Source organism: Plantactinospora endophytica (assembly GCF_016862915.1).
Lineage (GTDB): Bacteria > Actinomycetota > Actinomycetes > Mycobacteriales > Micromonosporaceae > Plantactinospora > Plantactinospora endophytica.
Map to the genome: position 1 here is coordinate 57,672 of NZ_BONW01000004.1, position 57,671 is coordinate 115,342.

49 protein-coding genes (2 of these 49 cut by a window edge) are annotated in these 57,671 nt (G+C 72.6%); 23 read left to right on the top strand and 26 right to left on the bottom strand.

Annotated features, from left to right (window positions below; translation table 11 throughout):
- The 3 genes from Pen02_RS05995 to Pen02_RS06005 all read right to left on the bottom strand — a co-directional run.
- Nucleotides 1-112, bottom strand: partial view of an MFS transporter gene (locus Pen02_RS05995; protein ID WP_275413559.1) — the 5' end (the start) only. It extends 1,172 nt beyond the left edge of the window; 112 of the gene's 1,284 nt are visible here — the first part of the coding sequence; the start codon lies at nucleotides 110-112; its stop codon lies beyond the left edge, outside the window.
- A 67-nt stretch (nucleotides 113-179) separates the two neighbouring features.
- Nucleotides 180-1,085: a hypothetical protein gene (locus Pen02_RS06000; protein WP_203864925.1), complete on the bottom strand. Its 906-nt coding sequence runs from the start codon at nucleotides 1,083-1,085 to the stop codon at nucleotides 180-182.
- Entirely contained in the window at nucleotides 1,082-2,014 is a 933-nt protein-coding gene (locus Pen02_RS06005) for a nucleoside hydrolase (protein ID WP_203864926.1), read from the bottom strand. The genes Pen02_RS06000 and Pen02_RS06005 overlap by 4 nt, the downstream gene beginning before the upstream one ends.
- Nucleotides 2,015-2,499: 485 nt before the next feature.
- On the opposite strand from Pen02_RS06005, the gene Pen02_RS06010 reads away from it, so the two are divergent.
- The 6 genes from Pen02_RS06010 to Pen02_RS06035 are packed head-to-tail and all read left to right on the top strand — an operon-like array spanning nucleotide 2,500 to nucleotide 9,331.
- The gene (locus tag Pen02_RS06010) at nucleotides 2,500-2,670 is read left to right on the top strand and encodes a hypothetical protein (RefSeq protein WP_203864927.1); all 171 of its coding nucleotides are present in this window, start codon (nucleotides 2,500-2,502) and stop codon (nucleotides 2,668-2,670) included.
- Nucleotides 2,667-2,990: a phosphopantetheine-binding protein gene (locus Pen02_RS06015; protein WP_203864928.1), complete on the top strand. Its 324-nt coding sequence runs from the start codon at nucleotides 2,667-2,669 to the stop codon at nucleotides 2,988-2,990. Before Pen02_RS06010 ends, Pen02_RS06015 begins: the two co-directional genes overlap by 4 nt.
- Nucleotides 2,987-4,285: a condensation domain-containing protein gene (locus Pen02_RS06020; protein WP_203864929.1), complete on the top strand. Its 1,299-nt coding sequence runs from the start codon at nucleotides 2,987-2,989 to the stop codon at nucleotides 4,283-4,285. Before Pen02_RS06015 ends, Pen02_RS06020 begins: the two co-directional genes overlap by 4 nt.
- The gene (locus Pen02_RS06025) at nucleotides 4,275-6,785 is read left to right on the top strand and encodes a lantibiotic dehydratase (protein WP_203864930.1); all 2,511 of its coding nucleotides are present in this window, start codon (nucleotides 4,275-4,277) and stop codon (nucleotides 6,783-6,785) included. Before Pen02_RS06020 ends, Pen02_RS06025 begins: the two co-directional genes overlap by 11 nt.
- Before the next feature lie 21 nt (nucleotides 6,786-6,806).
- Entirely contained in the window at nucleotides 6,807-8,471 is a 1,665-nt protein-coding gene (locus Pen02_RS06030; RefSeq protein ID WP_203864931.1) for an AMP-binding protein, read from the top strand.
- Nucleotides 8,468-9,331: a hypothetical protein gene (locus tag Pen02_RS06035; protein ID WP_203864932.1), complete on the top strand. Its 864-nt coding sequence runs from the start codon at nucleotides 8,468-8,470 to the stop codon at nucleotides 9,329-9,331. The genes Pen02_RS06030 and Pen02_RS06035 overlap by 4 nt, the downstream gene beginning before the upstream one ends.
- Before the next feature lie 287 nt (nucleotides 9,332-9,618).
- Here Pen02_RS06035 and Pen02_RS06040 read toward each other — a convergent pair whose 3' ends face one another.
- From Pen02_RS06040 to Pen02_RS06050, 3 genes are all read right to left on the bottom strand, one after another.
- Entirely contained in the window at nucleotides 9,619-10,482 is an 864-nt protein-coding gene (locus Pen02_RS06040; RefSeq protein ID WP_203864933.1) for an ABC transporter substrate-binding protein, read from the bottom strand.
- A gap of 35 nt (nucleotides 10,483-10,517) precedes the next feature.
- On the bottom strand, nucleotides 10,518-11,678 hold the full coding sequence (locus Pen02_RS06045; RefSeq protein WP_203864934.1) for a pentapeptide repeat-containing protein: 1,161 nt from the start codon (nucleotides 11,676-11,678) through the stop codon (nucleotides 10,518-10,520).
- 79 nt (nucleotides 11,679-11,757) lie between these two features.
- Nucleotides 11,758-12,990, bottom strand: a complete 1,233-nt coding sequence (locus Pen02_RS06050) for a WD40 repeat domain-containing protein (RefSeq protein WP_203864935.1) — start codon at nucleotides 12,988-12,990, stop codon at nucleotides 11,758-11,760.
- Between the two features lie 782 nt (nucleotides 12,991-13,772).
- On the opposite strand from Pen02_RS06050, the gene Pen02_RS06055 reads away from it, so the two are divergent.
- From Pen02_RS06055 to Pen02_RS06065, 3 genes are all read left to right on the top strand, one after another.
- Entirely contained in the window at nucleotides 13,773-14,387 is a 615-nt protein-coding gene (locus tag Pen02_RS06055; RefSeq protein WP_239140128.1) for a lytic polysaccharide monooxygenase auxiliary activity family 9 protein, read from the top strand.
- A gap of 465 nt (nucleotides 14,388-14,852) precedes the next feature.
- Nucleotides 14,853-16,019: a nucleotide disphospho-sugar-binding domain-containing protein gene (locus Pen02_RS06060; protein WP_203864937.1), complete on the top strand. Its 1,167-nt coding sequence runs from the start codon at nucleotides 14,853-14,855 to the stop codon at nucleotides 16,017-16,019.
- 199 nt (nucleotides 16,020-16,218) lie between these two features.
- Nucleotides 16,219-17,070 (top strand): trypsin-like serine peptidase, encoded by an 852-nt coding sequence (locus Pen02_RS06065; protein WP_203864938.1) that lies wholly within the window; start codon nucleotides 16,219-16,221, stop codon nucleotides 17,068-17,070.
- A 108-nt stretch (nucleotides 17,071-17,178) separates the two neighbouring features.
- Here the strand turns inward: Pen02_RS06065 and Pen02_RS06070 are convergent, their stop codons facing one another.
- Complete coding sequence (locus tag Pen02_RS06070) at nucleotides 17,179-19,725, bottom strand: tetratricopeptide repeat protein (RefSeq protein ID WP_239140129.1); 2,547 nt, start codon at nucleotides 19,723-19,725, stop codon at nucleotides 17,179-17,181.
- A 368-nt stretch (nucleotides 19,726-20,093) separates the two neighbouring features.
- Between Pen02_RS06070 and Pen02_RS06075 the strand changes: the two genes are divergently transcribed.
- The 4 genes from Pen02_RS06075 to Pen02_RS06090 are packed head-to-tail and all read left to right on the top strand — an operon-like array spanning nucleotide 20,094 to nucleotide 24,262.
- Nucleotides 20,094-21,692 carry a phenylacetate--CoA ligase family protein gene (locus Pen02_RS06075; protein ID WP_203864939.1) on the top strand — a complete coding sequence of 533 codons (1,599 nt, stop codon included), beginning with the start codon at nucleotides 20,094-20,096 and terminating at the stop codon, nucleotides 21,690-21,692.
- 3 nt (nucleotides 21,693-21,695) lie between these two features.
- Nucleotides 21,696-22,136 (top strand): DUF4188 domain-containing protein, encoded by a 441-nt coding sequence (locus Pen02_RS06080; RefSeq protein ID WP_203864940.1) that lies wholly within the window; start codon nucleotides 21,696-21,698, stop codon nucleotides 22,134-22,136.
- Nucleotides 22,133-23,290: a hypothetical protein gene (locus tag Pen02_RS06085; RefSeq protein ID WP_239140131.1), complete on the top strand. Its 1,158-nt coding sequence runs from the start codon at nucleotides 22,133-22,135 to the stop codon at nucleotides 23,288-23,290. The genes Pen02_RS06080 and Pen02_RS06085 overlap by 4 nt, the downstream gene beginning before the upstream one ends.
- Nucleotides 23,291-24,262: a nitroreductase family protein gene (locus Pen02_RS06090; RefSeq protein WP_203864941.1), complete on the top strand. Its 972-nt coding sequence runs from the start codon at nucleotides 23,291-23,293 to the stop codon at nucleotides 24,260-24,262.
- Nucleotides 24,263-24,409: 147 nt separating this feature from the next.
- On the opposite strand, the gene Pen02_RS06095 is transcribed toward Pen02_RS06090, so the two are convergent.
- The 5 genes from Pen02_RS06095 to Pen02_RS06115 all read right to left on the bottom strand — a co-directional run bounded on the left by Pen02_RS06095 (nucleotide 24,410) and on the right by Pen02_RS06115 (nucleotide 30,945).
- A complete protein-coding gene (locus Pen02_RS06095) occupies nucleotides 24,410-25,666 on the bottom strand; it encodes a vWA domain-containing protein (protein WP_203865160.1) in 1,257 nt (418 codons plus the stop codon).
- 245 nt (nucleotides 25,667-25,911) lie between these two features.
- Entirely contained in the window at nucleotides 25,912-27,132 is a 1,221-nt protein-coding gene (locus Pen02_RS06100) for an AAA family ATPase (RefSeq protein ID WP_239140133.1), read from the bottom strand.
- A 258-nt stretch (nucleotides 27,133-27,390) separates the two neighbouring features.
- Nucleotides 27,391-28,830, bottom strand: coding sequence for a hypothetical protein (locus tag Pen02_RS06105; protein ID WP_203864943.1), 1,440 nt, complete (start codon nucleotides 28,828-28,830; stop codon nucleotides 27,391-27,393).
- Nucleotides 28,831-28,946: 116 nt separating this feature from the next.
- Nucleotides 28,947-29,585, bottom strand: coding sequence for a response regulator transcription factor (locus Pen02_RS06110; RefSeq protein ID WP_203864944.1), 639 nt, complete (start codon nucleotides 29,583-29,585; stop codon nucleotides 28,947-28,949).
- Nucleotides 29,586-29,634: 49 nt separating this feature from the next.
- Nucleotides 29,635-30,945, bottom strand: coding sequence for a sensor histidine kinase (locus tag Pen02_RS06115; RefSeq protein WP_239140134.1), 1,311 nt, complete (start codon nucleotides 30,943-30,945; stop codon nucleotides 29,635-29,637).
- Nucleotides 30,946-31,070: 125 nt separating this feature from the next.
- On the opposite strand from Pen02_RS06115, the gene Pen02_RS06120 reads away from it, so the two are divergent.
- Nucleotides 31,071-31,829 carry an ABC transporter ATP-binding protein gene (locus Pen02_RS06120; protein ID WP_203864945.1) on the top strand — a complete coding sequence of 253 codons (759 nt, stop codon included), beginning with the start codon at nucleotides 31,071-31,073 and terminating at the stop codon, nucleotides 31,827-31,829.
- The gene (locus Pen02_RS06125) at nucleotides 31,826-34,342 is read left to right on the top strand and encodes an FtsX-like permease family protein (protein ID WP_203864946.1); all 2,517 of its coding nucleotides are present in this window, start codon (nucleotides 31,826-31,828) and stop codon (nucleotides 34,340-34,342) included. Before Pen02_RS06120 ends, Pen02_RS06125 begins: the two co-directional genes overlap by 4 nt.
- A 9-nt stretch (nucleotides 34,343-34,351) precedes the next feature.
- Here Pen02_RS06125 and Pen02_RS06130 read toward each other — a convergent pair whose 3' ends face one another.
- Nucleotides 34,352-34,894, bottom strand: coding sequence for an NUDIX domain-containing protein (locus Pen02_RS06130; protein WP_203864947.1), 543 nt, complete (start codon nucleotides 34,892-34,894; stop codon nucleotides 34,352-34,354).
- 170 nt (nucleotides 34,895-35,064) lie between these two features.
- Here Pen02_RS06130 and Pen02_RS06135 point away from each other — a divergent pair, with 170 nt between their 5' ends.
- Nucleotides 35,065-36,174 carry an FUSC family protein gene (locus Pen02_RS06135; protein ID WP_239140136.1) on the top strand — a complete coding sequence of 370 codons (1,110 nt, stop codon included), beginning with the start codon at nucleotides 35,065-35,067 and terminating at the stop codon, nucleotides 36,172-36,174.
- Between the two features lie 81 nt (nucleotides 36,175-36,255).
- Here Pen02_RS06135 and Pen02_RS06140 read toward each other — a convergent pair whose 3' ends face one another.
- A complete protein-coding gene (locus Pen02_RS06140; protein ID WP_239140138.1) occupies nucleotides 36,256-37,482 on the bottom strand; it encodes a PP2C family protein-serine/threonine phosphatase in 1,227 nt (408 codons plus the stop codon).
- A 204-nt stretch (nucleotides 37,483-37,686) separates the two neighbouring features.
- On the opposite strand from Pen02_RS06140, the gene Pen02_RS06145 reads away from it, so the two are divergent.
- Nucleotides 37,687-38,019: a putative quinol monooxygenase gene (locus Pen02_RS06145; RefSeq protein ID WP_203864948.1), complete on the top strand. Its 333-nt coding sequence runs from the start codon at nucleotides 37,687-37,689 to the stop codon at nucleotides 38,017-38,019.
- Between the two features lie 248 nt (nucleotides 38,020-38,267).
- Nucleotides 38,268-39,140 carry an LLM class F420-dependent oxidoreductase gene (locus tag Pen02_RS06150; protein ID WP_203864949.1) on the top strand — a complete coding sequence of 291 codons (873 nt, stop codon included), beginning with the start codon at nucleotides 38,268-38,270 and terminating at the stop codon, nucleotides 39,138-39,140.
- A 199-nt stretch (nucleotides 39,141-39,339) separates the two neighbouring features.
- Here Pen02_RS06150 and Pen02_RS06155 read toward each other — a convergent pair whose 3' ends face one another.
- Complete coding sequence (locus Pen02_RS06155; protein ID WP_203864950.1) at nucleotides 39,340-39,990, bottom strand: TetR/AcrR family transcriptional regulator; 651 nt, start codon at nucleotides 39,988-39,990, stop codon at nucleotides 39,340-39,342.
- Nucleotides 39,991-40,148: 158 nt separating this feature from the next.
- Between Pen02_RS06155 and Pen02_RS06160 the strand changes: the two genes are divergently transcribed.
- Nucleotides 40,149-41,486, top strand: a complete 1,338-nt coding sequence (locus Pen02_RS06160; protein ID WP_203864951.1) for a DUF418 domain-containing protein — start codon at nucleotides 40,149-40,151, stop codon at nucleotides 41,484-41,486.
- A gap of 140 nt (nucleotides 41,487-41,626) precedes the next feature.
- Nucleotides 41,627-42,121, top strand: coding sequence for a nucleoside-diphosphate kinase (locus Pen02_RS06165; protein ID WP_203864952.1), 495 nt, complete (start codon nucleotides 41,627-41,629; stop codon nucleotides 42,119-42,121).
- Nucleotides 42,122-42,267: 146 nt separating this feature from the next.
- Here Pen02_RS06165 and Pen02_RS06170 read toward each other — a convergent pair whose 3' ends face one another.
- The 4 genes from Pen02_RS06170 to Pen02_RS06185 are packed head-to-tail and all read right to left on the bottom strand — an operon-like array spanning nucleotide 42,268 to nucleotide 46,379.
- A complete protein-coding gene (locus Pen02_RS06170; RefSeq protein WP_203864953.1) occupies nucleotides 42,268-42,888 on the bottom strand; it encodes a GTP-binding protein in 621 nt (206 codons plus the stop codon).
- Nucleotides 42,869-43,255, bottom strand: coding sequence for a DUF742 domain-containing protein (locus Pen02_RS06175; RefSeq protein WP_203864954.1), 387 nt, complete (start codon nucleotides 43,253-43,255; stop codon nucleotides 42,869-42,871). Before Pen02_RS06175 ends, Pen02_RS06170 begins: the two co-directional genes overlap by 20 nt.
- 10 nt (nucleotides 43,256-43,265) lie before the next feature.
- Nucleotides 43,266-43,685, bottom strand: a complete 420-nt coding sequence (locus tag Pen02_RS06180) for a roadblock/LC7 domain-containing protein (RefSeq protein ID WP_203864955.1) — start codon at nucleotides 43,683-43,685, stop codon at nucleotides 43,266-43,268.
- Between the two features lie 51 nt (nucleotides 43,686-43,736).
- Nucleotides 43,737-46,379, bottom strand: coding sequence for a sensor histidine kinase (locus tag Pen02_RS06185; RefSeq protein ID WP_203864956.1), 2,643 nt, complete (start codon nucleotides 46,377-46,379; stop codon nucleotides 43,737-43,739).
- 357 nt (nucleotides 46,380-46,736) lie between these two features.
- Between Pen02_RS06185 and Pen02_RS06190 the strand changes: the two genes are divergently transcribed.
- Nucleotides 46,737-47,417 carry a GNAT family N-acetyltransferase gene (locus Pen02_RS06190; protein WP_203864957.1) on the top strand — a complete coding sequence of 227 codons (681 nt, stop codon included), beginning with the start codon at nucleotides 46,737-46,739 and terminating at the stop codon, nucleotides 47,415-47,417.
- A 31-nt stretch (nucleotides 47,418-47,448) separates the two neighbouring features.
- On the opposite strand, the gene Pen02_RS06195 is transcribed toward Pen02_RS06190, so the two are convergent.
- The 5 genes from Pen02_RS06195 to Pen02_RS06215 form a co-directional block, all read right to left on the bottom strand.
- Nucleotides 47,449-48,576: a pectate lyase family protein gene (locus Pen02_RS06195; protein WP_203864958.1), complete on the bottom strand. Its 1,128-nt coding sequence runs from the start codon at nucleotides 48,574-48,576 to the stop codon at nucleotides 47,449-47,451.
- Nucleotides 48,577-49,123: 547 nt separating this feature from the next.
- Complete coding sequence (locus Pen02_RS06200) at nucleotides 49,124-49,936, bottom strand: TetR/AcrR family transcriptional regulator (protein ID WP_203864959.1); 813 nt, start codon at nucleotides 49,934-49,936, stop codon at nucleotides 49,124-49,126.
- Nucleotides 49,899-50,351 (bottom strand): thiol-disulfide oxidoreductase DCC family protein, encoded by a 453-nt coding sequence (locus Pen02_RS06205; protein WP_203864960.1) that lies wholly within the window; start codon nucleotides 50,349-50,351, stop codon nucleotides 49,899-49,901. The genes Pen02_RS06200 and Pen02_RS06205 overlap by 38 nt, the downstream gene beginning before the upstream one ends.
- On the bottom strand, nucleotides 50,348-50,851 hold the full coding sequence (locus Pen02_RS06210) for a hypothetical protein (protein ID WP_239140139.1): 504 nt from the start codon (nucleotides 50,849-50,851) through the stop codon (nucleotides 50,348-50,350). The genes Pen02_RS06205 and Pen02_RS06210 overlap by 4 nt, the downstream gene beginning before the upstream one ends.
- A 244-nt stretch (nucleotides 50,852-51,095) precedes the next feature.
- Entirely contained in the window at nucleotides 51,096-52,547 is a 1,452-nt protein-coding gene (locus Pen02_RS06215) for a glycoside hydrolase family 3 protein (protein ID WP_203864961.1), read from the bottom strand.
- A 178-nt stretch (nucleotides 52,548-52,725) separates the two neighbouring features.
- Between Pen02_RS06215 and Pen02_RS06220 the strand changes: the two genes are divergently transcribed.
- Both Pen02_RS06220 and Pen02_RS43190 read left to right on the top strand, forming a co-directional pair.
- Nucleotides 52,726-53,901, top strand: a complete 1,176-nt coding sequence (locus Pen02_RS06220) for an ROK family transcriptional regulator (RefSeq protein WP_203864962.1) — start codon at nucleotides 52,726-52,728, stop codon at nucleotides 53,899-53,901.
- Between the two features lie 919 nt (nucleotides 53,902-54,820).
- A complete protein-coding gene (locus Pen02_RS43190; protein WP_203865164.1) occupies nucleotides 54,821-55,732 on the top strand; it encodes a golvesin C-terminal-like domain-containing protein in 912 nt (303 codons plus the stop codon).
- A gap of 77 nt (nucleotides 55,733-55,809) precedes the next feature.
- Here Pen02_RS43190 and Pen02_RS06230 read toward each other — a convergent pair whose 3' ends face one another.
- Together Pen02_RS06230 and Pen02_RS06235 are read right to left on the bottom strand one after the other, a co-directional pair.
- A complete protein-coding gene (locus tag Pen02_RS06230; protein WP_203864963.1) occupies nucleotides 55,810-56,811 on the bottom strand; it encodes an ABC transporter permease subunit in 1,002 nt (333 codons plus the stop codon).
- Nucleotides 56,808-57,671, bottom strand: the 3' portion of a protein-coding gene (locus Pen02_RS06235; protein WP_203864964.1) for an ATP-binding cassette domain-containing protein. It continues 183 nt past the right edge of the window; only the last 864 of its 1,047 coding nucleotides appear in the window; its start codon lies off the right edge, out of view; the stop codon is at nucleotides 56,808-56,810. Before Pen02_RS06235 ends, Pen02_RS06230 begins: the two co-directional genes overlap by 4 nt.

Consider the following 57,671-nt stretch of genomic DNA (forward strand, 5'->3'; position numbering starts at 1 on the left):
CCTGCAACATCAGCACGGCGACCAGCGGAATCCCGAGCGTCGCCACCTGCCCGCCGGCGTGCGACGCGATCGAGGCCACGTACAGCGAACGGAAGTCGGCATCGGCCAGCAGGCCGAACCGTCGTCGGAACGGCCCGGCCCGTGCGGGGACGACCGCTGGCGGGGGCCCGGGCGACCGGTCAGGCGGCGGCGAGGACATCCGGTACCAGGACCTTCGCGCGTGCGACGAGCTCCTCGTGGCTGGAGAAGTAGGAGACGGCGGCGAGCCGGTTGAGCCGGAAGGCACCGAAGGTGGCGAGGCCGGTCAACGGGTCGCTGGCCCGGGCGAGTACCACCGTCTTGCGGGCTATCTCGGGTTGGGCGCAGATCATGCCCAGCTCCATCGCCGTGCCGAGCGCTCCGGATTCGAGGATGAGGACAATGACGTCCGCGTCGGTCATCAGGGACTGCGTACGGTGGTACACGTTGACGATGTGCCGGCGGTCCGCCTTGCAGGTCAGGGCGTACAGGCCCTCCCGCTCGAACGTGTCGCACAGCAGCAGCGTCGCCTCGATGGGCCGGAGTCGTTCACCCGCCCGGAGCCGTTCCATCGGGGTACCGAGACCCGCCCAGAGGGCCTCGATGTAGTGCGGCGGGTACGGGACGTAGGAGCCGAGCACCAGTACGGACGTCGTCCGGGCGGGCCGGTGGACGCGGATCGGCACGTCGATGTCGACCGGGCCGAGTCGGCAGAACGCCTCGACGTCGCGTGGCCGGCTCAACGACCGCTGGCGGGAACCGATGTCGACGCGTACGGCATCCCAGCCGGTGCCCGGGCAAGGGGGCGGGTCGGCGAGTCGGCTGCGCAGCAGTTCCGTCAGGAGCGTACGGCCGAACCGGTCGAGCAGGCTCAGCGCGATGCGTACGTCGTCGTCCTCGGACCGCAGCGTGTGCAGGCTCGCCTCGTATCCGAACAGGGGCCAGAGCGCGTCGTGCCGGCCGGCCGGGCGGTGCAGCACGTAGACCGGGGAGAACAGCGCGTGCAGGACGGAGTCCTTGAGCGCGTCCCCGAGGCGCGGTGGTGCTGGTTCGGACGTCGTGCTCATGGCAGCCGACGCACCCGCTCGACGAACCGCTCGACGAACCGGTCCCGGTCGACGTTCGCGCTGTACGCGACGTTCCGCTCCAGCGTGGTCACCCCCCACCGATCGACGACCGTACGCCCGAAGGTGAGCGCCGACCCGGTCTCCACCGCGACGTTGCACTTCACCTTCTCCACCAGATCAGGCCAGAGCACCTCCGCGACCGCCACCGCGTCGTGCAGCGGCGTGCCCGGCCGGTTCGAGTAGTGGCTGTGCCGGGCCGCCACAGTGGCCAGGATGTCGGCGACGAACTCGCCGCACCGGCCGGCGGTACGCAGCGACTCGGCCTCGTCCGGCAGGATCTGGGCCCGGAAGGTCACGTCGAGCCCGGCCATCGTGATGTCCAGGCCGGAACCGAGGACGATCTTCGCCGCCTCGGGATCCGACCAGATGTTGAACTCGGCCGACGGCGTGACGTTGCCCAACGTGGCCGAGCCGCCCATCAGGACGAGCCGATGCACCCGGTCGGCCAGTCGTGGGTGCATCCTCAGGAACAGCGCGATGTTCGTCAACGGGGCGGTGCAGACCACCGTCAGCCGGTCCCGGTGCTCGCGGACCGACCTGGCCAACAGCTCGACGGCGTGCGGTTCCACGGCACCGTGGCGCGGCTCGGGCAGTCCGAGGTCGGTGAGCATCCCCGCCGTGGCAAGCTCGCCGACCGGGACCGGGTCGCGCACGAGGGGACGCCCACATCCGGACGCCACCGGAATGTCGGGCCTGCCGGCGAGTTCCACCACCTGGAGCGCGTGCCGGGTGGTGGCCTCGACCCCGGCGGTGCCGGCGACCGTCGATATGCCCGCAATTTCGACTTCGGGGCTTGCTATCGCCAGCAACATGGCGAGTGCGTCGTCGTGCCCCGGGTCGCAGTCGAGAAAGACGGGCACACCAACCATCGAAAGCTCGTCCTCTCTCCGCCCTCGGAAGGGCCGGTGGCAGAGTCCTCAATGCTCGGACGTCCCCGATGTTCCGACACCGCAATGCCGATGCGGGCTCGTGCCGAGGAGGCCGAAGCCGGTCAATGCTACAAGACACCAGAAAAACCGAAGTACGTCAACGCCTGGTCGATCATGCCCGGAAGGTCCCGAGTAAGGACTTTGGACAGTCCCTTGTGAAGACGAAATCGATAGTATAAGAATCCCGGAAGGCTTCGGTCGTACCGATCGACATGCGGTTGTCGACGACCGCCGTCGAGGAAGGAGTGTGCGGAAAATGCACGTGATCCGCTCTTCGTAGACGTAATCCTCTACTCGGACATTCCCTCACATGCCGTTGTCAGGCCCGCCGTTCCGTCCGGGCCGGATCTCCGCGACGGCGGCGAGGAACTCCGCGACGGCGGCGAGGAACACGGTCGAATTGTCGGCCGGCTGTCGACCGACCGGTGCCCGACTATCCGGCACCCGACGACACGTACGACCTGTACCGGGACCACCTGTACCTGGAAACCGACGACGGGAAGGCGCCCTTCTTCGTGGTGCACGAGACGACAGCGCGACCCTTCAGACACACCCTGCTCCGGTCCTGGCCGCTCGGCACCGACGGGAGGGCGTGACCGTGGATCGACCCGGGCCGGTGACCGGCGAGGATCTCGTGGCACTGGTGGTCAGTGCCTTCCGCACCCACCTGCCGGCGGAGGAGCCGGTGGACGCGGACACCGACTTCTTCGACGCGGGCGGCAACTCCGTCACCGCGGCGCGGGTCGTGGCCCGGCTCCGGCACGAACTGGACGTGCGGCTGTCGATCCGTGACATGTTCGGTAACCCGACCGCTCGCTCCCTGGCCGAGCGACTCGGCCGCCTCTCCGAGTCGGCCACACCCGATCCGGGCCGCCGGGCGCGGCGTCCGGCCGACGGCCGGAGCATCACACGTTGACCGCCCGCAACAGTGCCGTACCCACCAGCCGCATCGGCGCCGCACGCTTCCCGACCACCGGGGCGCAGGCCGGGCTCTGGTTCGCCGCACAGCGGCTGGGCGACACCTCCGCGTACCACGTCGTCATCGCGTTCACGATCGAGGGCGACGTGGACGGGACACGGTTGGCGGACGCCTGGCGCGGGCTCGTCGAGCGCACCGCGATCCTCGGCCTGCGGACCGCGCTCGACGACGACGGGCAGGTGGTGCAGTGGTTCGCCGGAGCGCCGGACACGGTGTCCTGGTTCGCCTCCCCGGTGTCGCCGCCGGACGGGCTGGACGTCGATCCCGCGTTCCTGCCGTACGTGCTGGCGCCGTTCGACCTCGACGGCGGCGAGTTGTGCCGGATCGTCGCCGCGCCGACCGCCGACGGGCGCACGGTCGCCGTACTGGTGCTCCACCACCTGCTCGTCGACGGCACCAGCCAACCCGTGATCGCCGAGAGGTTCGCCCGTTGCCTGCTCGGTGAGCCGGTCGAGCCCGCCGGCCCGGAGCGGTATCTCGAACTCGTCGAGCTGGTACGCCTGGCCGAGGTTGCCTGCCTGGCACGGGACCGGGAACGGTGGATCAGTCGGACCGTCGACCGGCTCGGCGCCGGGTGGTGCTGGCCGCCCACGGTCCCGGGCATCGCCGGGCACCTACGACACCGCCTGGACCGGACCGGCGTCGACCGGCTGCGGTCCGTCGCGGAGCGGGCCGGCGGAAGCCTCTTCCTCGGGCTCGTCGGGGCGGTACACCGGAGCCTGTCGGCACTCGGCTGGGACCGTACCGTCGTCAGCGTGGCGGCCTCGGCCCGGCCGCGTGGGGGTGGCCACGACCGCGTCGTCGGCGCCTTCGTCAACCAGGTACCGCTGGTGGCCGTCCACCGGCCGCACGACTCCCTGGCCGACCTGCTCGCCCGGGAGGTGCCCGGCTGGCGGACCGATCTGGCCGCGCGGGCACTGCCGCAGGCCGGAGTCGCCGACGACGCACGGCTCGCCCGGGTGGGCCCGAATCTCAACCGGGTCATCGTCTCCGAGCGCCGGTCGGCCGGCCCGACGGCATACCGGTGGACCGGCTCCGGGGCGGTCCGCTCGGTGTCGGCGGAACTGTTCGTCCGTGGCTACGAACCGAAGGCCGACATCGGGGTGCGGTTCGTCCGGCACTCCGGCCACGTGGCGTACGACGTCGAGTGGTCCGCGCGGTTACCACCGGAGCTGGCGGAGCGGCTGCCCACGGTCCTCGCGGCGGCGTTGGCGGGCGGCGATGACCGCTAGCCCGGTGCCCAGGACGAACCTGGCGTCGAACGAACCGCACTGGATCCCGCTGGGTACCGGCGGATGGCGCATGTGGCGGTTGGCCATGCTCCGCAGCGCCGGTTTCCCGGCGGATCTCGTCCCGCCCGGCGATCCGGCGCTGGTGGCCAATCTTCCCACCGACGGGTCCGGAGCGACCGACGGATCCGGAGCGACCGGCCGGTCCGGAGCGGTCGACGACGCCTTCCGGGCGGCGTACCGGGACGCCTTCCGGCGGGCCGCCGCGCACCTCGCCGCGACCGCGCGGGATCCGCTGTTCCGGGAGGCCGTGGCGTGGCAGTCACCGCACCTGATCCCGCTGTGCCTGGACAAGGTGACCGCCGACGCCGAGTTCACCGGTGACACGCCACCGAGCAAGCCTCGCCAGCGGCTGCTCACCGTCGCGAGCTACGCGCAGCGGTACGCGCTGAAGAACGAGACCATCGGATTTTTCGGGCCGGTCGCGTGGGCACGGTTCGAGCCGGACGCGGCCCCGCTGACGGTGTACGGCGGTGAGCACCTGATCAGCCGTCGCACGGTCCACTTCGAGGTGTGGGCCGTCGACGCGTTGGCCCGACGCCTCTCCAGGGATCCGCTGGTGGTGCCGTGGCTGCGGCCGAGGCGCGCACCGCAGAACGTGTTCTGGCCGACCACCGCAACGGTGACCGACCCGCTGGGTCGTACCAACGCATTGTCGTCGGACGAGGCGCGGCTGCTGGCGCTCGCGTGCGGAACGAGGACGATCCGGGACATCGCGGCCGAGCTTGCCGCGACCGACGACCTGGCGGCGATCCGAGACAGCCCGGCAGAGCGCGGCGGCCCGGCAGACCGAGACGGCGCGGCAGGGCGCGGCTGCGGTACGGACCGGGACGACGCGGCAGGACGCTGCGGCGAGACGCGGCGGTCGGTGTCGGAGGTGCATCGGCTGCTGCTCGCCCTACAGGAGCGCGAACTGGTGCAGGTGGACCTGACCGTGGAGGTGTCCGCCTGGCCGGAGTCCTCGCTGCGCGAGGCGCTGGCCGCGATCCCGGACCGGCGGGCCGGCGAGCACGCGCTGGCGCAGCTCGACGAACTGGAGCGGACCCGGGCGGCGGTGGCCAAGGCTGCCGGCGACCCGGACCGGTTGATCGCGTCGTTGAGCGAACTCGACCGTACGTTCCGGCGGACGGCCGGGGCGGACACGGCCCGCCGGCCAGGCGAGATGTACGCCGGCCGCACCGTCGTCTACGAGGACACGTCGCGCGACGTCGGGGCGGTCGTCGGCGCTGCGGTGACCGACGAACTCGCCCGACCGCTCGAACTCGTGCTCCAGAGCACGCGCTGGTTCGTCACCCAGGCGGCCGACCGGTACGCCGACCGGTTCCGCGAACTCTACGAGCGGATTCGCGCCCGGACGGGCCGGGAACGGGTACCGCTGGGCCGGCTGTACAGCGCCGCCGCGCCGGATCTCGCCTTCTCCTTCCACGGCCCACCGCCGATCCTGGTGCCGCTGGTCGAGGGAATGCAGCAGCGCTGGCAGGAGGTGCTGGCCGTGCCGGAGGGCGGCGGCGCGCACCACGTCGAGTCCCGGCGCATCCGTGCCGCCGTGGCGCGACAGTTTCCCGCCGAGCCTCCGCGTTGGTCGGCGGCGGCCCGGCAGTCACCCGACGTGATGATCGCCGCGAGCGATCCAGCGGCCGTGGCCCGTGGCGAGTACCAGTTGGTGCTCGGTGAGATCCACATCGCCACGAACGGACTGCAGACCCGGCCGATGGTGCTGCACGCTCCGGACAGTGAGTGGCTGCTGGCTGCGGAGGCGACCGACCATCCGGGCCGGATCGTGGGTACGCCGTCGAAGAGTTCTCCCGGTGTCAACTCCCGCACCAACCCGTCGGCGCTGCTGTCGCGTCGGTTCCGCTACTGGACGATGCATGCCGATCCGGCGGTGTTCGCGGACGAGGCGATTCCGGCAGCCGCGCTCCAGGTCGTACCCTCCGGCGACCGGCTGACCGTCGTGTCCGAACTCGACGGTCGGGAGTTCGACCTGATGGAGGTGCTCGGCGAGCCGCTGGCCGGTGCGCTCGTCAACGGCTTCCGGCTCCTTCCGCCCCGCCGGCGGCGACCGCGCGTAGTGGTCGACAAGCTCGTCGTGGCCCGTGAGACGTGGCGTTTCGACGCCTCGGAATTCTCGTGGTACGCCAGGAACGAGCCGGCGGACCGGTTCCGTGCGGCCTGGGCGTGGCGCCTCGACCAGGAGCTGCCGATCCGCTGCTTCTACCGGGTGACGGTGGAGGACAAGCCCGTCTTCGTCGACTTCTCCAACGTGGTACTCGTGGAGCTGCTCGCCCGGTCGATCCGGAGAACCGTGCGCGAGGCCGACGACCAGGTGGTCAGCTTCACGGAGGTGTTGCCGGACGTCGGTGACTCCTGGCTCCGCGACGCCGAGGGGCGACGGTACACATCGGAGCTTCGGCTGGTACTGCACGACGCCGCAGCCGCGTGAACGGACGGGGGTCGGCAGCCGGTGTTGCATGAATGGTTCACCGATACGGCGAGCGCGGTGCCGGAGTTGCCTGCCCTGGTCGTGCACGACCGGTCGTTGAGCTACCGCCAGCTCGACGTACTCTCCCACGAACTCGCGAACCGGTTGCGGGGGATCGGCACCGGGCACCCGCCGCGCCGGGTGGGTCTGCTGGCCGCGCGCAGCGTGCCGGCGTACGCCGGTTACCTGGCGATCCTGCGTACCGGTGCTGCGGTGGTGCCGCTCAGTCCGGATTCCCCGATTGCCCGCAACCTGACCATCGCGCGGTCGGCGGCCGTGGACGCCCTGCTGCTCGACGGCTCCGGGTCCGGCGACCTCGTCCGCGAGCTGGACGTTCCGGCCCTGCGGGTCACCGATCCCGACGTGGCGGCCATCCTGTCGACCGTCGCACCTCGCCCCACCGCGTCGGCACCGGCTGCCGCGCCGGCTCTGGGCGCCGTGTCGGCTCTGGGCGCCGCGTCGGCTCGGGGTGCCGGGGTCGTGAGCGATGGGGCGGTCGGCGGGCCGGACGACATCGCGTACATCCTGTTCACGTCCGGGTCCACCGGGCGGCCCAAGGGCGTACCGGTCCGGCACCGGAACGTCGACCCGTTCGTCCGGTACAACCTGGCGCGGTACCGGCCCGGCCCCGGATGCCGGTTCTCCCAGACGTTCGACCTGGCGTTCGACCCGTCGGTGTTCGACATGTTCGTGTGCTGGGGTTCCGGTGCCACCCTCGTCGTGCCGAGCAGGGACGAGCTGTTCGAACCCGCCGACTTCGTCAACCGGCACGGCATCACACACTGGTACTCGGTTCCGTCGCTGATCTCGATGGCCCAGACCCTGGCCGCCCTTCCACCGGACTGCATGCCGGGCCTGCGGTGGAGCCTTTTCGCCGGTGAGCGCCTCACCCTGAGGCAGGCTGCGGCGTGGGCCGACGCGGCGCCGAACAGCGTGCTGGAGAACGTGTACGGCCCGACCGAACTGACCGTCACGGTGGCCGCCTGCCGGCTGCCCCGGGACCGCGACGCGTGGCCACGGACATCCAACGGCACCGTGCCGATCGGCACGATCTACCCACACCTGGAGGCGGAGGTGCGCGACGCCGAAGGGCGGCCCGGCGGCGAGGGCATGCTGTGCGTCCGGGGCTCGCAGCGCTTCGACGGCTATCTCGATCCCACCGAGAATGCCGGGCGGTTCGTCCGGTTCACCGACGGACGGGCCGGGCGGGTGTCCGACCCGGTGGCCGACGACGACTGGTACGACACGGGGGACCGGGTCCGGGTGGAGGGTGACCTGATGGTCCATCTCGGACGGGACGACGACCAGGTGAAGGTGCAGGGTCGCCGGGTCGAGCTGTCGGAGATCGAGGCGACTCTGCGGGAGCAGCCCGCCGTCCACGAGGCGGTCGTGCTGGCGACCGAGACCGCCGATGCGCAGGTCTTCCTGGCGGCGGTACACACCGGCGATCCGGTGTCGCCCGGAGTTCTCCGTCGCTACCTGCGGGACCGGCTCGCCCCGCACATGGTGCCCGCGCGGTTCGTCCACGTGGACTCGCTTCCCGTCAACGCCAACGGCAAGATCGACCGTGCCACGATCCGGTCCCGGTACCTGGCGGCGGAGCCGTACGGCGACGGACGGGGTGGCCGGATGGTGAGTCCGTGGTGACCGGGCTGCGGTGGCGGGTTCTCCGGGACGACGGACCGGACGTCGTCGTCGCGTTCGACTTCGCCAACGGCCGGAAGGAGGCCGGCTTCGCCGACCTGGCCGAGCTGCTGCCCGGAGGCCGGACGTTGCTGGAGTTCGAGTTCGGCGGCGGGGACGTACGCGACCGTCCCCTCGACCCGACCGCGCTGTGCCGAATGGTCCTGGACGACCTGCTTACCGACGGACGGCGCCTGACGGCCACGCTCGGCTACTGTGCCGGTGCCGGGCTGGCGTGCCTGCTGGCGACGCTCGCGAAGGACACCGCCGCCCACGACTGCCGGGTCGTTCTCTTCGATCCGCTGGTACTCGGTTCCGGGGCGGTGGTCCGGAACTACGAGACCGGCGTAGAGGGACTCCGTCCGGCGGTCGACGAGTCCGACTACCGAGCGGCGCTCGCCGTCGGGCGGCGCGTCGTGTCGTCGGCAGAGCGGGCGTACCGGTTGCCCGAAATGATCGACGAACTGACCTCCGGCTACGCGAGGTTGGTCAGGCGCAGCGGCGAGCGGGCCGGCCTGCCCGAGGAGTTCCGCGACCAGATGGTGGAGGTCGAAGCCGAGCTGGTGTCGCACTTCGCGTCCTTCCTGGCCTACCTGGCCACCGCCACCGCCGTGGATTTCGGCCGGTCGTGGCACACCGACCTGCCGAGCCCACCGGTGGTGTTCGCCTCCGAGGAGCACGACATGCCGGCCGAGTTCGCCCCGTTGCTCCGGCGGAGTTTCGACGTGCCACGGGCCTCGCTGCTGTCGGACAGCCGGGTCGCGGCCATGGTCGACGAACTGTTGGGGCAGCGACCCGGCCCCGAGGGCACCCCGCCGGAGTGAGGAAGCCCAGCACGTCGGCTCGGACCGCGAGGTGGTCCGTCCCGTCGTGTCCCGGGTCGGCGTGGCCACGGCGAACGTCGGTAGGTCGTGTCCCGGGTCGGCGTGGCTGCGGCGCACGTCGGCAGGTCGTGTCCCGAGTCGGCGTGGCCACGGCGAACGGCGGCAGGTTGCGTCCCGGGTCGGCGTGTTTGCGACGAACGTCGGCAGGTCCGATGGCCGGTGCGGCTTCGGTTCTCCGCGCCGCCCGTCGAACGACCCATCGGCCGTGGCCCGCCACGCTGCGGTACTCACCGCAGGGCAGCGGCTATCGCGCGGGCCAGGTCGACCACCCGTGGCCCCCAGCGGGAGGCCAGGTCGTCGTCGAGCGGGATGACCGAACCGGTCCGGACCGCAGTGATCTTCAGCCAGCCAGGTCGGGACCGGACGGTGGCGATGCTCTGCCCGCAGCACTCCGTGTCGGCCAGGAAGATCAGATCCGGATTCGCCTCGATGACGTCGTCGTCGGTCAACTGCGGGAAGCCGGTACCGGCACGGTCCAGCGGGTCGGCGATGTTGCGGAGCCCGAACAGGGCGTACACCGAACCGACGAAGGTCTTCGACGTCGACGTGTAGTAGTTGGTGTCGACCTCGTGGTAATAGTGCAGGCCCTTGCTGCCCGCCGGTGCCTCGGCACTGATGCTCCTGATCTCCGAATCGATCCGCCGGACCAGGGCTTTTGCCGACTCCTGCACGGACAGCTCCTCGCCCAGTCTGGTGACCTGGTCGTACAGCTCGTCGAGCGAGCCGGGGGCGGACTGGAGGAGGACCTTGATCCCGAGCTTTTCGAGGTTGGCGATGATCCGCCCGCCCCGGGCGTCCTGTACGTCGTTGGCCAACACGACCACGTCCGGATCGTGTTCCGCGATCAGGCTCGAATCAGGTTGGAAGCCGGACAGGTCCTCCTCGTCCGGCGCCTCCGGCGGATGGTCGGACTGGTTGTCGGCCGCCACCACCTGCTCGCCGAGGTCGATCGCGAACAGCGTCTCGGTCGCACTCGGGGACAGCGAGACGATCCGGATCGGGTCCGGCGCGCAGGCCACCACTCCGGCCAACGGGACCACGACGAGGCCGGCGAGCAGGGTTGGAAGATACCGACGGCGCGCTACCCGCATTGTGCGCTCCTTCTGGACGACGGCGGGGTCGTAGTTCAAGGAGTTACCTGGACGCCATCCGAGTGCGTCCAGGTGAAGCCCGACGGCAGAACCGTCCGACTGTCGATGATCGCTTCGCGGAGTTGGGCCAGGTTGACGTTCGTGACGCCGGTGAGCGTCGCGCCGCTGAGGTTGGCGCCCTTCAGCTTCGCGCTGGCCAGTTCCGCACCGGTCAGGTCGGCCCCGTTCAGGTACGCCTCCTGCAACTCGGCCCCGCCGAGTTGGGCATCCCGGAGTTCGACCTCGTTGAGGCGCGCACCCCTGAACTTGGTGCCGGTGAGGCTGGCCCCGTTCAGGATCGCGTGGTCCATGCTGGTGTTGTCCAGCCAGGCGCCCGCCAGCACGGCGCCGGTCAGGTCGGCGTCGACCAGGCTCGCCCGGGACAGTACGCCGACCATCCGGACCTCGCGGGCCGAGACGCCTTCCAGGTTGGCGCCGGTCAGGTTGGCCCGCGCGAGGTCCGCCGCGACCAGATCCGCCCCGGCGAACCGGGCCAACCTGAAATCGGCGTCCTCGGTGGTCGGGAGTTTGATCCCACCCAGCCGGGTTCGGGACAGGTCCACGATGTCGACCCGGTCCGGACGCACCGTCCGACGGGCCACCACGCGTACCGCGGCGTTGACGTCGACAGCCACGTCGACTGCGCTGGCGTCGCTGTCGACATCGATGTGGACAGCGCCGCGTCCGGTGGGCGGGACCGCAGAGGCCGAGCCGGCGGGCCGGGGCGGGGTGGGACGGGTCCCGGAGACCGGCGCGCGGAGTCTGACGAACGCGCAGAGCACCTCGATCACCGCCGCCTGGTCGCGCTCGGAGTCGCGGGCGATCCGTTCCAGGGCGAAGATCCCGCCGAGGCGTACCCCCTCCTGGTCGGACCCGAGCTGTTCGACGGCCGACGTGAACCGGTCGGTGAGCTGACCCTGCTCGGCGATCTCCGCCTGGTCCCGGCCGACCTCCACCGATTCCAGCGCGGCCCAGGTGGTCACGCCCGTGACGAGCACCGCGGCGGCGGTGGCGGTCGCGGCCACGACCTGCCCGATCGCGGCGTACTTCTCCCACCCGGCCCTGGCCCCGATCGCCACCGCCGCAGGCCGGGCCGGTACGTCGTCCGACTGTCGCCGACGTCCCCGCCCGCGACGGAGGCCGGTCCTGCCGAACATCGGTCTTCTGGCCAATCCGAACCCCGCTGGTGTCGTGCCGATCGGTCGTGACGGCGGCGGTCGGGCCGAGTGCCCCCGGTTACGCCCCGGTGGTGAACTGCTGAAGGTTGTGGATCACGGCAGCCAACCGCCCGGGTCCGTCGGTGTAGTCGAGCGCGGCGCCGATCGCCCCGTCGCTGAGGGGCTGGTGACCGATGACCTCGATCGAGGTGTCGGCGGTACCCATCCACAGCGCGCCCTCTTCGGTGCCGGCGAACCAGCAGGGACCGTCGGTGTACCTGCCCCACACCGTCTCGAAATTGAACGACTGCACCTCGGCCGGATTGATGATCAGATTGGCGCGGTCCACAAGCGTGAGTTGACCGGTCCGGATGTCGGCGGTGAAATACCAGAGGTTGTGGTCGTCGGCGCCCACCGAGCAGTTGCCGACGAGAATCTTGTTTCCGGATACGGAGACACAGTTGATCCCCCGCTGTGCGGAGGGGTTGAAGACGGTCTGGGAAACGATTGTCCTACCGGGTACGCGGACGATGGAAAGGTATCCGTCGTCCGAACCGGCGATCACGCTGGCGTACCGGCCCGAGGCGACGAGTGGTGCGACCTCGTAGACCGAGTGGAGGTTCCACGGGTTGACCGGATCCGGATTCTGCACGTTGAGTTGTCCGTGCGGACGCAGGGTGCGGCTCCACGGCCGCACCGACCAGAAGGACAGGTAGCCGTTGTCGTGGCCGACCACGAGCAGCGACAGGTCGCCGGAGAAGAAGGCGCCACTCGTCGCCGCACCGAGCGCCGGGTCGTAGCTCACGGTGCTGCGCAGCCGCAGGTCCGCCCAACGGTCGGAGGTCGTCCACCAGACGGCGAGGGAACTGGCGTCGTTGGAGGTGACCAGGGTCCGCCGGGGAAGCACGGTGATCATCCGTACGCCCTGGGCGGACGGGGTGTTCACCACGTCGGTGACGATCGGACCGACGAACGGGGCGGTCTCGAAGTCGTAGACGCTCATCGTGCCGTCCCACCGGCCGACCGCGAAATGCTCCTGGTCGAGCCATCTGACCACCTGGGCCAGGTTGTACGTGCTCGCGTGCTGGACGATCGGCAGTGCGGCGGTGGTCCGTGCCGACAAAGCCCGCCGGGAGCGCACGGCGGGCGGTAGCGGCGCCGGACCGGTCGCCGCCGACGGCCGATCCACGACGCGTACGGGAGCCGGGGCCACGGCCGCCTGCCGGGACCCGCCGTACGCCGCCTCCGGAAACGCGACGCCGGCGCCGACAGCGGTCACCCCGGTGAGGAACGCCCGTCGACCAATATCCATTCTCGCTCTCGGTGGAGTTTGCGCGTCCGTCGGCGTCTGCGCTTCCGTGGAAGTTTGCACTTCTGTCGGAATGGTGTCATCGGCGGTCATAAGCGGCCTCTCCAGGGGGCTTGGGTGACTGCACTGACGGAAGCGACGTTAGATGCGGTCGCCTGGCGGGGTCAACGGGCTGTCAGTTGTTCGTACGTACCGGAATGGTTTGATCAATTGTCGGGCCGCCAATGCCGCGCCCGGAGTGGACGGATTGCGGTCGTACGGCGCAATGTGTCACGCGGTACCAGTGGCAGGAACGCCGGCGCCAGATCTCGCGTCATCGGGAATCTTTTCCCGGCGCGATGTTGCCGGTGCTGGTCGACTCTCGGTCGCGGCGCCGCCGGGAGAGCGGCCTGACCTGTCCACTCTGGTCGGTGGTCGAAGGTCAGGGCTCAGAGATCGCGGCGGTGGCGGGCGGCCGTGGACGGTGCGTGGCCGACGAGGGGCCGTCGGCTCGGGAGGCGAGGGACCTGGCCGGGCTGTCGGACCACCCGCTTCCGGACCGGCTCGGCGGTCCGGCGGCTGTCCGCGCCCGACGGCGACTCCGGCCAACCATCGGCGATCCCGGCCAACCCGACACACTCGCCCCAACCAGATCAATGTTGATATCTACCTTGGTCGATGTAATACTGCTGGAAGCGCTCCCATCTCGATCTTCGGCGCCGAGCAACGGAGGATGTACTATGCGTTCACGCAGGACCGACCTATCCGGCGGGCGATCCCGGCCAGCCCTTCGCCAGCCCCTTCGGGTGCTTACCCTGCTGCTCACCATGGTGGTCGGCTTGCTGCCCTGGAGTGGAGTGGCCCAGGCCCACGGCACGATCATCAACCCGTCGTCCCGCGCGTACCAGTGCTGGAAGGACTGGGGCAACAACCACATGAACCCGGCCATGCAGCAGCAGGATCCCACCTGCTACCAGGCGTTCCAGGCCAACCCGGACACCATGTGGAACTGGATGAGCGCGCTGCGGGACGGCCTCGGCGGGCAGTTCCAGGCCCGTACCCCGGACGGCCAACTGTGCAGCAACGGCCTCTCCCGGAACAACAGCCTGAACAACCCCGGAAACTGGAAGGCGACCAACGTCAGCCGGAACTTCTCGGTCCAGCTCTACGACCAGGCCAGCCACGGCGCTGACTACTTCCGGGTCTACGTCAGCAAGAACGGGTTCAACCCCACCACCCAGCGCCTCGGCTGGGGCAACCTGGACCTCGTCACGACGACCGGTCGCTACGCGCCGGCCCAGAACATCACGTTCAACGTCTCGACCTCCGGCTACACCGGACGCCACATCGTCTTCGTCATCTGGCAGGCCTCGCACCTCGACCAGGCCTACATGTGGTGCAGCGACGTGAACTTCGTCTGATCCGCAGGATCGAGACCGCACGGCACTTCCCCGGCCCAGGACGCCAACGTCCTGGGCCGGGCGCCGCTGCACCCACGGGCGGCGGATCGGGCACCGGCCCCCCATCTTCACGGTGAATCCGTAGTAGGCCATTCAGGCGCCGCCAAAACATGCAGATCAGCCAGGTGGCTATTGTGTCGGTGACATATGCGTACCGACCTCCTTCTCCATTGGACGCTTAACGACCGTGACCGTTCGGAAGGCCGGTGTTACGATCACTTTCGCGGCTTGCGCTGCACCTGACGTCGGTGAAGTCGTCGACGAGGGTTAACGGAAAAGTGATGGCCGACGATTCCGAAAATCCGGGCTCTGGAACGGGTCCGACGCTCCAGCGGTTGCGGCGTTGCTCGTGAGGAGTCGCGTCGCGTGTCGATGTGGACTTGGAGGGCAACCGTCGTGGCTCGGTACCTGTTTCTGCCATTTCCGATGCATGGACACGTCAATCCGCTGATTCCGCTCGTCACCAAGTTGATCGCCCGTGGTGAGAAGGTGTTCGTGGCGATCAGCCAGCCGTACGCGGAGGCGTTCCGGGAGGCGGGCTGCGACGTCACGGAGCTGGACATCGTCGTGCCGACCACCTTTCCGGAGAATCCGACGGACGAACAGCGGAAGCACATGCGACAACTGGGCGTCGCGATGATCCGCCAGCGCCCCCGGATCGTCGAGGAGCTGCACCGCAACTGGGAGTCCTGGCGGCCGGACGTGGTCGTGGCGGACCTCTCGGCCCGGTGGGGCGCGAAGGCGGCCCGCAAGACCGGTGCCCGCCTCGCCTCGTTCTGCCCGTCCTACGCGCTCAGCGAGCAGATGGTGCTGGAGAGTTCACGGCGTCGGCACGGTCCGCTCGTCACCACTGTGCTGCACCGGCTCGGGTTGCTGCGCAAGCTGCATCCCGCGCTCCAGGACCGGGCCGAGCTGGCGCTGGTGAACACGCCGGCGGCGGTGCAGCCGGCCCGCGAGACGTTCGACGACCGCTTCCGGTTCGTCGGGCCGCTGCTCCGGGACACCAGCGGGTACGGCAGCAAGGACGACCTTCCGTGGGACCGCATCGACAAGGGCCCGACGCTGTTCGTCTCTCCCGGCACCCTCTGGGGTGGCAGCCCCCGCTTCTTCCGTGGCATCGCCGACGCCTTCGCGGGATCGAAGTGGACCGTGGTGATGGCCACCGCCCACGTCGACCCGGCGGAGCTGGGTGAGTTGCCGGAGAACGTGATCGCGAGCCGGTACATCCCGCAGACCCTGGTGCTGCCGCGCAGCGATGTCTTCGTGACCCGGACCGGTATGAACTCCGCGATGGAGGCTGTGGTCAGGGGCATCCCGCTTATCTCGGTACCCCGGGCCTTCGACCAGAAGGCGATCGCGGCCAGGCTGGCGGAGCTGGGTGTCGGCATCACCATCCAGAGCACTGCCGACGGGGCGGAGTTCCGCGAGGCCGCCGATCGCCTCCTCGGCGACGAGTCGGTACGCGCCGCACTGGCCCGGCTCAACGAGTCGATCGGGCGGTCCGACCCGGCGGCGGACGCGGCGGACGCGCTCCAGGAGTTGGCCGCCACGTCGTCGCGGCCGTCCCGGGCCCGCGCCGGCAGCCCCGGCTGAGAACCCACGACGGCAGCCCTGGCTGAGAGCCCACGGCCCGACCGGGCAGACGCGCGGCCGATCCCCGCACCGCCACCGGACGACCATGCCCCGCGCCGGGTGACCGGTGTCCGGAAATCCGCCGGACAGCGCTCACCCGACCGACGATGACGCCATCGACATCCGCTGAGCGGGCACTCCCGCCGGTCGAAGGGAAGTCATGGTGAGAAGAAGAGGGATGGCCGTCGCCTTCGTCGCCGCCGTTGCCGGCGCGGTGCTCGGCGTACCGGTGAGCAGCCCGGCCGGGGCCACTGCGGCGTCGTCGCCGGCCGACGCCAGGGTCGGCGCCGTCGGGGTCGGGGTCAGCGGGGTCTTCGCGCCGGACGGGCGTACGCCGGTCACCGACACCACCAGCTTCCCGGCCAGCGCCACCGTGCTGCTCACCTTCAGCGGCGGACAGTGCACCGGCTTCATGATCAGTGAGCGGACCCTGGCGACCGCCGGGCACTGCGTGCACACCGGTGCGGGCGGCCAGTGGCGGTCCAACCTGGTCGCCTATCCGGGCTACGACGGGGGCAGGGCGCCGTACGGGTCGTGCCGGGCGCGGGCCGCCTTCGCCGCCAGCGGGTGGACCCGAAGCTCCGATCCCGGCCAGGACTACGGCGCCGTCCAGCTCGACTGTGCGATCGGCACCGCCACCGGCTGGTACGGCCTCGGCTGGACCACCGGGCCCGTGACCGGCGCCTGCACGGTCAGCCAGGGATATCCGGCCGACCGGAACGCGACCCAGTGGCGTAGCCAGGACGCCATCCACGCCGAATCGGCCAGCGTCCTCTACCACCGGCACGACACCAGCTCCGGCCAGGACGGCAGCCCGATCTTCACGGTCGACCCGGACGACTGGTGCCCGACCCGGCCGAAGCCGTTCCCCTGGCCGGACCCGGACCCGGACCCGTGGCGGGTGTTCGGCATCCACGTCTCCGGTCCGTCCGGCGGTGGACCCGGCGCGGTCAACAACATCGGCACCCGGATCACCGAACTCGCGTACCGGAACCTGATGTCCTGGCGGTGACGCGCGGCTCGTGGGGGCGAGCGGCGCCGGGTGCGTTCCGGGCGCGGGCCAGTCCGGAACGCACCCGCTGCCCGCGCGCGTCCCCCGACCGACGCCTCCGAATCGGACCTAAACCTGCTCCTGCTTCTCGATGTGGCCCTGGACCTCGGCCTGCTCCTGGTCCGGGGCGTGGAGTCGGGTCCGGACCTGGTCGGCGTCCGGGTGACCGAGCCGTTCGAGGATGTCGAGGGCGTGCTTCCAGGTGGTCCGGGCCGCCTCGACGGTGCCCGTGCTGTGCTGGGTGTCGCCGAGGTGGGTCAGGGTGGTGGCCTCGTGGTAGCGCTCGCTCGCCTCCCGCCACAGCGCCAGCGCGTGTTCGTAGCAGTCGACGGCCTGCTCGTGGTTGCCGAGGTGGTGGTGCGCGGTACCGAGGCTGTCCCAGGTGTGCGCCTGCCAGTACCGGTTGCCGGCCCGCTGCTGTTCGGCGAGGGCCTGCTCGCAGTACCCGAGTGCCCGTTGGTGGTCGCCGAGCTGGATGTGGTACCAGCCGATGTTGTTCAGCGCGTTGGCCCGGCCGGCCGTGTGGCCGACGGCGTCGAACAGGTCGAAGGCCCGGCGCGCGTGGTGCAGGGCCTGCCCGTACCGCCCCTGCCGTTCGGCCAGGATGCCGAGGTTGAGCTGGGTACGCGCGCCGCCGACCCGGTCGTCGAGCGCCGCGTAGAGGTCGCGGGACTGACTCAGGTGGTGGTGGGCCTCGTCGAACTCGCCCAGCCGCAGGCATGCCACCGCCCGGTTGCGGTGGGCGCGGGCCTGTCCGTTCCGGTCGCCCACCCGGGAGGCCGCGAGCAGTGCCAGGCGTTGCGCGGCGGCCTGGTCCTGCCAGGCGCCCAGCCGGTCCAGGTAGGTGTTCATGGTCCAGGCGAGCTGCCAGGCGTGCACGTCGAAGCCGGTGGCGGCGGCGTGCGCGACCACGGCGAGCAGTACCCGGTGCTCGGTGGTGAGCCAGGTCCACGCCTCGGTGCCGTCGGCCAGGTCCGGCAGCACGGTGCCGGGCGGTGCCGGCGGCAGCGTGATGTCGTCCCGGTGCCGGTGCACCAGCAGGTCCGCGGCGTGCGCGGTACGCAGGTAGTGGTCGAAGAGCCGGTGCAGCGCGTCGCGCCGGGTCGGGTCGGAGTCGTCCGTGGCCACCTGCTCGGCCGCGTAGACCCGGAGCAGGTCGTGCAGGGCGTACCGGCCGGGAAGGTGCTCGGTGACCAGGTGCGCCCGGGCCAGCGTCGCCAGCGACCGCCTGACCTCGGGTACGGCCAGACCGGCCAGGCTGGCCGCCGCCGCGACCGACAGGTCCGGTCCGGGGTGCAGGCCGAGCAGCCGGAACAGGCTGGCGCCGGCCGGGTCCAGGCTGCGGTAGGACCAGGAGAAGACCGCCCGGATGTCGGTGGCGGTCTCGGCCCCGGCGAGCCCGTCCAGGCTGGCCCGGGTGTCGCCCAGCTCGTCGGCGAGCCGGGCCAGCCGGAAGTCCGGATGGGTGGCCGCGCGCGCGGCGACGATGGCCAGCGCCAACGGCAGCCCGGCCGCGGCGGCGACGATCCGGTCCGTGGCCTCCGGCTCCCGGGCGACCCGGTCCGGGCCGAGCCGGCGGCGGAGCAGCGCGCGTGCCTCCGGAACCGGCAACGGGTCCAGGACCAGCGGGTACGCCCCCACCTCCGTGACCAGTGCCGGCATCTGGTTACGGCTGGTCACCACCACCAGACAGCCCGGCGACCCGGGCAGCAGCGGGCGTACCTGGTCGGCGTCGTGGGCGTTGTCCAGCAGCACCAGTACCCGTTTGCCGGCGAGCAGGCTGCGGTAGAGCCCGGCCCGCGCGGCCAGCCCCACCGGGATGCGTTCGGCCGGTACGGCAAGGGACTCCAGGAAGTCGCGCAACGCCTCGCCCGGATCGGTCGGTGGTCCGGTGGGGTCGAACCCGCGCAGGTTGACGTAGAGCTGGCCGTCGGGAAACCGGTCGGCCACCTGGTGCGCCCAACACACCGCGAGGGCGGTCTTGCCGATCCCGGCCGTACCGCCGATCGCCGAGATCAGCACCGCGCCCGGCGTGTCGGCCGCCTCGGCCAGCAACTCGGTGAGGGCGGCGACCTCCGTAGCCCGGCCGGCGAAGTGGCGTACCGCGGCCGGCAACTGCCGGGGTACCACCGGCTCGACGGCCGGCGCCGTGCCCGGGCCCGGATTCGGGCCCGGATCCGTCGGTGCGGCGGGCGGCGCCGGATCCCCCGGCCCCGTCCCCGGCGGCTGGTCGACGGGGGCGACGCGGGCGGCGTGCCGACCGATCTCGGTGTACGCCGCGACGCTGAGCCGCTCGGCCGCCTGGCTGGCGTCGGCGGCGCGCAGCAGTCGCCAGTGCGCGGCATCCCACCGTCCCAGGTCGGTCAGTTCCGCCGGCGGTCGGGCACCGACCTGCTCGGCGTAGGCCAGGCAGGCGTCGACGTAGGCGAGGACGAACTCCCAGTCCGGCAGCGACTTGGCGTTCAGCTTGTCGCTGAGGGTGGACCGGGCGAGCGGCTTTCCCCGTCGGGCCGCGACCGCGACCAGGTTGTTCAGCGACGGTGCACCGGCGAGCTGCCGTAGCCGTCTGAGGTCCGCGACGAACCGGAGCAGCGCCTCCCGACCGGTCTCCCGCATCCCGCACCTTCTCCCGGCGTACGGCACCATCTTCCGGTGTACGGCCACCTTCTCCGGGCGCACGTGCCGGCGTACGGGCGTCGGGGAAGGTGGGCTCAGGATAGTCGCGGCACGCCAGAATCGATCGACGACTGTCGGTTGCCGGCCGCTCGGTCGGCGGACGTACCCGGCCGGGTCGGTGCAGTTGGCCACGATGGTGGAGAGCGACCGGGCAGGCGTACCAGTCCGGTCCGGTAGGCGATGACGACGGTGAGCACCGCCAGCCGCTCGACGGCTCCGGCCGGCGGCTCCGACTGGGCCCGGATACTCAGCCTCGGCTCGGCGCCACGGCTCATGTTCGGTCGACCGGGGCCACCGACACTGCTGGAATGACCGAGACGCTGCGTCGACTCTCCGCTCCGTCCACAGTCGCGTCACCGGGTCTGCGCGTCGGCGAACGGTGGCGGCGGACCCGGCTGTCCCTCGCCGGCCGGGTACGGGACGCCCTGTTCCGGCTCGCCCGGTGCCATCCGGCCGGCTGGCGGTGGCTGGCCGCTCGGCACCATCCGGTACTGGACCGGCTCGCCGAGGCTAACGCGCGGGCGGTCTGCGCGCTCGCCGCGCTGGACGTGCCGGCGTACCGGGCCTTCCTGGGGACCCGGCCGGGCGGTGCCGGGCCGGCACGGGTACGGCGTCGGCTCGGCGACTTCCCGGAGACCGACAAGGAGAACTACGTCGTACCGCACGACGCCGCCCGGCGCTGCTGGGGCGGCCGACTGCCGGCCCGGGGCGTGGTGGTCGACGAGTCGGCCGGCTCGGCGGGCCGGCCGTTCAACTGGCCGCGAGGCGAGCGGGAACTGCGCGCGGTGCACCACGACGTCGCCGGCTACACCAGCCTGGTCTTCCCGATGCGCCGGCCGTTCGTGATCAACGCGTACTCGATGGGCGCCTGGGCGACCGGGACCACCACCGGTGCCGCGATGGCCCGGATCGCGGTGGTGAAGAACACCGGCCCCGACCTCGGCAAGATCGTCGACACGCTGCGCGAGTTCGGGCCGGACTTCGACTACCTGGTGACCGCGTACCCGCCGTTCCTGAAGCACCTGCGGGACCGGCTCGATGCCGACGGCTTCGACTGGGCGAGCTATCGGATCTCGGCCAGTTGTGGCGGTGAGGGGATGACCGAGGCGCTGCGGAGCTATCTGGAGGAGCGGTTCCTCCGGGTACGGTCGGCGTACGGCGCCTCGGACCTGAGCATCGGGATCGGCGCCGAGACCGCGTTCACGGTGTGGCTGCGGCGTCGACTGTGGACAGATTCGGCGTTCCGGGCCGAACTGCTGGGCGTCGACGAGCAGCGGCTGCCGATGGTGTTCCAGTACAACCCGTTGGCCAGTTATCTGGAGACCAACGGGCGGGGCGAACTGCTCTGCACGTTGACCAGTCTGGACGTGCTCCAGCCCCGGCTGCGGTACAACGTCGGCGACGAGGCGGTGCTGCTGCCGTACCGGAGGATCCTCGATCTGGTCCGGGCCGATCCGGACCGGGCGGCCGGATGCCGGGCGGCGCTGGCCGGCGAACGGATGACACTGCCGGTGCTGCTGCTGTTCGGCCGCCGCGACTCGACGGTGTCGTACCTCGGCGCCAACCTCTATCCGCAGGACGTCGAGTACGGCCTCTACACCGGAAACCCGTACGCCGCCGAGATCGGTCGGTTCTGTCTGGCGCTCACCGAGAACGCCGCCCTGGAGACGCGGCCGGTGGTGCACCTCGAACTGCGTCGCCCGCTGGCCGGGCCGGTCCGCGAGGCGCTCGCCACCGCCTGCCGGACCGGGGTACGCCGGCACCTCGCCGAGGTCTCCCGGGACTTCGCCCAGTCGTTGACCGAGGACCCGACCGCCGGCGAGATCCTGGTGGAGCTGCACGAGGCGGGCACCGGCCCGTTCGCCGGAGAGCAGAAGATCAAGAACGTCTACCTGGTGGGTGGTTGAGTCATGCGTACCCGCGATTTCTCCCGGGCCCCGGCACAGGCGCGGGCCGGCGCGATGTTCGTCGGCGCGACCCGGTACCGAAGCCCGCTGGCGATCCTGCGGCTCTGGCCGGTCTGGCTCCGGATGGTCCGCGACCTGCGGCGGATGTCCGGATACCGCTGGCACACCGTCTACTGGGAATATCCGTTCACCCTCGGCACGATAGCGTTCTTCGCCGACCGGGACGCGATGCTGCGGTTCGCCCGGTCCCGGCACCACCGGAGGTTGATGATGTGGGTCACCGACGGCACCCGGAACGCGACCGGCGGCTACATCCGGCTCTACACCGCCGAGCCCGACGGTTACTCCAACGGCGTGTGGCGGGCCGAGTCGACCGAGATGGCACACATCCCGACCTTCACCCCGCTGACGACGGAGCTGACCGGACCGGCGGTGCGGCGATGACCAGCGGCCCGGCGGGCACCGGCGGCGCGGCGACGACCGGCGGTGCACTGTCCGAACTGGAGCGGGTCGTCGACCGGCGCGGCCTGCGCGAGTTCCTCGCGTTCACCGACCGGGTGTACGCGGACGAGCCACGCTTCGTGCCACCCGTGCGCCAGCAGGTCCGGCGCTGGTGGCGGGAGGGCGTACCGATGTACCTGCTCCGGGACGGCGTCACCGGGGAGGTGGTGGCCCGGACCACCCTGCACACCGACGCCGCGTTCGACGCCAAGCTCGGCCGGCGGTGCCAGTTGTTCGGGCTGACCGAGTTCACCGAGCCGGCGGCGGAGCCGCTCTTCGACGCGATCACCGCCGCCGGCCGCGCCGCCGGGGACCGGGAGGCGCTCTTCGGCCCGGTGGCGTTGCTGCCCGACCAGGCCGGCGGGATCATCACCTCCGGGTACGCCGACCGGGGCTTCATCGACAGCGCCTACAACCCACCGAGGTACGTCACCGCCTACGAGTCGTACGGCTTCCGGCGGCGGTTCGAGTCGGACACCTGGATCTGCCCGGTGACACCGGCACCAGCCGAGGCCGAACGCGTCGCTGCCGGGCCGATCGGGGTTGAGCCGGCGGGCGATGGAGCGGAACTGCGGGTGCACCGGGGGGACCTGCGGCGGCTGGACGAGCAGCTCCACCTGCTGCGGGAGCTGCTGAACGCCTCCTTCGCCCAGCTCGGCTACTACACCGAGATCTCGATGGAGGAACTGCGCCAGCAGACCGACGGGCTGGCGTACCTGCTGGACGAGTCGTTGCTGCTCTACCTGACCCGGGACGGGCGGCCGGTGGCGTTCGTGCTCTGCGTACCGGACATCAGCGAGTTCGTGGTCCGGGTCCGGGGCAACCTGAACCCGGTGAACCAACTCCGGCTGCTGGCCACCCGGCGGCGGTACCGGCGGGAGGCGGTGCTGATCGTCAAGGGCGTGCTGCCGGAGTACCAGGGGTGCGGCTACCAGCGCCTGCTCTCGGCAGAACTGCGCCGGAACCTGCACACCGGCGGCTACACCACCCTGCGCAGCACGTACGTCGGACGGGACAATCCGGCCTCGGCCGCGCAGTTCCGGGGGATGGGCGGCCGGCCACTGCACGGGTACACCTTCTACGAGAAGGCGCTGTAGGTGGACGTCGCGGCGTTCCGCGCGCTGGAGCCGCTCTGCTGGCGGGCGCCGAGCGCGCACAACACCCAGCCGTGGCGGCTCGACTACCGGGCCGGGGCGATCGGGGTGGGCTGGGATCCGGCCGACACCCTGCCGGCGGCCGACCCGTCCGGCCGGGACCTGTGGCTGTCGCTGGGCGCGTTCGTGGAGACCTGCCTGGTCGTCGCCGCCGACGCCGGGCTGCGGATGGAGTTCGTCGCCGACCACCGGGCCGAGGACCGCCGGGTGGGCTGGCTGCGCGAGTCCCGGTACCGCTACCACAGCCCGTTCGGCGCGGCGCAGGTGCGGGACCGGCGTACCCACCGGGGCCGGTTCGTGGCGGGACCGTCGGCCGAGGTGATCGACGCGGTGCGCGCCGTCGCGGCGGCGGCGGGCGGAACGATCCGGGTACTGCCCGACGCCGCCCTGTCGACCCGACTGCTCCGGCTCGCGGACCGGCAGTTGTACGCCGATCCGGCGGTGGTCGCCGAGCTGCGATCGTGGCTCCGGCTCACGCCGGGACACCCGGACTACCACGCGGACGGGCTCACCGACCGCTGCCTCGGGTTGTCCCGGGGCGAGGCGGTCGGGTTGCGGGCGGCGCTGGCCGCGTACCCGGTGCTGCGCCGGCTCGGACTGCCCCGGCTGCTCGCGGCGGCGGCCGGCGACCCACTGGCGCTCGGTGGTGCCGTGATCGTGCTGGTCGGGCCGGCGGACGCCGACGGGACGACGCGGGTCGGTCTCGGCCGGGTGCTGATGCGGATCTGGCTGACCCTGCACACGGCCGGACTGTCGGCGCATCCGCTGAGCCAACTGATCGACGCGCCCGCCGCCAAGGCCACGCTGGGCGCGCTGCTGGACGTTCCGGCGGAACGCCTGGCCCACGTCGCCCGGGTCGGCAGGCCGGCCGACCCGGCGCCACGCTCGGCACGCCGGGTCGACGACATCGGGTAACCGCACTGTCGGCCCTCGGACAGCCGCGCCGCCGTCGTTCGTCACCCCTCCCGTCGTCGACCTGCCGCAGCGACGGCGCCAGCCGTGGCCAGAGCGGGACCTGGCGTCGACGGTCACCGAGCGCACCTCGAAGCCGCGCAGGCCGGCTCAGCGACGCCCGGCCGCCGAACCGATCTCGACGACCCGGGCCCAGGCCGGCGGGGTGTCCGGCACGTACTCGGAGTTGTGCTCCTGCCAGGACCGGGCTGCTCTCGGACGGGGAAAGAGCCCGACCACCGTCCGGCACGCCGGCTGCGCCTCCGGCCACGGCGTCTGGCCGTCGGTCAGCACCACCACCACGTCCGGGGCGGGGCGCGTCCGGAGCGCCCTGGTGAAGCCGGTACGCAGGTCCGTCCCGCCGCCGCCGACCAGCGGGATCCCCTCGGCCCGGCAGAGCGGGTGCACGATCCGCGCCGTCGCGTCGCACGGCAGCACGGTGACCAGGTCACGTCGGCCGCCGACGGCGCGGCCGATCGCGGCGACCTCAAGGAGTGCGCTACCCAACTCGGTGTCGCTCACCGACCCGGAGGTGTCGATGACCACCGAGACCCGGGGTGGCCTGCGCCGCAGGCTCGGCAGGATGACCCCGGGCAGGCTGGCGGACCGGCGCGCCGGCCGGCCGTACGTGTAGTCCTCGCCCGCGCCGGGGCCGCTGGCCGCCGACCGGATCGCCGCCCCCAGCAGTTCCCGCCACGGCTGCGGCGGATGGAACACCTCCTCCGCCCACCGCTGCCAGCCCTGCGGAGCGGTACCCGGCCGGGCGGCGATGCCCTCGGCCACCCGGAACCGTACGGCGTCCCGCTCCTGGTCGCTCAGCCCGTACGCGCCGTCCCGGCCCAACTCCCACTCCCGGTCCAGCCCGTCGGCCCCACTGCCGCAGTCCAGCCAGACGAGGTCCCCGGTGTGCGTGCCGAGCCGAAACCTGCCCAGGTACTCCTCCATCAGTTTTCCGTCGGGCATGCCCAGCAGCTTCGGCTCGACGGCGCCGTCGGGCCGGGCCAGCCCGTCGCCGTACACGTCGTCGTTGATCTCGCAGTCGGCGGCGATGTTCATCCGCAGCCGTTCACCGGACCCGGTCAGCCCGTGCCGGGTGGCGAACCGGTCGCTGCGGCCGTGGTGGTCGCGGAGCAGGTGGGAGACCTCGTGCACCCACACCCCGGCCAGTTCCTCCACCGGGGTCCGGTCGACGAACACCGGCGACACGTAGCACCGCCAGTGCCGGTCCACGGCCATCGTCGGCACCCGGCGCGACTCCACCACCCGCAACGCGAACAGCGCCGTCGCCAGGTAGGGCCGGACCCGGGCGGCATGCAGCCGGGCGGCGAAGAGCTTCTCGACGTCGAGGGCACCGGAGGCGCCGACCACCCCGAAGACCCGGGAACCGCCGTCGGTCGAGCGGGAGCCGGTGGGGGAGGAGTGGGATCCGCGCACGCCCGTGGCCGGCGGCACGGGCGAGGTCGCTCCGTCGGCGGAGTGGGAACGGGTGGGCGAGGAGTGGGATCGAGTGGGGGAGGAGTGGGATCCGGTGGGGGCGTGGGTGCCGGGGCCGGGACGGGGGCCGGAGGCCACTGTGGCGGCGGGGGTGGCGGCGGCTTCGGCCGTCGGGTCGGTCATCGGCCGCTCCCGGCACCGGCGGCGACCCGGGTGGCGGCCTTGTCGGCCTGTCGGGTCAGGGACACCGCCCCGGCGAGCCGCTCGATCGACGCCGGCACGTCCCAGTCGGGCCGGCGCAGCGCGGCGAGGGTGTTCGCGGGTACCACCACCAGGTCTGGAGCGCCGGTGTCCAGGGCCCGGACCAGCAGTTGCCAGGCGGCGTCCCAGCGGGACCGGTCCGGCTGTTTCCAGACCGCCTCCACCACCCCGTCGAGTACGGCCTGGCGCAGGTCGCCCCGCTCGGGCAACTCCGCCCCCGCCGGATCGGCCAGCAGTGTCTCCGGGTCCGGCAGGTCCAACCGGTCCAGGCTGGCCAGCAACTCCAACCCCGGGCCGTCGCCGACCGCGCCCCGGACCAGCATGGACAGCACCTCCCGGGAGGTACCGGCGGCGGTGGCGAAGGCGACCAGCCGCAGGGTCATGTCCCAACTCCGGGGCGACGGCCACGCGCCGCCCCGGCGGGCCTCGCTGTTCGGCAGCCGGTGTACGAGCGTGGGGCGGGCGGTAAGCAGTCCGCACACCGCCCGGCGGGCGAACGTCACCGCCTCGGACAGCCGCGCCGGATCGAGCCGGGGCAGCGCCGCCCGGGGCCACATCCCGCCGAGACCACGCACCACGACGTCGTGGTCGTACGTCCACTGTAGATGCACGAAGCGGTTGGCCAGCGGCGGGCTCAGTTCCCAGCCGTCGGCTGCCGAGGACCGTGGATTGGCGGCGGCGACGATCCGGACGCCGGCCGGCAACCGCAGCGCGCCGACCCGCCGTTCGAGTACCAGTCGGAGCAGCGCGGCCTGCACGGCCGGTGGTGCGGTGGAAAGCTCGTCCAGGAAGAGCAGCCCCCGGCCGGCCCGTACCAGACGTACGGCCCAGTCCGGCGGGGCCATCGGCACGCCCTGCACCGCCGGGTCGTCGCCGAGCACCGGCAGGCCGGAGAAGTCGGACGGCTCGTGCACGCTGGCGATCACCGTGGTCAGTGGCAGTTCGAGCGCCTCGGCAAGCTGGGTCAGTACGGCCGTCTTGCCGATCCCCGGCTCGCCCCAGAGCAGCACCGGCAGGTCCGCGGCGACCGCCAGGGTCAGCGCCTCCAGTTGCGGGTCGGGCCGGGGCTCGGTGGCGGTGTCGCCCAGCAGGGCCAGCAGATCGGCCGCGACCCCGAGCTGCGCGGACGAGGCCGCCAAGGCACCCGACCGGACATCCGGCAAGGCGGACGCGGAAGCGGACACACACGGGGGCGCGGCCACGGACGCGGAATGGGACGTGGCCGTCGAAGCGGACGGAGACGGGAGCGCGGAAGAAACGGAGGTATGCATGTTCGATCACCTGTGTATTCGAGTCGAGGGCCAGTGAGGCCGGGGCGGTCCCGGTTGGCAGGTCGGACGGGAAGGCGGAGTGGTCCGGCGGAACCGGGGAAGGAAGGAGGTCTTCGGTGACGCGGGTCAGCGGGCCGTCGCGTGGCGCGGATGTCCCCGGTAGCCGCGCGAGGGTCGGGCGGACCGTCCTCGCAGGTCCGGGCGGCGGCGCCGGTCGGGCTTCGCGGCCGGGACCGGCCGGTTGTCGGCCAGTCCCGCCCGGTACAGCCCGTGCGAGACCCGGCGCAGCGCAGCCGTTTCGAGTTCGTCCCGCAGGGCACCGGCGCGCAGCAGCGCGTCCGGGCCGAGCAGCTTCTCGACGGTGGCCAGCGCCCCGGCGGTGTCGCCGTGGTCCAGCCGGGCGCGTACGTCGACGAGGCTCTCCGGAGACCGGTGCGCCTGGTCGATCATCTGCAGGCAGGGCAGCGGGGTACCGCTCAGCGCGGCCAGCAACTCCTCACGGCGGATCTCGGCCGGATCGTGGTCCAGCGCGGCGAGAATGCCGTCCACCAGGCCGATCCGGTGCCGGGCGCCACGACACTCGACGAACCGGATATCGGCCTCGTCGTCCCCGGCCGGTCGACTTCCGGCCACCGGATGGTCCGGCACCAGCGCCGCCGCGACCAGCGGGTGCAGCCGGTCGGCCCCGATCAGCCCGGCGTGCAGCAGCGCCACGTCGGGCGGTACCCAGATCGCCGCGTCCGGCAGCACCGGTAGCCCGGCGGCACCGGCCCGCCCCGACGCCCTGCTGATCCGAAGCCCGACCCCGGCACCGGCATCGGCGTCCGGAGCGCCGGCCTCGGCGTCCGGTACCAGGTCGAGCAGCAACCGGTGCCGGGAGCCGAGCCGGACCACCACGCTGGCGTCGCCGTGCCCGTCCGCCTGGCGCAGTAGTCGCAGCTCGGCGGCCCAGGTGTGCACGGCACAGTCGAGCTCGCGCAGCCCGTCCGGCACCGCCGGGGCGGGATCCTCGGCGGCGGGCCGGTCAGCGCCGGACCGGACCCGGAACTCGCCGGCCCGGGACGCGTCCCAGAGGTGTCGGTGCAGGTCGAGCCGGTACCGCCGGTCGGGACGGGGATGCGGATGCGGGCCGGGCCGGTCGTCCGGTCGGGCGGGATCCCACAGGGCGAGGCTGATCCGTTGCCCGGCGTCCGCCCAGGCCGGCGGAGTCCGGGCCACCAGGTGCGGCGCTGCCCCGCCCGCCTCCGGGTACCGGGCCAGCGAGACGGTCAGCCCCGGCCGGAGCAGGCCGTCCGGAAGGATCCTCGGCATGTGCCAGCGCAGTAGGTCGGGCGCCAGCCGGCTGAGGTCGGCCCGGATACGGACTGCCAGCTCCCGGCCGTACTCGCGGGCCACGGCGCGCAGCCGGAGGTCCACGTCGACGCGTGCGGCGGCACAGGCACCGGCCCAGTCGCCGACGGTACGGCGGGCGGTGGCTGATTCGATCATGGAACGCGGCACGGCGAACTCGCGTACGTGCCGCCAGAAGGCGAGCCGGGAGTTCCTGTCCACAGTGGAAGAGCGCATCAGCACTCACCTTGCGTGGACGGGACCCCCAATCTGCTGAAAGAGGTGTTCATCGCCGAGCAGACTACCGCCTCCCGCTCCGCCGGGCCAGGCGCGACCATCCGGTGGTGGCCCGGTCAGGCCCGGAGATAGGCGAGTACGGCCAGCACCCGGCGGTGGTCGTCGATGGCCGGCGGCAGGCCCAGTTTGCTGAAGATGCTGTTGACGTGCTTGGCGACCGCTGCCATGGAAACGTCGAGCCGTCTCGCCACCGCCGCGTTCGACCTGCCCTCCGCCATCAGCGCCAGCACCTCCCGCTCGCGGGCGGTCAGCCGCTCGATCGGGGCCTGCGCCCGGCGCCGGCTCAGCAGTTGGCGTACCACGTCGGTGTCGATGACGGTGCCGCCCCGGGCGACCCGGTCCAGCGCGTCGACGAACTCGGTCACGTCACCGACCCGGTGCTTGAGCAGGTACCCCACCCCGGCGCCGGTCTCGACGAGTTCGGCGGCGTAGGTCTGCTCGACGTACTGGGACAGCACCAGCACCGGCAGGTCGGCGTGTCGGCGGCGCAGCTCCAGTGCGGCCCGCAGTCCCTCGTCCCGGAAGTCGGGTGGCATCCGGACGTCTGTCACCACCACGTCCGGTACCTCCTCGGCGACCGTGGCGAGCAGTCCGGCGCCGTCGCCGACGGCCCGTACCCGGTGGCCGAACCGGCTCAGGATCTGGTGCAGGCCCTCACGGAGCAGCGCCGAGTCCTCGGCGATCACGATCCGCACCGCAGCCTCCTTCCGCCGGCTGTCACGACCCGCAGGGCTTCCCTGTCGTTCACGGGCGCCACGGCAGCTCCACCCGCAGCGCGGTCGGCCCGCCCGGTGGGCTGGTCAGCAGGATCCGGCCGGCCAGCACCGAGACCCGGTCGGCCAGACCGACCAGGCCGGTACCCCGGGCCGGATCGGCACCGCCGACCCCGTCGTCGCGTACCTCGATCGTCAGGTCGTGGTCGTCGCCGTCGCCGTCGTGTTCAACAGTCACCCAGGCCCGGTCGGCCCGGCTGTGCCGTACGACGTTGGTCAGCGCCTCGGAGACGACGAACCAGGCCGCCGCCTCCACCGGCTCGGGCGGGCGGGCGACCAGCCGGACCGCCACCTCGACCGGTACGGCGCAGCGCCCGGCCAGCTCGGCCAGGGCCGGCGCCAGCCCTCGGTCGGCGAGTACCCGTGGGGAGATGCCGCGCACCAGGTCACGCAGCTCGGCCAGGGCCTGGTTGGCCTCGTCGTACGCCCGAGTGACGAGGTCCCGGGCGGCCGGTGCCGGTGTCTCGGACAGCTCCAGCCTGGCCAGGCCGAGCGTCATGATCAGCCCAGTCAACCGCTGCTGGGCACCGTCGTGCAGGTCGCGCTCGATCCGCCGCCGCTGCGCGTCGAACGCCTCCAGGATGCGCGCCCGGGAGCGGCTCAACTCGACCACCTCGGCCCGGAGCCCCTCCTCCGGCGGCCCGGCCAGTACCGAGCGGGTCAGCGCGGCCCGACCGGCGGCGTACGCGGTGGCGAGGTAGAGCAGCACCGGCAGTACGACGACGCCGGCCCCGGTGGCCAGCAGCGACTCCGGTCCGCCGGTCACGTCGAACCAGAGCACCTCGACCGGCCGGTACTCCGTCGGGGTGAGCAGCATGACGAACGGAAAGCCGAGCAGGTACACCGCGCAGAGCACCAGCATCGCCACGCAGAGGTCGAGCCAGGCCAGCCCGAACGAGAACAGCAGCGCGTAGCCGAGTTCCCGCCACGTGCTGGTCTCCCGGAACCGGGTGCCCAGCCACGCCCACAACCCGGACCGGCCGGGCCGGCGGTGTGCCGACAACGCGGGCGTCCGGTCGACGAGCCGCAGCCGCCAGCGCTCCACCCGGGCCAGCGGAAGTCCGGCCAGTAGCACCACGACGCCGGCCGCCGGCACGAAGACCAGCACGAGGACGCCGGCCAGCCACAGGATCGCGACGAGGACGGCGGAGAGCAGGTAGCCGAGGGCACGCCACGGCCACCACGAGCCGAGGAACCGTCCGGGATGGCCGGTCAACGCGTGCCAGGCGGTCCGGGCGGGCACCGGGCCGGGTAGCGCCTGCTGGAGTCGGACCTCCGCCACGGCGCACAGCCTACGCCGGGGCCGGCCGGCGGAGCGGACGTCACCGCGCGGGGTAACGCTGGCACTACCCCGCCGGGTAGGCCCGGGCCAGTGACGCCCGGCCGGCGGACCGCCAGGCTGGGGCCGTGACGACGAGCGAAGAACCGGCGGTACGCCTGCGCGGCCTGCACCGCACCTACGGCCACCGGGGTACGACGGTGCGGGCGCTGAACGGGGTGTCGGTCGACTTCCCGGCCGGCTCCTTCACCGCCGTGATGGGCCCGTCCGGTTCCGGCAAGAGCACGCTGCTGCACTGCGCGGCGGGGCTGGACCGGCCGACCGGCGGCGAGGTGCACCTCGGCGGTACCCGGCTGGACGACCTGTCCGAGACGCGGCTGACCCTGTTGCGGCGGCAGCGGATCGGCTTCGTCTTCCAGCAGTTCAACCTGCTGCCCGCGCTGACCGCCGAACTCAACGTGGCGCTGCCGCTGATGCTGGGCGGGCGTCGCCCGAAGCGGGCGGAGATCCGCGTGGCGCTGGCCGACGTCGGGCTCGCCGACCGGCTCGGGCACCGGCCCGCCGAACTCTCCGGCGGGCAGCAGCAGCGGGTGGCGATCGCCCGGGCGCTGGTCACCCGACCCGAGGTGCTCTTCGCCGACGAGCCGACCGGCGCGCTGGACTCGGCCACCGGGCGCGAGGTGCTGACGCTGCTCCGGGGCATGGTCGAGGAGCGCCGGCAGACGGTACTGATGGTGACGCACGATCCGGTCGCCGCCGCGTACGCCGACCGGGTGCTCTTCCTCCGCGACGGCCGACTCGCCGGTGAGCTGGTCGGGCCGACGCCGCAGGCGGTCGCCGAGCGGATGACCGGGCTGGAGGCCGAGGCGAGCGGGGCGGTCCGGTGATCGCCGTCGCCCTGCGTACCCTGGCGGCCCGCCGGACGAGCTTCGTCGGCTCGTTCGTGGCGCTCGCCCTCGGTGTGGCGCTCTTCGCCACCGCCGGCCTGACCCTGGCGGCGGTACTCGACGGGCCGGCCGAACCACCCCGCTGGTATCCACACTCGCCGGTGGTGGTGGCCGGGCCGGACGGTGCCGGCGTGACCGCCGAGGACCCGGACGGCCCGCCGGCCAACTCCGGCCTGCCCCCGGGCGAGCGGGGGTTCGTTCCGGCCGACGCCGCCGCGACGCTGCGGACGCTGCCGGGCGTGACCGACGTGGTCGTCGACTACGCCGGCTACGCCGCTTTCGCCGACGGTTCCGGCAAGGTCGACGCGCCGGTTGCGGCTGGTGGCGGCGCGGCCGGCGGCACCGAGGCGCATCCGTGGGCGGCGAGCCTGCTGCATCCGTACCGGATGGTGGCGGGCGGGCCGCCGGTCGCCGACGACCAGGTGGTACTCACCGCGCCGACCGGGCGCCGGCCCGGCGATCCCGTCGTCGTGGCCACTGTGGACGGTCCGCGCCGTTTCACGGTGAGCGGGATCGTCGAGACCACCGCCGGGCCGGCGTTGTACGTCACCGAGGCCACCGCCGTGCGGCTGGCCAGGGGACGGGTGGCGGCCGTGGCCCTGCTCGCCGTGCCCGACACCGACGCCGAGGCGCTGACCGGGCGGGTGGCGACCGCCCTGGCGGACCGGCATCCGCAACTGCGGGTGCTGACCGGCGACGACCGACGCTCCGCCGAACCCGACCCGGACGCCGGGCTGCTGGTGGCGACCGCGTCCCTGGTCGGTAGCACCGCCGGACTCGCCGGCTTCGTCTGCGTCGTCGTGGTCGCCGGTACGTTCGCGTTCACGGTCGCCCAGCGTCGGCGCGAGTTCGCGCTGCTGCGTACCGCCGGTGCCACGCCCCGGCAGGTGCGTCGGCTGGTTCTCGGCGAGGCCGCGCTCGTCGGGGCGTTGGCCGGGGCGGCCGGGTGCGGGCTGAGCCCCGTGCTCGCCCCGCTCTTCGCCCGCTGGCTCACCGACAACGGGCTCGCACCGGCCGGGTTCACCGCCCGGACCGCCTGGTGGCCACTGGTCGTGGCGTTCGGGCTCGGGCTGCTCGTCGCGGTGGCCGGTGCCGGTACCGCCGCCCGCCGGGCCGCCCGGGTACGACCGGTCGAGGCGCTGCACGCCGCGACCGTGGAGCCCGGTGGCAGTGGCGTCGTCCGGTGGGTCTGCGGGCTCGGCTGCCTCGGCGGAGTGGTTCCGATGCTGCCGTTCCTGAGCACCCCGGAAGGCGCCGCCTACCTGCTGGTGGTGGTGATGCTGCTGGTCGGCGGCTGCGCGCTGCTGCTGCCCGTACTCGTCCGGCCGGTCGGTCGGCTGTTGACGCCCGGCCGGGGGCCGATCGCCGTACTGGCCCGGGCCGGGGTGCGGACGGAGAGCCGGCGGTACGCCTCGACCATCGCCCCGGTGCTGGTCACCGTCGGGCTGGCCGGCGGTGCGCTGGCCGGTACCGGAACCATCTCGGCGGCCGGGGCGGCGAGCCTGCGCGACCAGCTCACCGCCCCGCTGCTGGTGGTACCCGCCGGAGCGGCCCGGCTGCCGGAGACGGCCGGCCCGGCGGCCGGCGGCGTGCCCGGGGTGACCGCCGCCGTCCGGGCGAAGGCCACGGGGGTCTTCGACGCCGGGCGCAACGGCACACTGCGCCAGCGCACCGCCTGGTACGTCGACGGTCCGGCGGCCGGCCGGGCGCTGCGGCTGCCGGTCGTCGACGGCTCCCTCGACGGGCTGGCCGGCGAGACGGTGGCGGTCAGTGCCCGGCTGGCCGGAAGCTCCGGTTGGACGGTCGGCGACCGGGCCGAACTGTGGCTCGGCGACGGCACGCGCGCCTCGCTGCGGGTGGTCGCGGTCCTCGACGACCGGCTCGGCCTGCCGGACGCCCTGCTGCCCTGGTCCCTCGCCACGGCGCACACGAGCGTCCCACTGCCGGACTCGGTCTACCTGGGGCTCGCGCCGGGCGCCGATCCGGCCGCCGTCGAGGCGGCGGTCGCCCCGCTGGGCGGGACGGTGACGGACACCGCCGACCACCTGGCCGTACTCGACGAGGAGTTCGACCGGCTGAGCCGGCTGTCGCTGCTCGCCATCCTCGGTATGGCGCTGGTCTACACCGCCATCTCGATCGCCAACACGGCGCTGATGGCGACCACCGGCCGGGTACGCGAACTGCGCACCCTGCGGCTGGCCGGGGCGACCCGCCGGCAGATCCTCGGGCTGGTCGGCCGGGAGGCGGTCACCGTCGGCGTCGCCGGTGCGGTGTTCGGTGCCCTGGTGACCGGGGCCAGCCTGCTCGCCGTACGGGTCGCGCTGGCCGGGTACGCCGACACGGTGCCGATCCAGGTGCCGTGGTCGGTACTGCTCGTCGCCGTCGCGTCGGGTTCGGTACTCACCTGCGCCGCCAGCGTGGCACCGGCAGCCGTCGCGCTACGCCACCGCTGACCGCTCCGGTCAGAGCCGTCGCTGTGCCGGCTCGGCGGGTCCGTCGCGCCGGCTGGCGGCGAGGAAATCGGCGAGTACCTCGGTGTGGGTGGAGAAGGCGAGCGGGGCCGGCTCGGTGAGCACCAGCCACTCGGTGGATTCCTCGGTCGGCGCCGAGGCCGGCAGCGAGTCCGCCGGCCGCACCGGCAGTACGCCGAAGACCAGGATCGCGCCGGCGGCCGGGGCGCTGTGCACGGCGTGCAGTCGTACCGTCGAGGCGTCGGCGACCAGCCCGGTCTCCTCGCGGAGTTCCCGGACCAGCGCGTCGCGCCAGTCCTCGTCATGATCGATGAACCCGCCGGGCAGCGCCAGCAGCCCCCGGCCCGGCTCGATGTCGCGGCGCTGCACCACCACTCCGATGCCGTCGGCGGTCAGCACCGGCAGGATCGCCACCGCGACGGGGCTCGGGTTGCGCCAGGTGGTCCGGCCGCAGCCGGCGCAGACCCGGGGCCAGTCCGATGCCGGATAGGCGGCGCCGCAGTACGAGCAGTGCGAGTGCAGGACACCGGTCACGGCGAGGAGGCTACCGGTCCACCCGGCCGGCTCGCGCCGCCGACTGCCCGGGTCCGCGCCGCCGATGGCCCGGGTCCGCGCCGCCGCCTGCTCGGGTGCGGCCGGCGACCGCCCTGGCAGGGGCTATCGTGCGGGAGACGATCGACAGCATGGGGACGAGGTGTTCGCCGGTGGGGTGGCTTCGGCTCGTCGCCGACCGGCTGCGCCAGGGTTGGCTGCCGGTGGTCGAGGCGACGATGGCCGCCACTGTCTCCTGGGCGATCGCGGCGGCGGTGCTCGGCCATCCGCAGCCGTTCTTCGCCCCGGCGGCGGCGTTGATCGTGCTCGGCCAGGCCCGGGGCCAGCGGGTGCGCCGCGCCGTGGAGGTGGTGCTCGGGGTCGCGGCCGGAGTGCTGGTGGCCGACCTGGTGGTGCAGGCGCTCGGCCGTACCACCTGGACGGTGTTCACCGTCGTGCTGCTCACCGTCGGGCTGGCCACGGCGACCGGTGCCAGCAACGTCTCCGTGGTGCAGGCCACGGTCTCCGCGCTGTATCTGGTGGTGGTGCCGCCGTCGACCGACGCGCTGGTGCCGTTCCGGTTCGTCGATGCGTTGATCGGTGGGGTGGTGGCGCTGGCTGCGAGCCAGTTGGCCAGCGCCCGGCAGCCGCTCGCCCCGCTGCTGGCCGAGTCGCGCCGGACGTTCGCCGCGCTGGCGGAGCTGCTCGGCGAGATCAGCGAGGCGCTCGACCGGGGCGACGAGGCCGCCGCGCTGGCCGCGCTCGACCGGGCCCGAGGGCTCGACGCCGCGGTGGACCGGCTCCAGACGGCGGTACTGGCGGCCGGGGAGGCGCTGCGGCTGCACGTGCGGCGCCGCCGGCACATCGGCCGGGTACACGCGCTCAACGCGTCGAGCCGGCAGGTCGACTACGCCGTACGCAACCTGCGGGTGCTGGCCCGGGCCGGGGTGGCGCTGACCCGGTTGCCGGTGGCGAGCCCACCGGAGTTGGGCGACGCGCTGGGTTCGCTCGCCGAGGCGATGCGCTGTGCCGGTGAAGCACTCGCCGCCGACCTGGCCGGACAGGACGAGGCGGCCGACCGGTACGCCGAGCAGACCGACGCCGCCGCCCTGGACGCGGTACGCACCGCCGGGCGGCTGCTCACCCGGGAACCGCCGCTGCCGATCATCATGATCGTGGGTCAGGTCCGGGCAACCGCGATCGACCTGCTCCGGGGCGTGGGTGCGGACGACGTGGCGGTGCTGGGCCGGGTGGACGAGGCACTCGGGCTGCCGCCACTCTGACGCGTAACGAGGCTCGGACTGCCGCCACGCTGACGCGTAACGAGGCTCGGGCTGCCGCCACTCTGACGCGTGACCAGGGACCTACCGGGGCTGACCGGTCGGCGGGTGGCGGCGCAGTGCCAGCAGGGCGACGTCGTCGGCGGGCTGCTCGACGCCGAGCCGGGCCATCACGGTCGCGCAGACCGTCTCGGCCGGGCCGGGCTGGATCGCCGCGCGCAGCCGCCCCAACCCGACGTCGATCACCTCGTCCCGGCGTTCCACGAGCCCGTCGGTGTAGCAGACCAGGACCGCGTCCGGCGGGAACTCGACCGAGGTGCTGCGGCGGGGCGCCGGCCGGGCGATGCCGAGCGGCAGGTCGACGGGGAGTTCCACGGGCTCGACCGGGCATCCGGGCCTGGCCAGCATCGGCGACAGGTGGCCGGCGAGCGAGACGCGGATCTGCGTCCGGTCCGGGCTGACCAGCGCGTAGAGCACTGTGGCGAGCTTGCCCGCCTCGAAATGCTGGATCTTGTGGTCGAGCCGGGTGAGCGCGTCCGCGGGATCGTCGCACTCCAGCGCGTAGGCCCGTAGCGCGCTGCGTAGCCGTCCCATCACCACGGCCGCCGGGAGGCCGTGCCCGGAGACGTCGCCGACGACGATGCCGAGCCAACCGGAGGGAAGGGCGAAAACGTCGTACCAGTCACCGCCGATCCCGGTCTGCTGGCCGGGGACGTACCGGGCGGCCATGTCCACGCCGGGCGCCTCGGGCAGCCGGGCCGGCAGCAGGCTCCGTTGCAGGGCGAGCGCGGCGGTCCGGTCGATGCTGCCCATTCGGGCCTGACTGGCCAGACTGGCGCGGTCGGCGACGAGTTGGAGCAGCCGGATGTCGTCGGCGCTGAACCGGCGTGGGGTGAGGGTGCCGACGTGCAGTACGCCGACGAGTTCGGAGCCGGCGAACATGGGTACGCCGAGCATCGACCGGATGCCCTTGTCGAGCAGGATCGGGTTGACCACCTCGGTCGGCGTCACGTGCTCGATCACCACCGGTTGCTTGTCCTGGGCCACCCGGCCGGCGAACCCCCGGCCGACGGCGATCCGGAAGCCCTGCCGGACCTCCTCCTCCAGCCCCTTGGCGGCGGTGGCCACGAGCTGTTGGGCGTGCTGGTCGAGCAGCAGGATCGCGGCGGTGTCGACCCGGAGGATGTCACGGATCCGGCCGAGCAGTTCGTCGAGCAGGTCGTCCACGTCGAGCCGGGACAGTGTCGAGTCGGTCACCGCCTCGATCCGGCGCAGCCGCTCGTCTGCGCCGGAACCGTCCGCCTCGATCACGCCGGAAAGCCTAGCCCGTGGCCTACCGGGGCGTCGCTGGTCGGCCGGCGGTTCGGAAGAGGAACCGGTGAAGCGCCGCGCCGATCGGCGATAACCGGAGAAATCCCGCGATCCGGGTACCTGGGCCGGGCGGCCGGCCGGGCACTAGGATCTGCGGGCGCCAACCGGTCGCAGGTGCCGGACCAGCCGTACGAGGAGACTCAGATGATCTTTATCACCGCGAAGTTCCGAGTGCTGCCGGAGTACGCCGACCGGTGGCCCGAGATCGCCGGTGACTTCACCCGGGCGACCCAGGCCGAGCCCGGCTGCCTGTGGTTCGAGTGGTCCCGTAGCGTCACCGACCCGACCGAGTACGTCCTGGTCGAGGCGTTCCGGGACGGCGACGCCGGTGCGGCGCACGTCCAGTCCGCGCACTTCCGCCAGGCGCAGCAGACGCTGCCGCAGCACCTCGCCGAGACCCCGAAGATCGTCAACACCACGATCCCGCAGGACGACTGGTCGACCCTAGGCGAGATGGCCGTACCCGAGCGGAGCTGAACCCCGCCCGCCCGCTCCGGCCGCCGAGCCCGGTCCTGGAAGGTCGAGGCGGCGACGGCCGGACCCGTTCACGGAGGTTCGGGCAGCGCCGGGCCGACCCGGTGGCGGAAGGTCGGGCGGCGGTTACCCCGTCGGCGTGGCCGGGCGTGGAACCGGGCCGACCGGGGTGACCTGCGGTTAGGGTGGCCGCAGACGCGCCTCGCCGGACCAGGTGGGTACGGCAGGTCGGGAGGAGACGACCGGACATCATGCGGCTTGGCCTACAGATCCCCAACCTGACCTGGCCGAACGGGCCGGCCGGGCTCGGTGCCGACCTGGCTGAGGTGGCCCGTACGGCCGACCGGGCCGGGTTCGACTATCTCGCCCTGATGGACCACTTCTTCCAGATCCGGACTGTCGGCCCGGCCGAGGCGGAGATGCTGGAGGCGTACACCACGCTGGGCTTCCTCGCCGCGCACACCGAACGGGCCACCCTGTTGACCCTGATCACGGGGGTGCACCACCGTCCGCCCGGCCTGCTCGCGAAGACCGTGACGACGCTTGACGTCGTCTCCGGCGGGCGGGCGATGCTCGGCATCGGCGCCGGCTGGAACGAGGAGGAGTCCCGGGGCCTCGGCTTCCCGTTCCCGCCACTCGCCGAGCGTTTCGAACTGCTGGAGGAGACCCTGCGGTACGTCCTCCAGATGTGGTCCGCCGACGACGGGGCGTTCCACGGCCGGCACGTCCGGGCCGAGCGGCTGCTGAACTCGCCGCAGCCGCTGACCCGACCCCATCCACCGATCATGATCGGCGGCGGTGGGGAGAAGAAGACGTTGCGGCTGGTCGCGAAGTACGCCCAGGCGTGCAACCTGTTCAACACCCCGGAGTTGGCGCACAAGCTGGACGTACTCCGGGAGCACTGCGAGCGGGAGGGCCGGGACTACGACGGGATCACCAAGACCGTCTACCAGTTGATGGACATCGGGGAGAACGGCGAGAAGACCGGTGAACTGATCGACGAGCTGCGTCGGCTGCGCGACCTCGGTTTCGACGTGGCGATCGGGGCGGTGCCGCAACTGCCCCGGCTGGACGTACTGGAGCGGTTCGCCACCGACGTCATCCCGGTGGTCCGGCAGTTCTGACCGGCATGCCGGCCCTGGGACATCGCCATCGACCGGTTCGGGGTTCCGCCCCGACTCTGCCGAAGACCGGGCGCAGCGTGTGGAGCACGGTGTCTCGCCGGTCCGACCGGCGGAAGAGCCCGGACGGCAGGGTGTCCACTCCGGACGGCCGTCGGTTGGTCAGCTTCCTACGGTTGATCCGGCGCCCCGATCCCGCCGGTCACTCTGTCGAGGAGGTCGGCGCGGCGTACCGGTGTGCGGTCGCCCCGAGGCCGACGGCCGGCAGGATCGCCTGCTCCACGATGGCGGCCAGTACGGCGTCGCCCGGCAGGTGGTCGTTGTCGGTGCTGTACTTGAGCACCAGCGCCTCGCCGATGTCCATCACCACCGGGGTGAGCAGCGCGGCATCGAGCTGACCCTGTGCGGCGTAGTGCCGGAGCACCGTACTGGTGAAGGTGCCGCCCCGGGCGTCGAAGACCCGGGTGTAGAGCGCCGCGACCAGGTCCGGATGGCGGTGCCGTTCCATGATGATCGCCACCACCGCGGCGGCGGCCGGGGTGGTCATCCAGTCGACGAGCTGCCGCAGCGCCCGGATCAGGTCGCCGCGCAGGTCGTCCGCGCCGGGCGAGGGCGCCTCCTGCGGGTGCGCGTCGTGCAGCGCGTCGAGCAGCAGTTCCCGGGGCGACGACCAGCGCCGGTACAGCGAGGTCTTGGCGGTGGCCGCCTCCTTGGCGATGCCCTCCATGGTGAGCCCGCCGACGCCGACCTCGGCCACCTGGCGCAGCACGGCCGCGTGGATCGCCCGGAGCAGCTCGTCCCCGCGCCGCCGGGTACGCCGCTCCGGCTGCGGGCCGGGTTCCTTCTCGCGCATGCTGCCTCTCCGGTAAGAAACGCTTGCGTATCTTATTTGCGGGATGTTAGATACGCAGGCGTAGCTAAGTCTCGCACTCGACCCGGCGATTGTGCCGTCCGCCGGCCGTTCGACGCGAGCTGCCCCGCCCACACCGGGCACAGCGACGGGGGGAAACCATGTCCACGCTTTCCGGCCACACCGACCAAGGGCGCGGCGACCACGCCGACGCCGGGCCAACCGGCCGAAGCCACCGCGACCACACCCACGCCGGGCCGACCGGCCACGACGACACCGGCCACGCCGACCACACTGCCCCGTCCCGGAAACCCGGCCCGGGGCAGGCCCGATCCCTCGCCCCCGACCTCGCCCGGGGGACGATGCTGCTGCTCATCGCGCTGGCCCACGCACACATGTACCTCTACGGCCACGGCACCCTGTTCCGGGGCTACAGCACCGACGGCGGCACCGTCGACCGGGTGGTCGCCGGCCTCCAGGTGCTGCTGGTCGACGGCCGGGCACTGCCGATGTTCGCGGCGCTGTTCGGCTACGGGCTGGTCCGGCTGGCCGACCGGCGGGCCGCGTCCGGCGCCGACTGGCCACAGGTACGCGGCCTGCTGCGCAGGCGCAGCCGGTGGCTGATCGTGTTCGGCTTCGTACACGCGCTGCTGCTCTTCTTCGGCGACATCCTCGCCACGTACGGCCTGCTCGGGCTGGTGCTGGTCGGCATGCTCCGGGCCCGGGACCGTACCCTGCTGCTGGTCGCCGGGCTCTGGACGCTGGTCTTCGCCCTGGTCTCCGTGGTACCCCCGTTCGGCGTCATCGAGAGCGGGCCGACCCCGCTGCCGACCAGTGCCGAGTCCCCGCTCGCCGCGATCGCCCCCCGGGTCGGCACCTGGGCGGCGCTGACGCCGATGCTGGCCCTGGACGTGGTCACCCCGCTGCTGCTCGGCATCTGGGCGGCCCGGCGCCGGCTGCTCGACGAGCCCGGTCGGCACCGGCGACTGCTGACCCGGGTCGCGCTGGGCGGGATCGGCCTCGCCGTGCTCGGCGGCACCCCGTTGGCGCTGATCGACGCACGGGTCTGGACGGACTGGACGGCGGCGACCGCCGTACCGGCGTACGTGCTGCACAGCCTGACCGGCATCGGCGCCGGTCTCGGCTACGCCGCGCTGGCCGGACTGGTCGCGCACCGGCTCTCCGCCGCACGCGGCGTACCCGGCCGGGTGGCCACCGCGCTCGCCGCCTGCGGGCAGCGTTCGCTGACCTGCTACCTGCTCCAGTCGGTGGCCTTCGTGGCGGTCTTCTCACCCTGGGCCGGCGGGCTCGGCGGGCGGCTCGGCGACGCCGGTGCCTCGGCGGTGGCCGCCACCGTCTGGCTGGGTACCGTGCTGCTCGCCGAGCTGATGCGCCGGTCGGGACGGCGCGGGCCGGCCGAGGTGCTGCTCCGCCGGCTCAGCTACCGGAAGACGCCGCTGGCCGCCGCCGGCCAGTCCGGGACGGCAGCCGGAAGGTAGCGCCGAGTCGACCGACCGGGGCCGACTACTATCGTGATCTCAGCGGCCTGTCGCTGGAGCGGGCGCCCGACGGCCAGGGATCGGGCTGCCGGCGTCCAGCTCGTGGGGCCCGACCGGATGATCGAGGAAGGGGCCACGCGGTGGCGGCCATAGAACGTACTCTTGTCCTGCTCAAGCCCGACGCGGTCGCGCGCGGGCTGACCGGACGCCTGGTGCAGCGCTTCGAGGACGTCGGCCTCAAGATCGTCGGCATCAAGATGAAGCAGATGGACGCGGACCTCACCCGCCGGCACTACTTCGACCTGGAGGAGCGGTTCGGCAAGGGCGTCTACGACGCCACCGCCACCTACATGCAGCAGGGCCCGGTGGTCGCGCTGCTGCTGGAGGGCGTCGAGGCGGTGGCGAACGTCCGTCGCATGATCGGACCGACCTTCCCGGGGCAGGCGGCGCCGGGCACGATCCGGGGCGACTTCGCGCACATGTCGAAGGCGTACGCCGAGGCGACCGGCAAGGCCATCGCCAACCTGGTGCACGCCTCCGGCAGTGTCGACGAGGCGAAGTACGAGTCCGAGCTGTGGTTCGGCGCCGACGAGCAGTTCGACTACCCGGGCCTGGCGGAGCGGTACGTCTTCTGACCGGCCCGGCCACGAGTTGACCCGCACCCCCTGTCGGCAGGCCCGGCAGGGGGTGCACTCGTCCGCGCCGTTGCGGACGAGTGCACGATCAGGGCCGGTGCCGATCCGGCGGGCGGTCCGGCCGGCGGCGCTCACCGCGCCGGAGTTCAGCCGGCGGTGGTCGCCGAAACGCGGCGGTGCGTACGCATCGCGTGTTCGAGTACGGCGATCAGCACCTCCTTGCCGGACTCCCGCCGCCGCGCGTCGCAGAGCATGACCGGTACGCCCGGGTCCAGGCTCAACGCCTGCGTCACCTCGTCGAGCTGGTACTGCCGGGCGCCCTCGAAGCAGTTCACCGCCACGATGAACGGCGTGCCGTGCTTCTCGAAGTAGTCCACCGAGGGGAAACAGTCGGCGAGCCGGCGGGTGTCGGCGAGTACCACCGCGCCGAGCGCGCCGAGGGCCAGCTCGTCCCAGACGAACCAGAACCGGTCCTGGCCGGGGGTGCCGAAGAGGTAGAGCACAAGGTCGTCGGTGATGCTGATCCGGCCGAAGTCCATCGCCACCGTCGTGGTGGTCTTCGTCTCGATCCCGGAGAGGTCGTCGACGCTGACGCCCTCCTCGGTGAGTACTTCCTCGGTGCGGAGCGGACGGGTCTCGCTGACCGCGCCGACCAGGGTGGTCTTGCCGACACCGAAGCCTCCCGCGATCAGGATCTTGACGGCGGTCGGCATCAGTTCGCCGGACGCCCCGGTCCGATCGGCACTGTCAGAGGGTTCGTAGTCCATTTATCACCTGTTCAAAGATGCTGTCATCGGTCAGGACCGGTGTCGGCCGTGGCTCGACCACCCGGACGAGTTGTCGTTCGAGGAGATCGCCGAGGAGTACCCGGACGGCGCCCAGCGGCAGGTCCAGGTGAGCCGCCACCTCGGCGACCGAGAGCCGTCGCCGGCAGAGCGCGATGATCGCCAGGTGCTCGGGCCCGAGCCCGACGTCCTGGGACGCGACCGTCCGCGCCGTGCTGACCTGCGACACCAGGTCGAACTTGCCGGTCACCGGCCGGGCCCGCCCCCGAGTCACCGCGTACGGCCGCACCACCGGGCCGGCGTGCTCGTCGACCCAGTGGACGTCGGGGGGCTCCTCGTACTCGGTCATGGTTCCCGGATCACTCCCGTCGGAGCGCCGCGTCGGGTGCCCGGGTGCTGGAGGCGAGGTACTTGCCGGCCCGGGTCACCAACATCGCCATCTCGTACGCGACCAGCCCGACGTCCGCGTCCTCCGACGCCAGTACGGCGAGACAGGCACCGTGCCCGGCCGCCGTGACGAAGAGGAACGCCGACCGCATCTCGATGATGGTCTGCTGCACCGGCCCGCCGCCGAAGCGCTTGCCGGCACCCCGGGCCAGGCTCTGCACACCCGACGCGACCGCCGCCAGGTGCTCGGCGTCGTCCCGGTCCAGTTCCCGCGACGAGGCCATCAGCAGCCCGTCGACGGAGAGCAGGATCGCGTGCTGGGTCTGTTTCACCCGGCCGACCAGGTCGTCGAGCAGCCAGGTCAGGTCGAGGTTGGACGCTGTCTTGTGCACGGGTTCGTCCCTTTCTTTGCCGGTGATACCGCCATCTCGCCCGGTGGGCGGTCAGGCCCCGGGTGAAGCCGATCCGGTGGCGCTACCGTCGTCCAGCGGGCGCGCGGCGTCGGCCCGCCCGCGCCGGGTCCCCGACTGGTAGGAACTCATCATCCGGCGGATCTGTTCAGGAGTCCGGGGGGCCGGTTCGTCCGCCGGCTCCGGCTCGGCCCGGGCGTCACCGTCCCGCAGCGGCGCGGCCAGGTTCGCCTGGCGTACCCGGACCGGCAGGCCGGACGGGGTCAGCGAGGCCGTTCCGGTCGCCCGGCCCGATCCGGTCTCCGGGGGCGGCGGTCCCGGGGCGACCTGCGGCCGGGGCGGGGTGCGGACCGGCCGTGGCATCGGAAGGTCGGGATCCGGCGACGTGAGGTCCGGAGCCGGACGGTCCGAACCCGCTGGTGTGAGGTCCCGAGCCGGCAGGTCCGGGCCCGGTGGTGTGAGGCCCTGGTCCGGCAGGTCCGGGCCCGGTGGCGTGAGGCCCCGAGCCGACAGGTCCGGACCCGGTGGCGTGAGGCCCCGAGCCGAGAGGTCCCGAGCCGGCAGGTCCCGGGCCGGCGGCGGTGCGAGGTCCGGTGCCGCCAGGTCGGACGCCTGCGGTGCGAGGTCCGGTGGCTGCGGTGCCAGATCCGACGTCTGCGTCGGGCGCCGTGCCGACTCCCGCCCGGCCGGACGGTCCGCCGGGCGGCCGGGGTCCCGCCCGGCCGGAAGCCGGACGCTTCCGGTGATCGCGCTCGCCGCGAGCCGCTCGACCGGCATCGAGCCGGTGGTCGGCGCCCCCTCCGCACTGCGGTCCGTGACCAGGGTGAGCGGGAGCAGCACCACAGCGGTGGTGCCGCCGTACGGCGACTCCTTCAGCCGAACCCGTACGCCGTGCCGCTCGATGAGCCGGCTGACCACGTACAGGCCGAGCTGGGCGGCACCACCGGTGAGGGTGAACTCGTGCTGGGTGGCGATCCGCTCGTTGGCGGCGGCCCGGTCCTCGTCGCCCAGGCCGAGGCCACGGTCCTCGATCTCGACGGCGTACCCGTTCGCGACGAGCTGGCCGCTGACCTGCACGGCGGTGTGCGGGGGAGAGAACGAGAGCGCGTTCTCGACCAGTTCGGCGATCAGGTGGATCACGTCACCGACGGCCCGGCCGGCGAGGTCCACGGCGCCGACCGGCAGCACGGTGACCCGGGCGTAGTCCTCGACCTCGGCGACCGCGCCGCGCAGTACGTCGATCATCGGGACGTTCCGCCGCCAGGCCCGGCCGGGCGTCGCGCCGGAGAGCACGATCAGGTTCTCGGCGTTGCGTCGCATCCGGGTGGCGAGGTGGTCCACCCGGAACAGGTCCTCCAGCTCCGCCGGGTCGGTCGCCCTGCGCTCCATCGCGTCCAACAGGGTGAGCTGCCGGTGGATCAGCGCCTGGGTACGCCGGGCCAGGTTGAGGAAGATGTCCCGGACGCCACGACGCAGCTCGGCCTGCTCCACCGCAATCCGTACGGCGGTCTGCTGCGCGACGTTGAACGCCTGGGCCACCTGCCCGATCTCGTCCGGGCCGATCTTGAGTGGCGGCGCTTCGGCGCCGACGTCGACCGTCTCGCCCCGGCCGAGCCGGGCGACCAGGTCCGGCAGCCGTTCGTCGGCGAGCTGGAGTGCCGCCTGGCGGAGCCGTTCGAGCTGGCGCACCATCGACCGCGCGGTGTTGACCGAGATGACGACGGCGACCAGGCCGAGGAGGGCCATGATCAGCATCCGTACGATGGTCCCGATCGCGCCGGGGGTGGCCGCCTTGACCACCTCGTCGCCTCCGGCGACCTGCAACCGGAGCAGTTCCTGCAACCCGGGCTCGATCACCGCGCGCCACTCGTCGGCCGGTACCGCCGGGCGGCCGTTCGGCCGTCCGTTGAGGACGATCCGGTCCTCGACCGCCCGCAGTCGGGCGAGCGGCCCCTGCTGGAGCGCCTGGCGGTAGCGGTCCTGGTCGGCCCGGGGCAGCTCGGCCATGGCCTCGTCCGCGATCAGCCGCTCGGCGCCGATCAACTGGACCACCCGGGCGTGCTCGGCCGGGCTGATCCGGTTCGCCGCGTACGCCCCGACGAGCAGCGCGTCCGCCTGGGAGGCCAGTTCGCGTGCCTTGGTGAACCTGATCAGGCTCTCGACCCGCCGGTCGATGTCACCGGCGTCGAGATTGCCCAGTGACCCGTAGATCCGGAAGATCGTCTCGATCGTCTCGGTGTACGCCTGCGCGGCGGCCAGCCGCTCGATCCGGCGTGCGTCGACCGCCTCCCGGACGGCGGTCAGCCCGTCCAGTTCGGCGAGTGCGTCGTCGACCCGCCGTTCCAGTTCCGGCCGGGCCGCCAGCTCGGTGAACCAGCGCCGCGCGTCGGTCCGGAAGATCGCCACATCGGCCCGGACCTTCCGGCGTTCGGTCTCCAACGGCTCCCGGGGTGGTGCCTCCGGTGCGCCCAGGTAGTCGAGGGAGAGCCGGCGTTCGTTCTGGAGGTTGAGGATCAGTGGTTCGGTCGGCGCGTACACCTGGGCTTCCAGGGTCTGCACCCAGACCAGGTTCAACCCGTCCCGCAGGGTGACCCACGCGCCGAACGCCCAGAGCGTGATCAGGATGAGCAGCAGGGCGACGACCTTGGTACGCAGGCGAGAAGCACGAAAGCCCATTACACCGTCCCGGGCCGGTCGGAGGCGATTGGTCGACTACTCACCGTGTCTGGCGTCGTGCCCGCACTTGGGTCGCAGCCACGATCTTCGAGTACCCGGCGCACGCTAGCAGCGCCCGGTGTGATGCCTCAACCCCCGGTTTGAACGAAGATCACCTTTTTGGCCCGTACCGGGTGGTTGGCCTGCCGATAAGGCGCCGGTGATGAATCTCTACATCCGGAATGTCCACCCGGGCCGGTGCGCGGGGTCCGGCTCGGACGGTTCCCCGGCGAGGATCGGCATCCATTGATAATCTTCGTCGAGATCGGGTTGTCCGCGTGGGCCAGTCGTGGCCGAGGGTTGATCGGGGGCGGTTGGATGCTCGACCAGCGGCTGCACCACCATCTGGTGACCTGGCTGGGCCAGTGGCCGGCCGGCGGGCCGCTGGACGTGGTCGGCTCCGACCGCCGTATCCAACCGGGCTGGGACGGCGAGACACATCCGGTCGTCGGGGTCGGCAGCCCGTTCGGGGTCGTACTCTCCGTGCCGCCGGCTCGGGCCGACGCCGTACGGGCGCTGGGGCGCCGGCCCATCGCGGCCCTGCTCGCCGAGTTGCCCGCCGTGGTGGAACTGCCCGCGTGGTCGGGCTACCGGGCGGTGTTCCGGCACACGCTCGACCCCGCACCGCTGCCGGACCTCGGCGAGTGGGTCGACGCGGCGGATCCCGTGGTGCCGGCGTGGCTGCGGCCGTTCGGCGGCGAGGTGCTGGTGCTGCGGGATCCCGACGGCGGCTACCTCGCCGGGGTCGGCGTCAAGCGGCACGACGGATACGGGCACGAGATCGCCGTCGGCACCGAGCCGGCGGGTCGGGGGCGGGGCCTGGCCCGCCGGCTGGTGGCGCAGGCGGCCCGGCGGGTGCTGGACGAGGGCGCGGTGCCGACGTACCTGCACGACCCGCAGAACGTCGCGTCGGCCCGGGTCGCCGAGGCCGCCGGGTTCGCCGACCGGGGCTGGTCCGCCTACGGACTGGAGAAGGCGGACCAGCCGGTGACCCCGTGACGACGGGACCGTCCGATCAGGACAACGCGGGTCAGCCGCAGACCCTGCCGACCCCGACGCCGCCGGGCACCGTGCTGGGCACGCTGGCCGGCGGATCCACCGTGTACGGATAGAAGCCGCGCGGCTCGACCACGGTGCCGGCGGTCTGCGGTGCGCCCGAGTTGACGTAGACGTTGTTGCGCTCCACCACCCGGCCGGGACCGCTCTTGTCGTAGCCGACGTAGATCGGGTGGGCCACGTTCTCGAAGTAGTTGCCCTCGACCAGCAGGCCGGCGTTCTCGGTGGAGGCGATGCCGTAGAGCGCGTTGTTCCGGTAGTAGTTGTTGAACACGTGCACCGGGTCGGCGAAGCGCACCCGGGGATGCCGCTGGTCCGTACCGTCGAAGAAGTTGTGGTGGTACGTCACCCGCAGCTTGCCGACGTCCGCGGTGTACGTGTCGGAGTGGCCGACCAGGGACGACTTGCTGTGGTGGTGGAACCTGTTCCAGGAGACCGTGACGTAGTCCGACTCCCGCTTGATGTCGAGCAGGCCGTCGTAGCCGTCGGACAGGTCGTTGTGGTCGATCCAGACGTGGTGTGCCTTGTTGGTGACGCTGATCGAGTCGTCCTCGGCGCCGGTGAACCGGATGTTCCGGATGATCACGTTGTTGCCGGGCCGGGTGGTGGAGCCCATCTGGAGGCCGCCGCCGGTGATCTCGGCGGTGCTGCCGACGCCCAGGATGCTCTTGTTCGCCACCACCGTGACCATGTCGTCGACCTGGATCCGTCCGGAGATCCGGATGACGTAGGGCCCGGCGCGGCCGGCGTAGTCCGCCAGGGCGGCGCCGGTGGTCACCGTCACGGTGGGCCCGCCCGCCCCGCCGGTGGTGCCGTTGAAGCCGAGGGCGTTGACCGAGGCGAAGCCGATCGGGGCGTCCGTACAGAGGATCGTGGCGTCGCCCGCCGAGGCGGTTCCATGTCCTGGCCCGGCCTGGGCCGGCCCGGCGGCACCGGCCGCGACCAGCGCGAGTACGCCGACGAGCCCGCCGGCCAGCGTCGACCGCCGTCGAGTGGCCGGGCGGTGCCGGTGTGACGGGGCGGGTGGGGTGGTCGGGGCCCGGCGGGCGGCCCGGCACGGGACGGGGCCGGTGCGCGGGGTACCGACGGATCGAGGAGTCATCTGCGATCTCGGTTTCTCGGGACACGTCGCCGCCCGGGCGACGCGGGGGTGGCGGAGCCGGTGGGGTGCGCGGTGTGTGCAGCGAGAGTTGGTGCCTCCGCCCGGGTGGCCGGTACGGAACGGGCGGAGGCGGGAAAGCGCTTTCCTGATCCCCACGATAGGTGCCCCACCGACGTTCGTCAATCGATGCCCCGGGGGGTGCGCGGTGTGTGGTCCGCGGACCGTGGACCCGCGCCGGGCCCACGGTCCGCGTCCTCTCCCAGGCCGAGATCCAGGCGGCGATGCCGTCGCGGGGTCCTCGTGCTGCCCTCACGGTGCCGGTAACGCTACGTATTTGCCCTGATCACGGCAAGCCTGCGGTGGCCCTGTCCGAACTGGCCGTTCGGCGGATCCGGCTGGGCGGCGATCAAGTTATGTGACCTGCGGCGGCGGCCCCGGACGGCGGCCGGACCGTCCGGGCGGGCGAGCCGGCGCCGCCCGGGGTGCCCGACCACCGCGACGAGGAGCCGGCCGGCCCCGAACCGTCCGACGGCCTCAGCGGTCCCGGTCAGTGCCGGAGCGACCTGATCAGTTCCAGCACCTGGGTGGTGACCGGACGCAGCACCCGGAGCCGGGAGAGCCCGACCAACCGGTCGACCAGCGGTACGGCGCCGTCGATCAGCAGCCGGGTCTTGGACTGGTCCGGCGACCGGTCGTGCACCCAGTAGAGGATCACGCCGAGATAGCCGAGCCAGAGCAGTTCGGGCAGGTCGGGGCGGAGTTGCGGGTCGACCTTCGCGGTGGAGCCCGCGAGTACCTCCTCGAAGAGCCGGATCGCCTCCGTCCGCGCCTCCGACGACTGCGCCGAGAACGGACTCAGCGGCGACGTCGGCTCGGCGGCGGTCTTGAAGAACGTCGCGGCGAAGGCGTGCGACGGGGTCAGTACGTCGATGCCGGCGTGCAGCACCGCGCGCAGCCGGGCGGCGAAGTCGGTCTCGGCGGCCAGCGCCGGGGCGGCGGCGACCACGTGGTCGGCGTGGGTACGCCGGTAGAACCCCTGGATCAGGTGCTCTTTCGACTCGAAGTAGTAGTAGGCGTTGCCCACCGCCACGCCGGCCTCCCGGGCGATGGCCCGCATGGTGGTCTGGGCGTACCCGCGTTCGCGGAACAGCCGCAGCGCCGTCTCCAGGATGAGCTGCCGGGTCTGCTCGCCCCGGGCCGTGCTGGGCTCGGGCCCGACCGTCCCCGGCCCGCCGACGTCACCGCCGCCACTGCCACGTCCCGTGCCGCCGCTGCCGCGTCCCGTGCCGCCACCGGTCCGGTCGACCGGCCGGTCCGTCGAGTCACCCGCAGCGGTCCTCGGCGCAGTCTGCTCGCTCATCACGGCTACGGTAACCCGGTTCGGAGGTCCGCTCGCGCAGTGCCGACGCCGCCGCGACCACCCGCCGGGCCATCGGCAGCAGGTGCGGCTCGGCGAGCCGGTCGGCCAGGCCACGGTACCCGGACAACGCCCAGAGGCAGGCGAGCCAGGCGCCGTCGCCGACGTACACCTCGCCGGTGTCGGCGACGACGGTGATGTCCCGGAGCGTCGCCCGGTGGTCCAGCCCCGGAAACCGTTGCCGGGCGGTGGCCGATCCGGCCGGCACGAACTCCAGGGGTACGAGCTGGGGGCGCGACTCCAGCCATCGCCGGGCCGCCCGGCACACCGGGCAGTACTGGTCGTACAGCACGGTGAACGTGCCGATCCCACCGGCCCCGTGCCCGGTGGGATCGGCGGCTCGTGCGCCGGCCGTCACGGCAGGCCGGCCGGACCGGGATGCCCGGACGGGTGCGGACCGGGCTGGCCGGGCGGTGCCATCGGCGGCTGCGCACCGGGATAGCCGACCGGTACAGCGACCGGGGGTGCCATCGGCAGCCGGCCGGCCGGCGGCAGGGGCGGACGGGTGGCGAGCTGGCGCTGCCGTCCCCGGCGGTAACGGTTCAGGGCGAAGACGTTGAAGAAGTGCAGCGCCCCGAGTACCAGCAGCACCAGCCCGATCTTCTTGGACAGTTCCTCCATGGCCCGGCTGGCGGTCGGCAGGTCGCCGCCGTGCTTCATGGCCACCGTGACGTAGCCGAGGTTGAGCAGGTAGAAGCCGACCACCAGCAGGCTGTTGACGGCTTTGGCGAGCCGGATGTCGTCGAAGACCTCCTCCAGGAACACCAGCCCGTTGCGGGAGAGCGTGCTCGCCACCCAGATGGTGAGCCCGATGCTGATGGCCAGGTAGCCGAGGTACATCCAGACCTTGATGTCCACCGCTCACGTCCTTTCTGAACGTGTTCAACTTGCGGTCGCCCTGAGCCTAGAACGAACCTTGAACGCGTTCAAGAGACGCCGGTCACGTCCTGACCACATGAGACGGTCGTGATCGGACAGCCGGCCGGGGAGGGGCCGACTGGAAACAGCGGGCCTCAAGGACGAGAGCCGAGGGATGCGGCGCAGAGGGATGCGGCGCCGGGGGATGCCGTACCGGGGGCGGCCGGCTCGGTGGTGGGCGCGGTCAGGCGGTCAGGTGCAGCGCCTCGGCGGCGGCCCGGCCGTTGGCGAGACTGGCGCCGTACGTGGTGACGAAGGCGCGTACGCCCACCGGGCGCCAGCCGGACGGCCAGCCCATCTCCACCACGGTCACCGGGTGGCTGCCGGCCAGCGACTCGACCAGTTCGGGCCCGCCCGGCAGTCGGTGCAGGTGCCGGCCGACCAGCACGATCGGCCGTCCGGCGGCCCGCTCCCGGAGCGCCTCCGGATCGGTCTCGGCGGCGACGACCCGCAACTGCTCGGTGCCGTTCAGGTGTGGCCCGAGCCCCCACGGCACCCGCCCCTCGGCGATCGTGGAGGCGGAGAAGAGCTGCACCACCAGCGGTACGCCCAGGCCGTCGAGGCTGCCCTCGACCCGGACGGCGCGGCGCGCGGCGGCGTACCCGAGATCGGTTCCGGCGGCCCGGACCGGCGCGGCGGCCCGGGTCCAGGCGGCGAGTGCGGCGGTCCGCTCGGCGGCCTGCTCCACCCGGGCCAGGTCGAGGCGGCCGTCGCGCAGTGCGGCCGTGATCTCGGCGACCACCTGCTCGACCAGTTCGGCGTCGACCTGGGCGCCGATGCAGAGCAGGTCCGCGCCGGCGGCCAGCGCCCGGACCGCACCCGGGCCGATGCCACCGGCGGCCACCGCCGCACCCTTCATCTCCAGCGCGTCGGTCAGCACCACGCCGGTGAAGCCGTATTCGCCCCGGAGCAGGTCGTCCAGCACGGCCGGGCTGAACGTGGCCGGGTCGTCGCCGGTGAGCGCGGGTACCCGGATGTGCGCGGTCATGATCGCCCTGGTGCCCGCCGCGACCACCGCCGCGAACGGCGGCAGGTCGCGCTCCCGGAGCAGCTCCACGGGTACGTCCACAGTGGGCAGTTCGAGGTGCGAGTCGGCGACCGTGGCGCCGTGCCCGGGGAAGTGCTTGGCGCAGGCGGCCACCCCGGCGGTCTGCAACCCGGTGACCGCGGCGGCGGCGTGCGCTGCCACCCGGGTCGGGTCGGCGCCGAACGCCCGGGTGCCGATGATCGGGTTGTCGTCGGCGGTGTTGACGTCGACGGTCGGCGCGAGGTTCACGTTGACCCCGACCGCCATCAGGTCGTTGCCGATCGCGTGGTAGACCCGCTCGGTCAGCGCCACGTCGTGCACGGCGCCGAGCGCCGCGTTGCCCGGGTACGGGCTGCCGGTGGCGTGCGCCAGTCGGGTGACGTCGCCACCCTCCTCGTCGATCGCGATCAGCACCTCCGGCCGGGCGTCCCGCAGCGCGGCGGTGGTGGCGGCGACCTGGTCCGGGTGGTCGACGTTCCGGCCGAACAGGGTGTGCCCGGCCAGCCCTTCGGCGAGCAGGTCGAGCGCCCAGCCGGGCGGGGTGCTGCCGGGGAAGGCGGCGAGCAGCGTACCCAGCGCCAGCCGGCGAATTCCTGGATCGGTCGGCACGTTTCTCCCCCTTCGGCCCTTTCCCGGGTCCGAGTGTCGCATCGAGGTGGGCCGTCTCGCGGTCAAGCGCTACCGGATCGGCTTAACACTCCGGCTGCACCGGGCCATTACGCTACGGCTACTCCCACGAAGGTTAGCCTAGCTATTAGGAAAGCTTCTTAAACAAGAGGGAAACTGCATGGCGAGCACCCGGCTACCTGGTACACCCCGCCTGCTCCGCGCGCTCAACGACCGGGCCGCGCTGGAGTTGCTGCTCTCGCGTGGGCCGCTCACCCGCGCGCAGCTCGGCGAGCTGACCGGGTTGTCCAAGGTCACCGCGTCCCAACTGGTGGAACGGCTGGAGGAGCGCGGGTTGGTCAGCCGGGTCGGCGAGCAGGCCGGCGGGCGCGGCCCGAACGCGCAGCTCTACGCCGTACGGCCGGGCACCGCGCACGTGGTCGGCGTCGACGTGGAACCGGACCGGGTGGTCGCGGCCTGCGCCGACATCACCGGCGAGGTGATCGGCCGGGTGGAACAGTCCACCCGGGACACCGACGACCCGGTGGGCGTCGTGCACAACGCCGTGGTGCGGGCGGCCAGCGACGCCGGGGCCGAGCTGGCGACAGTACGCCGGGTGGTGCTCGGTACGCCCGGTCTGGTCGACCCGGCAACCGGCGACATCACCTTCGCGTTCAACCTGCCGCGCTGGCACCGGGGCCTGCTCGCCGCGCTCCGCGAGGACCTGCGCACCCCGGTGGTCTTCGAGAACGACGTCAACCTTGCCGCGGTCGCCGAGGCGGAGTCCGGCGCGGCGCGCGGGGTGGACGACTTCGTGCTGGTCTGGCTCGGCGTCGGCGTCGGCCTGGCGATCGTGCTGAACGGACGGCTGCACCACGGCAGCACCGGCGCGGCCGGCGAGATCGGCTACCTGCCGGTGCCCGGCGCTCCCATTCCCCGGGACGCCTCCCGGCGGGCGAAACCAGCGTTCGGTCAGCTCGCCGGCTCCGACGCGGTCCGGGCGGTCGCCCGGGAGCACGGCTTCCGGGCCGGTACGGCGGCGGACGCGATCCGGGCCGCCATCGCGGCCGGCACCGAGGGCGGGCCGGTACTCGACGAGGTGGCCCGGCGCCTGGCGCTCGGGGTGGCCAGCAGTTGCGTGGTGCTCGACCCGCCGCTGGTGGTGCTGGCCGGCGAGGTGGGCCAGGCCGGCGGCACCGCGCTGGCCGAGCGGGTGCAGCACGAGGTCGCCGCGATCACCCTGGTCACGCCTCGGGTGGTGCCGACCGAGCTGACCGAGGAGCCGGTGCTGCGCGGAGCGCTGCGGGTGGCCCTCGACGCCGTCCGGGACGAGGTGTTCGGCTCCACCCTCGGCTGACCCGCGACGCATCCCCGCCTCCGACCCGCGACGCATCCGCGACGTCGAGCCGTCCCGCGTCGGCGACCAGGCCGGGACAGCCGTAACCTCCACGGCTCGGTGCGTCCGTCGCCCTGGCATGTAGATATTTTTCGTTACCTGCCGGTCAGATGCAAGCTCTCGACATAGACAGATGTGAGGCTATACGGTACGGCCACCCGGCGTCCCGACCCCCGGGACGTCCACCCTCCGGGGAGGAGTGACGGTGACCGAACGGAACCCCCAATCGCGTACGCGCCACCTGCTCGGCGCCACCCTGATCGTGTCCCTCGCCATCGGCCTCGCCGGCCAGCCCGCGCTGGCCGGCCGACCCGCTCCCGTCGACCTGTCGACCGTCGCCGGCCCGGCCAGCACCGGCCCGCTGGCCACCGCCTTCGACACGGCGGCCAGCAGGTACGAGGTACCTCGTGACCTGCTCGTCGCGCTCGGCTACGCCGAAACCCACCTGGACGGGCACGCCGGAGCACCGAGCGCCTCCGGTGGCTACGGCGTCATGCACCTGGCCAGCAACCCGAAGCTGCGCACCCTGGACGAGGCGGCGGCGCTGACCGGCCTGGGCCGGGACATCCTGCGGACCGACTCCGCCGCCAACGTCACCGGTGCGGCGGCGGTACTGCGGTCGTACGCGGACGGGGCCGGGCTCACCGCCGCACAGCGCCGCGACGTCGACCACTGGTACGGCATCGTGGTCCGGTACGGCGGCGCCAGCACCCCGGCCGTCGCCCGGCTCTACGCCGACACCGTCTACGACCTGCTCGGCTCCGGCATCGACGCCGCCACCGCCGAAGGGCCGGTACGGGTCGCCGCCCGCAAGGTCGCCCCGGACCGGGGAGCCCTGCGTGCCGTCGCCCCGCTCGGCAGCTCCGACGGGGTCGGCACCATGAGCACCGACTACGGGCCGGCCGCCTGGGCACCGGCACACTCCGCCAACTACACGGTGGCCAACCGCGAGTCGACGTACCCGATCAACTACGTGGTGATCCACGTGACCCAGGGGTCGTACGCCGGTACCATCTCCTGGTTCCAGAACCCGGCCTCGCAGGTCAGCGCCCACTACACGATCCGCTCCTCGGACGGTGCGGTGACCCAGTCGGTACGGGAGAAGGACGTCGGCTGGCACGCCGGCAACTGGACCTACAACACCCAGTCGATCGGCATCGAGCACGAGGGCTACGTCACCCAGGCATCCTGGTTCACCGACGCGATGTACCGCTCCTCGGCCGCGCTCACCCGGCACCTCTGCGACCGGTACGGCATTCCGAAGGACCGGTCCCGGATCATCGGGCACAACCAGGTGCCCGGCGCCACCCACACCGACCCGGGACCGTACTGGAACTGGACCTACTACATGCAGCTCGTCACCGGCTCGACCCCGCCGCCCGCGTGGTCGCAGACCGTGGACAACTCGACGTCCGGCCGGTTCACCGCCAGCGCCAACTGGGGCACCTCGACGTACTCCTCGCAGAAGCAGGGCACGGACTACCGGTTCGCCGACCCGGTCGAGTCGAGCGACCCGGCCTGGTACAAGGTGAACATCCCGCAGACCGGCAGCTACCGGGTGGAGGCGTGGCATCCGGCCGACCCCGGATACAACAGCTCGGCGCCGTACATCATCGCCACCACCACCGGCAACCAGACCGTCTACGTCGACCAACGTTCCGGCGGCGGTGGTTGGCGGAACCTGGGCACCTTCACGCTCGCCGCAGGTGACGCGAACAAGGTGGCGGTGAGCCGGTGGACCGGCGGCACCGGTTTGGTGATCGCGGACGCCATCCGGGTCAGCCGGGTCTGACCGCACCCGATCGCACGCCGGGCCCGGTCGCGTCGTCCCCGACCCGACCGGGCCCGGCCGTCCCGCCTACGCCGGAGTCAGGCCAGGTCGCGGCGGCGGAAGGTGGCGAACGCGCCGCCGACCGCGAGGACCGTCAGGCCGAGCAGCACGACCAGCCCGGCCGGCCAGAGGATGTGGTACGACAGGTCGCAGTAGCCCGAACCGATCTGCGGGGCGCACTCGCCGGACATCGCCCAGAGCCGGATCTCGCCACCGACCCAGGCGATCACGTAACTGCTCAGCATCAACTGGTCGGGGCGGGCGACGTCGACGATGCCCATCACGATCCGCCCACCGGCCTCCCAGACCACGGCGTACGCGGCTGCCACACCGAGCGCCGCCGAGGTGTGCCGGCCCAGCGTCGCCGCCGCGAAGCCCAGCGCGGTGACCATCAGCACCAGCAGCAGCCCTCTGGTGACCGTCAGCCCCAGATCGGTCCAGAACGGGGCGTCCGGGGCGCCGGGCAGGCCGCGTACCTCGGCGATGAGCCGGAACGAGCCGAGATAGAGCGCCGAGGCGACCACCGACAGCCCGAGTACGCCGGCCAGCAGGGTGCCGAGCTTGGTGCCGAGTACGACCATCCGCTGCGGACGCCACAGCAGCAGGTTGGTCATCCCACCGGAGGTGAGGTCGGCGCCGATGTAGGAGGCGCCGACCAGGAAGCCGAAGAGGCAGAGGAAGGCGATCAGGAAGTACGTCAGGTCCAGGATCTGCTGGTCGAAGACGAAGACTCCGGAGAGGAAGTCGGAGGCGTCGACCCGGTCCGGGCTCACGTCCTCGCAGTTGCCCTGGTAGCGCGCGCTCAGCTCGGACGCACCGGTCCGCTCGGCCTCCAGGCACTCGGCGTACCACCGCTGGACGTTCGCCCGCTGGTTCGCGGCCTGGGCCTCCGCCACTTGGACCTCGAAGGCGGTGGGCTGGTGCGAGCCGGCCAGCGTGGTGGCGATGGTGACCCCGAACGCGGTGCCCAGCAGCAACACCATGAGCTGGACGAAGCGGCGCGCGGCGAGCCGGCCGATCTCGGCGCGTACCAGGTTCACGGCTGTGCCCTCTCGTCGTCGGCGCTGACGGTGATCTGCAACCCGTCGTCGGCGCCGAGGGTGATCTGCGATTCGTCGGCGGGGCGGTCGGGCCGTACCGAATCGTCGACCTGTCGCGGCACCCCGGGCCGGGGCCGGGTGTCGGTGAGTTCCAGGAAGACACTCTCCAGGTCGGGGGTGAGCGGGGTCAGCTCGCGCAGCCAGACGCCCTGCTCGCCGAGGGCCTGGCTGAGCCGGGCCGGGTCGTCGAGGTCGGCCACCACCAGGTGGTCGGCGTGCGTGGTGACCGGCAGCCCGGCCGAGGCGATGATCTCGGCCGCCCTGGTCTGGTCGGCGACCCGGATCCGGAACTCGCGGTGGTCGAAGCCGGCCAGCACCGCGTCCACCGGACCGGCGGCCACCCGCCGGCCGCGCGAGATGATCGTCACGTGGTCGCAGATCTGCTGGATCTCGGCGAGGATGTGGCTGGAGACCAGCACGGTGACCCCGGCGGCGGCGAGCCCGCGCATCAGGTCCCGCATCTCCCGGATGCCGGCCGGGTCCAGGCCGTTGGCCGGCTCGTCGAGTATCAGCAACTCCGGCCGCTTGAGCAGCGCGGAGGCGACCGCCAGCCGCTGCTTCATGCCCAGCGAGTAGCCCTTGACCCGCTCGTCGGCCCGGTCCCGCAGCCCGACCTGCTCCAGCACCTCGTCGACCCGGGCCGGTGGCACCCCACCGGCGACCGCGAGCAGTCGCAGCGTGCGCCGGCCACTGAAGTTGCCGAAGAACTGCGGGCTCTCCACGATGGCCCCGAGCCGGCCGACGACGGCGGGCAGCCGCTGCGGCGCCGGCTCGCCGAACAGGGCCATCCGGCCGCTGTC

Bases quoted from the DNA above. Each gene is read 5' to 3' on its own strand.
- Pen02_RS06200 (WP_203864959.1), bottom strand. From the start codon at position 49,936: ATGAGCGAGCAGACTGCGCCGAGGACCGCTGCGGGTGACTCGACGGAC.
- Pen02_RS06065 (WP_203864938.1), top strand. From the start codon at position 16,219: ATGGTGAGAAGAAGAGGGATGGCCGTCGCCTTCGTCGCCGCCGTTGCC.
- Pen02_RS06175 (WP_203864954.1), bottom strand. From the start codon at position 43,255: ATGACCGAGTACGAGGAGCCCCCCGACGTCCACTGGGTCGACGAGCAC.
- Pen02_RS06040 (WP_203864933.1), bottom strand. From the start codon at position 10,482: ATGCGGGTAGCGCGCCGTCGGTATCTTCCAACCCTGCTCGCCGGCCTC.
- Pen02_RS06160 (WP_203864951.1), top strand. From the start codon at position 40,149: ATGTCCACGCTTTCCGGCCACACCGACCAAGGGCGCGGCGACCACGCC.
- Pen02_RS06085 (WP_239140131.1), top strand. From the start codon at position 22,133: ATGACCAGCGGCCCGGCGGGCACCGGCGGCGCGGCGACGACCGGCGGT.
- Pen02_RS06145 (WP_203864948.1), top strand. From the start codon at position 37,687: ATGATCTTTATCACCGCGAAGTTCCGAGTGCTGCCGGAGTACGCCGAC.
- Pen02_RS06080 (WP_203864940.1), top strand. From the start codon at position 21,696: ATGCGTACCCGCGATTTCTCCCGGGCCCCGGCACAGGCGCGGGCCGGC.
- Pen02_RS06190 (WP_203864957.1), top strand. From the start codon at position 46,737: ATGCTCGACCAGCGGCTGCACCACCATCTGGTGACCTGGCTGGGCCAG.
- Pen02_RS06075 (WP_203864939.1), top strand. From the start codon at position 20,094: ATGACCGAGACGCTGCGTCGACTCTCCGCTCCGTCCACAGTCGCGTCA.
- Pen02_RS06045 (WP_203864934.1), bottom strand. From the start codon at position 11,678: ATGTTCGGCAGGACCGGCCTCCGTCGCGGGCGGGGACGTCGGCGACAG.
- Pen02_RS06050 (WP_203864935.1), bottom strand. From the start codon at position 12,990: ATGGATATTGGTCGACGGGCGTTCCTCACCGGGGTGACCGCTGTCGGC.
- Pen02_RS06105 (WP_203864943.1), bottom strand. From the start codon at position 28,830: ATGCGCTCTTCCACTGTGGACAGGAACTCCCGGCTCGCCTTCTGGCGG.
- Pen02_RS06220 (WP_203864962.1), top strand. From the start codon at position 52,726: ATGGCGAGCACCCGGCTACCTGGTACACCCCGCCTGCTCCGCGCGCTC.
- Pen02_RS43190 (WP_203865164.1), top strand. From the start codon at position 54,821: ATGAGCACCGACTACGGGCCGGCCGCCTGGGCACCGGCACACTCCGCC.
- Pen02_RS06185 (WP_203864956.1), bottom strand. From the start codon at position 46,379: ATGGGCTTTCGTGCTTCTCGCCTGCGTACCAAGGTCGTCGCCCTGCTG.
- Pen02_RS06070 (WP_239140129.1), bottom strand. From the start codon at position 19,725: ATGCGGGAGACCGGTCGGGAGGCGCTGCTCCGGTTCGTCGCGGACCTC.
- Pen02_RS06150 (WP_203864949.1), top strand. From the start codon at position 38,268: ATGCGGCTTGGCCTACAGATCCCCAACCTGACCTGGCCGAACGGGCCG.
- Pen02_RS06025 (WP_203864930.1), top strand. From the start codon at position 4,275: ATGACCGCTAGCCCGGTGCCCAGGACGAACCTGGCGTCGAACGAACCG.
- Pen02_RS06155 (WP_203864950.1), bottom strand. From the start codon at position 39,990: ATGCGCGAGAAGGAACCCGGCCCGCAGCCGGAGCGGCGTACCCGGCGG.
- Pen02_RS06005 (WP_203864926.1), bottom strand. From the start codon at position 2,014: ATGGTTGGTGTGCCCGTCTTTCTCGACTGCGACCCGGGGCACGACGAC.
- Pen02_RS06000 (WP_203864925.1), bottom strand. From the start codon at position 1,085: ATGAGCACGACGTCCGAACCAGCACCACCGCGCCTCGGGGACGCGCTC.
- Pen02_RS06195 (WP_203864958.1), bottom strand. From the start codon at position 48,576: ATGACTCCTCGATCCGTCGGTACCCCGCGCACCGGCCCCGTCCCGTGC.
- Pen02_RS06060 (WP_203864937.1), top strand. From the start codon at position 14,853: ATGCATGGACACGTCAATCCGCTGATTCCGCTCGTCACCAAGTTGATC.
- Pen02_RS06170 (WP_203864953.1), bottom strand. From the start codon at position 42,888: ATGGACTACGAACCCTCTGACAGTGCCGATCGGACCGGGGCGTCCGGC.